Source organism: Aquitalea palustris (genome assembly GCF_003693445.1).
Classification (GTDB): domain Bacteria; phylum Pseudomonadota; class Gammaproteobacteria; order Burkholderiales; family Chromobacteriaceae; genus Aquitalea; species Aquitalea palustris.
The window spans coordinates 1-41451 of the sequence record NZ_RFAR01000033.1 but is presented as its reverse complement, the minus strand read 5'-3'; the positions used below and the strand labels follow the sequence as shown (position 1 = coordinate 41451).

Annotated in this window: 40 protein-coding genes and 1 riboswitch; of the genes, 22 read left to right on the top strand and 18 right to left on the bottom strand. The window is 58.9% G+C overall.

The genetic code is table 11. The annotated features are described in order from the left end of the window. Positions 1–167 precede the first annotated feature (167 nt). Entirely contained in the window at positions 168–494 is a 327-nt protein-coding gene (locus EAY64_RS09180; RefSeq protein WP_103524467.1) for a hypothetical protein, read from the top strand. 15 nt (positions 495–509) lie between these two features. Here the strand turns inward: EAY64_RS09180 and EAY64_RS09175 are convergent, their stop codons facing one another. Both EAY64_RS09175 and pyrE read right to left on the bottom strand, forming a co-directional pair. Then, positions 510–1115 carry a DUF4124 domain-containing protein gene (locus EAY64_RS09175; RefSeq protein WP_103524466.1) on the bottom strand — a complete coding sequence of 202 codons (606 nt, stop codon included), beginning with the start codon at positions 1113–1115 and terminating at the stop codon, positions 510–512. After that, the gene (gene pyrE, locus EAY64_RS09170) at positions 1112–1759 is read right to left on the bottom strand and encodes an orotate phosphoribosyltransferase (protein WP_103524465.1); all 648 of its coding nucleotides are present in this window, start codon (positions 1757–1759) and stop codon (positions 1112–1114) included. The genes EAY64_RS09175 and pyrE overlap by 4 nt, the downstream gene beginning before the upstream one ends. A 76-nt stretch (positions 1760–1835) precedes the next feature. Between pyrE and EAY64_RS09165 the strand changes: the two genes are divergently transcribed. The 3 genes from EAY64_RS09165 (at position 1836) to EAY64_RS09155 (ending at position 4125) form a co-directional block, all read left to right on the top strand. Further along, positions 1836–2615 carry an exodeoxyribonuclease III gene (locus tag EAY64_RS09165; protein ID WP_103524464.1) on the top strand — a complete coding sequence of 260 codons (780 nt, stop codon included), beginning with the start codon at positions 1836–1838 and terminating at the stop codon, positions 2613–2615. A 221-nt stretch (positions 2616–2836) separates the two neighbouring features. Continuing rightward, positions 2837–3319 (top strand): hypothetical protein, encoded by a 483-nt coding sequence (locus tag EAY64_RS09160; protein WP_103524463.1) that lies wholly within the window; start codon positions 2837–2839, stop codon positions 3317–3319. A gap of 179 nt (positions 3320–3498) precedes the next feature. Next, positions 3499–4125 carry an alpha/beta hydrolase gene (locus tag EAY64_RS09155; protein WP_226034228.1) on the top strand — a complete coding sequence of 209 codons (627 nt, stop codon included), beginning with the start codon at positions 3499–3501 and terminating at the stop codon, positions 4123–4125. Positions 4126–4207: 82 nt separating this feature from the next. On the opposite strand, the gene EAY64_RS09150 is transcribed toward EAY64_RS09155, so the two are convergent. Both EAY64_RS09150 and EAY64_RS09145 read right to left on the bottom strand, forming a co-directional pair. Continuing rightward, the gene (locus tag EAY64_RS09150) at positions 4208–5044 is read right to left on the bottom strand and encodes a sulfurtransferase (RefSeq protein ID WP_103524461.1); all 837 of its coding nucleotides are present in this window, start codon (positions 5042–5044) and stop codon (positions 4208–4210) included. Between the two features lie 182 nt (positions 5045–5226). Then, positions 5227–5649 (bottom strand): HIT family protein, encoded by a 423-nt coding sequence (locus tag EAY64_RS09145; protein ID WP_103524460.1) that lies wholly within the window; start codon positions 5647–5649, stop codon positions 5227–5229. A 169-nt stretch (positions 5650–5818) separates the two neighbouring features. Here EAY64_RS09145 and paeA point away from each other — a divergent pair, with 169 nt between their 5' ends. Together paeA and EAY64_RS09135 are read left to right on the top strand one after the other, a co-directional pair. Next, positions 5819–7126: a polyamine export protein PaeA gene (paeA, locus tag EAY64_RS09140; RefSeq protein WP_199734424.1), complete on the top strand. Its 1308-nt coding sequence runs from the start codon at positions 5819–5821 to the stop codon at positions 7124–7126. A 136-nt stretch (positions 7127–7262) separates the two neighbouring features. Then, positions 7263–7562 (top strand): acid-shock protein, encoded by a 300-nt coding sequence (locus EAY64_RS09135; protein ID WP_103524470.1) that lies wholly within the window; start codon positions 7263–7265, stop codon positions 7560–7562. 83 nt (positions 7563–7645) lie between these two features. On the opposite strand, the gene EAY64_RS09130 is transcribed toward EAY64_RS09135, so the two are convergent. Continuing rightward, positions 7646–8182: a cysteine hydrolase family protein gene (locus EAY64_RS09130; RefSeq protein ID WP_158604647.1), complete on the bottom strand. Its 537-nt coding sequence runs from the start codon at positions 8180–8182 to the stop codon at positions 7646–7648. Next, a complete protein-coding gene (locus EAY64_RS09125) occupies positions 8172–8801 on the bottom strand; it encodes a TetR family transcriptional regulator C-terminal domain-containing protein (RefSeq protein WP_103524458.1) in 630 nt (209 codons plus the stop codon). The genes EAY64_RS09130 and EAY64_RS09125 overlap by 11 nt, the downstream gene beginning before the upstream one ends. A gap of 185 nt (positions 8802–8986) precedes the next feature. Between EAY64_RS09125 and EAY64_RS09120 the strand changes: the two genes are divergently transcribed. After that, positions 8987–10081, top strand: a complete 1095-nt coding sequence (locus EAY64_RS09120; RefSeq protein ID WP_103524457.1) for a polyamine ABC transporter substrate-binding protein — start codon at positions 8987–8989, stop codon at positions 10079–10081. 131 nt (positions 10082–10212) lie between these two features. Further along, positions 10213–10386, top strand: a complete 174-nt coding sequence (locus EAY64_RS20385) for a hypothetical protein (protein ID WP_158604646.1) — start codon at positions 10213–10215, stop codon at positions 10384–10386. Positions 10387–10561: 175 nt separating this feature from the next. Here EAY64_RS20385 and EAY64_RS09115 read toward each other — a convergent pair whose 3' ends face one another. The 4 genes from EAY64_RS09115 to EAY64_RS09100 all read right to left on the bottom strand — a co-directional run bounded on the left by EAY64_RS09115 (position 10562) and on the right by EAY64_RS09100 (position 19208). After that, positions 10562–14404 (bottom strand): DUF3683 domain-containing protein, encoded by a 3843-nt coding sequence (locus EAY64_RS09115; protein ID WP_103524456.1) that lies wholly within the window; start codon positions 14402–14404, stop codon positions 10562–10564. 218 nt (positions 14405–14622) lie between these two features. Next, a complete protein-coding gene (gene pdxA / locus EAY64_RS09110) occupies positions 14623–15612 on the bottom strand; it encodes a 4-hydroxythreonine-4-phosphate dehydrogenase PdxA (protein WP_103524455.1) in 990 nt (329 codons plus the stop codon). A gap of 3 nt (positions 15613–15615) precedes the next feature. Continuing rightward, on the bottom strand, positions 15616–16905 hold the full coding sequence (locus EAY64_RS09105) for a peptidylprolyl isomerase (RefSeq protein ID WP_233179160.1): 1290 nt from the start codon (positions 16903–16905) through the stop codon (positions 15616–15618). Positions 16906–16907: 2 nt separating this feature from the next. Continuing rightward, positions 16908–19208, bottom strand: coding sequence for an LPS-assembly protein LptD (locus tag EAY64_RS09100; protein ID WP_103524453.1), 2301 nt, complete (start codon positions 19206–19208; stop codon positions 16908–16910). Between the two features lie 74 nt (positions 19209–19282). Between EAY64_RS09100 and amgK the strand changes: the two genes are divergently transcribed. The 5 genes from amgK (at position 19283) to ruvA (ending at position 23210) form a co-directional block, all read left to right on the top strand. Then, positions 19283–20314 (top strand): N-acetylmuramate/N-acetylglucosamine kinase AmgK, encoded by a 1032-nt coding sequence (amgK, locus tag EAY64_RS09095; protein WP_103524452.1) that lies wholly within the window; start codon positions 19283–19285, stop codon positions 20312–20314. 10 nt (positions 20315–20324) lie between these two features. Continuing rightward, a complete protein-coding gene (gene murU / locus EAY64_RS09090) occupies positions 20325–21023 on the top strand; it encodes an N-acetylmuramate alpha-1-phosphate uridylyltransferase MurU (protein WP_103524451.1) in 699 nt (232 codons plus the stop codon). Next, positions 21020–21550: a crossover junction endodeoxyribonuclease RuvC gene (gene ruvC / locus EAY64_RS09085; RefSeq protein ID WP_103524450.1), complete on the top strand. Its 531-nt coding sequence runs from the start codon at positions 21020–21022 to the stop codon at positions 21548–21550. The genes murU and ruvC overlap by 4 nt, the downstream gene beginning before the upstream one ends. Positions 21551–21638: 88 nt before the next feature. Next, positions 21639–22586, top strand: a complete 948-nt coding sequence (locus tag EAY64_RS09080; protein ID WP_103524449.1) for a prenyltransferase — start codon at positions 21639–21641, stop codon at positions 22584–22586. A 30-nt stretch (positions 22587–22616) separates the two neighbouring features. Then, positions 22617–23210, top strand: coding sequence for a Holliday junction branch migration protein RuvA (ruvA, locus tag EAY64_RS09075; protein WP_059287523.1), 594 nt, complete (start codon positions 22617–22619; stop codon positions 23208–23210). Positions 23211–23304: 94 nt separating this feature from the next. On the opposite strand, the gene ribB is transcribed toward ruvA, so the two are convergent. Further along, positions 23305–23961 (bottom strand): 3,4-dihydroxy-2-butanone-4-phosphate synthase, encoded by a 657-nt coding sequence (gene ribB / locus EAY64_RS09070; RefSeq protein ID WP_103524469.1) that lies wholly within the window; start codon positions 23959–23961, stop codon positions 23305–23307. Between the two features lie 183 nt (positions 23962–24144). Beyond that, positions 24145–24299: riboswitch (FMN riboswitch) on the bottom strand. A 90-nt stretch (positions 24300–24389) separates the two neighbouring features. Between ribB and ruvB the strand changes: the two genes are divergently transcribed. Genes ruvB through EAY64_RS09055 form a run of 3 tightly spaced genes read left to right on the top strand, consistent with a single transcriptional unit; the run spans position 24390 to position 26609 of the window. Beyond that, positions 24390–25424 (top strand): Holliday junction branch migration DNA helicase RuvB, encoded by a 1035-nt coding sequence (gene ruvB, locus EAY64_RS09065; protein WP_103524448.1) that lies wholly within the window; start codon positions 24390–24392, stop codon positions 25422–25424. Positions 25425–25428: 4 nt separating this feature from the next. After that, on the top strand, positions 25429–26145 hold the full coding sequence (locus EAY64_RS09060) for a glutamine amidotransferase (RefSeq protein ID WP_103524447.1): 717 nt from the start codon (positions 25429–25431) through the stop codon (positions 26143–26145). Positions 26146–26189: 44 nt separating this feature from the next. Beyond that, on the top strand, positions 26190–26609 hold the full coding sequence (locus EAY64_RS09055; RefSeq protein WP_103524446.1) for a hypothetical protein: 420 nt from the start codon (positions 26190–26192) through the stop codon (positions 26607–26609). Between the two features lie 57 nt (positions 26610–26666). Here the strand turns inward: EAY64_RS09055 and proB are convergent, their stop codons facing one another. From proB to EAY64_RS09040, 3 genes are all read right to left on the bottom strand, one after another. Beyond that, complete coding sequence (gene proB / locus EAY64_RS09050; RefSeq protein ID WP_103524445.1) at positions 26667–27785, bottom strand: glutamate 5-kinase; 1119 nt, start codon at positions 27783–27785, stop codon at positions 26667–26669. 66 nt (positions 27786–27851) lie between these two features. Further along, complete coding sequence (locus tag EAY64_RS09045) at positions 27852–29390, bottom strand: cyclic-di-GMP receptor FimW-related protein (protein ID WP_113024017.1); 1539 nt, start codon at positions 29388–29390, stop codon at positions 27852–27854. 128 nt (positions 29391–29518) lie between these two features. Continuing rightward, positions 29519–30868 (bottom strand): adenosylmethionine--8-amino-7-oxononanoate transaminase, encoded by a 1350-nt coding sequence (locus EAY64_RS09040; RefSeq protein WP_103524443.1) that lies wholly within the window; start codon positions 30866–30868, stop codon positions 29519–29521. A 189-nt stretch (positions 30869–31057) separates the two neighbouring features. Here EAY64_RS09040 and EAY64_RS09035 point away from each other — a divergent pair, with 189 nt between their 5' ends. The 4 genes from EAY64_RS09035 (at position 31058) to EAY64_RS09020 (ending at position 35704) form a co-directional block, all read left to right on the top strand. Then, positions 31058–31480 (top strand): pilin, encoded by a 423-nt coding sequence (locus EAY64_RS09035; RefSeq protein WP_103524442.1) that lies wholly within the window; start codon positions 31058–31060, stop codon positions 31478–31480. 19 nt (positions 31481–31499) lie between these two features. Continuing rightward, entirely contained in the window at positions 31500–31940 is a 441-nt protein-coding gene (locus EAY64_RS09030) for a pilin (RefSeq protein WP_103524441.1), read from the top strand. Positions 31941–32000: 60 nt separating this feature from the next. Beyond that, entirely contained in the window at positions 32001–33821 is a 1821-nt protein-coding gene (locus EAY64_RS09025) for a PglL family O-oligosaccharyltransferase (protein WP_103524440.1), read from the top strand. A gap of 95 nt (positions 33822–33916) precedes the next feature. Continuing rightward, positions 33917–35704: a PglL family O-oligosaccharyltransferase gene (locus EAY64_RS09020; RefSeq protein ID WP_103524439.1), complete on the top strand. Its 1788-nt coding sequence runs from the start codon at positions 33917–33919 to the stop codon at positions 35702–35704. 70 nt (positions 35705–35774) lie between these two features. On the opposite strand, the gene rpoH is transcribed toward EAY64_RS09020, so the two are convergent. The 4 genes from rpoH to ftsY all read right to left on the bottom strand — a co-directional run bounded on the left by rpoH (position 35775) and on the right by ftsY (position 39629). Beyond that, complete coding sequence (gene rpoH / locus EAY64_RS09015) at positions 35775–36638, bottom strand: RNA polymerase sigma factor RpoH (protein WP_103524438.1); 864 nt, start codon at positions 36636–36638, stop codon at positions 35775–35777. 201 nt (positions 36639–36839) lie between these two features. Further along, the gene (gene ftsX, locus EAY64_RS09010) at positions 36840–37748 is read right to left on the bottom strand and encodes a permease-like cell division protein FtsX (RefSeq protein ID WP_103524437.1); all 909 of its coding nucleotides are present in this window, start codon (positions 37746–37748) and stop codon (positions 36840–36842) included. Further along, positions 37745–38398: a cell division ATP-binding protein FtsE gene (gene ftsE, locus EAY64_RS09005; RefSeq protein WP_103524468.1), complete on the bottom strand. Its 654-nt coding sequence runs from the start codon at positions 38396–38398 to the stop codon at positions 37745–37747. The genes ftsX and ftsE overlap by 4 nt, the downstream gene beginning before the upstream one ends. Positions 38399–38510: 112 nt before the next feature. Next, positions 38511–39629 (bottom strand): signal recognition particle-docking protein FtsY, encoded by a 1119-nt coding sequence (ftsY, locus tag EAY64_RS09000; protein WP_103524436.1) that lies wholly within the window; start codon positions 39627–39629, stop codon positions 38511–38513. A 730-nt stretch (positions 39630–40359) separates the two neighbouring features. Between ftsY and rsmD the strand changes: the two genes are divergently transcribed. Both rsmD and EAY64_RS08990 read left to right on the top strand, forming a co-directional pair. Then, on the top strand, positions 40360–40920 hold the full coding sequence (rsmD, locus tag EAY64_RS08995) for a 16S rRNA (guanine(966)-N(2))-methyltransferase RsmD (RefSeq protein ID WP_103524435.1): 561 nt from the start codon (positions 40360–40362) through the stop codon (positions 40918–40920). Between the two features lie 99 nt (positions 40921–41019). Further along, positions 41020–41271, top strand: coding sequence for a YfhL family 4Fe-4S dicluster ferredoxin (locus EAY64_RS08990; RefSeq protein ID WP_103524434.1), 252 nt, complete (start codon positions 41020–41022; stop codon positions 41269–41271). The last annotated feature ends 180 nt before the right edge of the window (positions 41272–41451 follow it).

The following is a 41451-nucleotide window of genomic DNA, read 5'->3' as shown; positions in this document are numbered from 1 at the left end:
CGTAGGTCGAGTGTTCGAGCCACTCACAACCCACCAGTCAGTATGCAGAAGCCCGGTCACCTCAGGTGGCCGGGCTTTTTGCATTGTGGCTGCGCAGTGTGGTCGTCAAGCCTGCCATCCGCGTGGATAATGGACAGCGTCAAGAATACCTGTGAGAGGGCAAGGCAATGATCAAGCGATTTGGTTGTGTGCTGTTATTGGCGGCGACGGCGCTGCCGGTACTGGCGCAAACGGTGGATGAGCAGCTGCTGGCGGCGCAGATGGCCTATCAGCAAGCCAACAATCTGCAGGAGCAGGCCCAGGCACGTCTGACGCAGGCCCAGGCGTCCAAACAGCAGGCCGACCAGCGGCTGGCCGATGCGCAAATGGCGGCGCAGCGTGCGGCGGAGGAGTTGTCGGCGGCGAGCGCAGCGAACACGGCGGCCAGTGAGCAGTTGCAGCAGAATACCCGGCAACTGAAGGAGGCATGGCAGCGCAAGGAGGCCGGTGGTTGATGCGGCGGGGCGGGTTTACTGAGCGCTGCGGCTGATCTGCTGATAGCGGTTGATGTCTTCCTGCATTTTCTGGCGCACGCTGTTGAGCTCGGCCTGCTTGGTGCTGATCAGCGCGCCCAGCCCCTTCTGTTCCTGCTGGATGACCTGGATATTGTGCTGCAGGGCCGGTGCGGCTGGCCGGTGCAGTTTCTGGTTGACGTCTTGTTCTTTCAGCATGTCGCGCAGCTGCAGGTTGAGGCCTTTCAACCTGGAGTACTGGGCATCCAGCGAAGCCTGCAGGATGCTCAGTTGTTTTTCCCGGTCGGCCTTCAGTTCGCCGACATTGCGATAACTCTCCAGCAGGCCCTTGTCGTAGCGCGCGCTATCCAGTTGGCGTTGTTGTTCCTGCTTTTGCAGTGCCTCACTGGCTTCACGCTGGCGACGCGCCTGTTCGCTTTCCGCCGGCTTGCGTATCACGCCCTGACGATTCAGCTCGGCCACACCCTGCTTCTGGTTTTGCAGCGGTGCGGCATCGCTGTAGTGCACCTTGCCTGCTTCGTCCACCCACTTGTACAGCGTGCCATCAGCCATGGCTACGCTGCAGCTGAGCAAGATCAACAAGGCAGGCAAGTGCTGGGTCATTTTTCATTCACTCCATATTGTGCGCGATAAGCGCGTACCGCCGTCAGGTGCTGTGCCAGCTCCGGGCTGCCTTCCAGGAAGCCCAGCAGGTCGTTCAGGGTGGCGATGGCCAATACAGGCATGCCGTATTGCTGTGCCACTTCCTGTACGGCAGACAATTCGCCGCTGCCGCGCTCCATGCGGTCCAGTGCGATGGCCACGCCAGCCGGTGTGGCGCCGGCGGCACGGATCAGCTCAACCGATTCGCGCACCGAGGTGCCTGCGGAAATCACGTCATCGATGATCAGCACACGGCCTTGCAGCGGTGCGCCAACCAGGGTGCCGCCTTCGCCATGATCCTTGGCTTCCTTGCGATTATAGGCAAAAGGCACATTGCGGCCTTGTTCGGCCATGGCCATGGTCGCACCGGCGGCCAGGATGATACCCTTGTAGGCCGGTCCGAACAGCATGTCGAATTCGAGGCCACTCGCCATTATCGACTTGGCATAGAAGCGCGACAAGTGCAGTGTGGAAAGGCCATCGTTGAACAGGCCGGCATTGAAGAAATATGGCGATTTGCGCCCGGCCTTGGTGATGAACTCTCCAAACTTCAATACCTGCTTGTCGAGTGCAAAACGGATAAAATCTTGGCGGAAATCGCTCATATCATTCCTCATGGATACTAGTTAACTATCTGAACGGCTGGAAAAATTGCCGGCAAGGATAGCACAGGAGACTGCATTGCTTCGAATCGTTTCAGCCAACCTCAATGGCGTCCGCTCGGCGGACAAGAAGGGTTTTTTCGACTGGTTGGCCGGAATTGCAGCCGATTTTGTCTGCGTTCAGGAGCTGAAGGCTCAGGCGGCCGACCTGAGCGAGCGCATGCGTGCGCCGGATGGCCTGACCGGCTATTTTCATTATGCCGAGAAAAAGGGTTACAGCGGCGTCGGGGTGTATACCCGCCATCAGCCGGATGCGGTGATTGAAGGGCTGGGCGTGGACTGGATCGATGCCGAAGGCCGCTTCCTGCAGCTGGATTTTGGCAATCTCAGTGTGATCTCGCTCTATCTGCCGTCGGGCTCCAGCAGCGATGAGCGTCAGCAGGTGAAGTTCCAGTTTCTGGATGTGTTCATGCCGCATCTGGAGCAACTGAAAGCGGCCGGGCGCGATATCGTCATCTGTGGTGACTGGAATATCGCCCACCAGGAAATCGACCTGAAAAACTGGAAGGGCAATCTGAAAAATTCCGGCTTCCTGCCGGAAGAGCGTGCCTGGATGAGCGATCTGCTGGGCCGGGTGGGCTGGTGCGATGTGTGGCGCACCCTGTATCCGGAGCAGCCGGGCTACAGCTGGTGGAGCAATCGCGGCCAGGCCTATGCCAAGGATGTGGGCTGGCGTATCGACTATCACATCGTCACCCCATCATTGATGGCGCTTGCTCAGTCAGCCTCGGTGTACAAGGATGAGAAATTCTCCGACCATGCGCCGCTGATCGTCGATTACCAGCTGACGCTCGCTTGAGTCCATGGCAGTGAAGACGGCGACCCATTGGTAGATTAATCATGAGTTTGTGTTGAGATGGCGCGATTGCTAACAAATTGCAATCATTGTCGCAACAAGTCCAGGGTGTTCATGGGGTAGGATGAACTCACCCAGACTGCATGTGCTGGCCCAGGCGGTGGCAAAAGCCGGCATGGGCAGGGAGTGCAGCACAACTGACCCTTGCTTGTTAGGAAACTGCCATGAAACGTATTCTGATTGTCGCCGCATTGTCGCTGGCTGCCGCCACGCCGGTTTTTGCTGCCGATGTTGGCGTCTCTATCAATATCGGTGAACCGGGCTTTTTCGGTCAGCTGGATATCGGCAACTATGGTCCGCCGCCAGTGGTGAATGTCCAGCCAGTCATTGTCAGCCCGATGGTGGTGAGTCAGCCTCCCATCTACCTGCGAGTACCGCCTGAACATGCCCGCCACTGGAACCGCTACTGCCGGCAATATCATGCTTGCGACAAGCGGGTGTTCTTCGTGCAGGATAAATGGTACAAGCATGTTTATGCACCGCGTTATCAGCACGATCATCCGCATCCTGCGCATGATGCTGGTCGCCACGATGAGCATCGCGGGGATTCGCACCGTGACTACCGCAATGACCACCGGCCGGATCCGCGCAATGACCACCGCAATGATCGTAATGATCAGCGTTGGGATCAGCCGAATCAGCGTTGATCTTGCCATTGCACACGCCAACCGCTGCCAAGACCGGCAGCGGTTTTGCTTGGTCAGGCGCGCAGTGATGGCTTCAGCGCAGATTCCTTCTGCATACGACCTTGCCTCCCGGTAGAATCAAGGCCTGCCTGTTGATGCTGGCGATGACAAAGCGGGCGAAACATGCCGGATCAAGCGGCATGGATCCTGACTACCATGGGGCAAGGCTGATGCTGGACGATGATGATGTGGTGTTGATTACCGTACCGGGCTGGGGCAATTCCGGTGACAAGCACTGGCAAACCCTGTGGGAGCTGACCTATCCGCTGGCGCGGCGTGTCCAGCAACAGGATTGGCTCTATCCGGTGCGTGAACAGTGGGTAGCGGCACTGGATGCGCTGGTGCGGGATAGTTGCGGCCGCATCGTGCTGGCTGCCCACAGCCTGGGCTGTCACACGGTGGTGGAGTGGCTGCGCACGGTTGATTTGGCCACCCAGCGCCGTATCAAGGGGGTGTTGCTGGTGGCTCCACCAGCCCTGCCGATTACCGAAGCCCGGGCAAGGGCCAGTGGTGAACTGCCGGAGGGGGCAGCGCTGCCGGCCTTCTCCGGATTTACCCAGGCTAGTGCAGGGCGCTTGCCAGTGCCGGCGGTGATGGTGGCCAGCCAGGATGACCTGTTCTGCGACTTTGCCACGGCACAGGCCATGGCGGAGCTGTGGGGTATCCGGCTGATGGATGCGGGCTGTGCCGGTCATATGGGTAGTCATGCCGGTCTGGGTAGTTGGGCTGCCGGACAGCAGTTGCTGCAACGCTTCATACTGGCCTGAGCCGCCAGGTCCCCATTAAAAACCGCCACCTTCGCGAGCGAGGGCGGCGGTTTTTATATTGCGGGGGCTTTATTAGCTGGCCTTAGCGGGCAACCGGGCGCGCCGGGTCACTGCACCATTCGCTCCACGAGCCTGGGTACAGGCGGCTGCCACTCAGCCCGGCATGTTCCATTGCCAGCAGATTATGGCAGGCGGTGACGCCGGAGCCGCACTGGTGGACGACCTGTTCCGGCGGCAGTCCATTCAGTACCGTATTCCATTCCTGCTGCAGGGTGGCGGCATCCTTGAAACGACCTTCGCTGTTGAGGTTCTGCTGGAAGAAGCGGTTACGGGCGCCCGGAATATGGCCGCCGACCGGGTCCATGGTTTCGCCTTCGCCACGGAAACGTTCCGGGCTGCGCGCATCTACCACGACAAAGTCCTGCTCATCCAGATTGGCCAGTACCTGGTCGGCATCGACGGTTTCGATCAGGCTGACATTCACTGGAAAGCGGCGCGGCATATAGCGCTTTTTGTCGGTTTCCAGTACGGCTCCGGCTTGCTGCCAGGCCTGGATGCCGCCATCCAGCACGGCTACTGCAGCGTGGCCCAGCCAGCGCAGCAGCATCCAGGCACGGGCGGCGTACATGCCACCGGCGTCGTCATAGCAGATCACCTGGATATCGCCGGTAATGCCGGCCGCGCCCAGATCCACCGCCAGCCGCTGGCCATCCGGCAGGGGGTGGCGGCCATTGCTGCCGGTCTTGACGCCGGACAGGTGGTAATCGAGGTTGAGGTAGCGTGCGCCGGGAATGTGGCCGGCCTGATAGGCATGCAGGCCGTATTCCGGGTCGGTCAGCTGGAAGCGGCAGTCGAGAATGACGTAGTGCTCGGGATCAAGCGCCTGCAACTGGGCCGGGCTGATGAGGGTGGTGTACATCGGCTTCTCCTGAATGGGTGTGTCACATGGCGGACAGCACCATGTGGCAAGGAGGAGCCGCTTACGAGCCGGCCCAGGGGCCGGCTTGAAAGCGGTTCCGCATGCCTGCCGGTACGCGGTGGCAAACCGGCAGGACCGCTCTAGCCTACACAGAAGCAGCTATAGTCGGCAAGCGGGCCGGTTTATTGCACTGCAGCGGCAAGTGGCTGATTTTTCAAGGCGGCACGCAGGCTGTCGGCCAGTCCGGCCTGGTTGTGGTCGGCGCCCTCTCGCTGCGGGCTGGCCCATATCGGGCTGGGAAAGTGGGCATCGTCGGCAAAACGCGGGATGACATGCCAGTGCAGATGCGGCACCACATTGCCCAGGCTGGCGAGGTTGATCTTCTCTGGCTGCATCACCTGGCGCAGTGCTCGCTCGGTGTGCAGTACCCAGTCCAGCAGGTGGCGTGCGTCAGCGGCGGACAGATCGCTCATTTCGCGTACATGCTGTTTCCAGATGACGCGGCAGAAACCGGGGTAGCCGGCCTCTTCAACCAGCAAAACCCACAGTCGGGCATCTTCGTACAGCAATTCGCCGGCAGGCAGGGTGCAAAGCGGACAAGTCATGAGCGGATAGCCATTTTCTGTTGATGGATGTCGCTCATTCTACCGCGCCTGACACTTGCTGCATTTTTTCGTCTGTTATACTGATTCAACTGTCCGTGTGTTCAGTCCTGTCATGCGGGCCTGCTATTCTGTACAAGACAAATCGTCGCTAACTCCCTGGAAATACTGTGTGAATCTGGTTCAAAGCCTGATGGTGATTGCCGTACTGATTTTGATCAGTGCCTTTTTTTCCGTATCGGAAATCTCGCTGGCGGCAGCACGCAAGATCAAACTGCGACAAATGTCCGAAGAGGGCGATGTGCGCGCCGAGCGCGTGCTGGCCTTGCAGGCGCAGCCGGGCTTGTTTTTTACCGTGGTGCAGATCGGCCTGAATGCCGTGGCCATCATGGCCGGCATCATGGGTGAGGCAGCCTTTACCCCCTATTTTGCGCAGGCGCTGCATCTGGTTTTTTCGGCCGACTGGGTGGAGCGGGTCAGCTTTTTGCTGTCCTTCGTCACCGTGACGGCCTTGTTCGTGCTGTTTGCCGATTTGATGCCCAAGCGGCTGGGCATGTCCGCGCCAGAGCAGATCGCCGTGCGCGTGGTACGGCCGATGCAGGCTTGCGTGCGGCTGTTCATGCCGCTGGTGTGGCTGTTCAATGGCATGGCCAATATGCTGTTCCGGCTGTTCGGCCTGCCCACGGCGCGGCCGGATGACCTGACCCCGGACGACATCGTCGCCATGATGGAGGCCGGTGCCGAGGCCGGTGTCTTGCAGCAGCAAGAGCATCACCTGATTGAAAACGTGTTCGAGCTGGAAAGCCGTACCGTACCCTCGTCCATGACCGCGCGCGAAAGCGTGGTGTATTTCACCCTGCAGGAAGAAGAAGCCAGCATCAAGCGCAAGATTGCCGAAAGCCCGCATGCCAAGTATCTGGTGTGTGACGGCGTGGTGGATGCGGTGGTGGGCTATGTCGATTCCAAGGATATCCTGACGCGGCTGGTGAACCAGCAGAGCGTGTCGATCAAGCGTGAGCTGACCATCCGTAATGTGCTGATCATTCCCGATAGCCTGACGCTGTCCGAGCTGCTGGCGCGTTTCAAGGCTTCGCGCGAAGACTTTGCCGTGGTGATGAATGAGTATGCGCTGGTGGTAGGCATCATCACCCTGAACGACGTGATGAGCACGGTGATGGGCGACCTGGTGACGCAAAGCCAGGAGGACCAGATCGTGCAGCGCGATGCCGACAGCTGGCTGGTGGATGGTGCCTCGCCGGTGGAAGATGTATTGCGTGCGCTGGATATCGACGGTTTCCCGGATGACGAAAACTACGAAACCATTGCCGGTTTCATGATGTACATGCTGCGCAAGATTCCCAAGCGTACCGACCATGTCGAGTACGCCGGCTACAAGTTCGAGGTGGTGGATATCGACAACTACCGTATCGACCAGTTGCTGGTGACGCGGGTCACGCCGGTGCCGGCGCAGCAAGCCTGAGCCGGTTACGATTGCTTACACGGGCTTACAAGAGTCTCACAGACGGGGCGGCGTCTCCTCCCTAAGATGCAGTTCATGGAGGCAGCAAACACACTGCCCCCGGAACTCAACAAAGTCGCCTTACGGGAGAATGACCATGAAAAAGATCGCCGCACTCGTCCTGACCGCTGTGTTTGGTCTCGCCTCCGCTGCCGGCTTTGCCGCTGATGCTTCCGCCCCTGCTGCCAAGCCTGCAGTGAGCGCGCCGGCCAAGACCCATCATGCCAAACCGCATCAGGCCAAGAAACACCACGCCAAAAAACACCATCAGGTGAAGAAGGCTGCTTCGGCGCCGGCTGCACAAAAGGCCCAGTCTGCCAAGAAGCATGTGCATAAGCACCATCATCATCACGCCGCCAAGCATCACCAGCATGCCCCGCGCAAGCTGAACCAATAAGTAATAAGCCGCACAGCGGCAGCTCACTCGCAGTAGTGCTCAAAAAAGAGGAGGCGCAAGCCTCCTCTTTTCATGTTTGCTCTTCAATCCAGCTCCGCCACCTTGCACACGCGCAGGGCTTGCGGGGTCTCATCCATATTGCGCCACACCCAGTTGAAGTGGGCCACCACCTGCTCGCCACGCAGCAGGGGACGGTTGCGGCAGGTGTGGGCATCTTCCAGTACGGTCACCGCATAGTCGTGCGACAGCGCACTGCGAATGGCGTAATCAATGCAGAAGTCAGTGGCGGAGCCGCCTATCCACAGCTGGTGTATGCCCAGCTGCTGTAACAGCGCGTGCAGCTCGGGCCGGTAGAAGCTGTCGCCTACCGTCTTGTGTACCACCGGGTCTGCCGGCAGCCGCTGCAAGGCCGGATGGAGTGCCCAGCCGGCGCTGCCGGGGGCCAGATCGGTGCCGGGCGGGCTATCGTGCTGCACGAAGATGACGGGCATCTCCTGCTGGCGGGCTTTGGCAATGGCCTGGTTCAGCCTGGCCAGTACAGTATCGGCCTGGTAGGGCGGGTTGGGTTCGAACTGGGCTACTTGGACATCGACAATCAAGAGTGCGCTATCACGACGCATGGTTTGCTCCACTGGCTGGGGTATGCAGCAATGACTGCAACAGTATCTCGGCGCAGGCTTCTGCTTCGCTGACTGAAAAATTGTCCGGGTCCAGATGGCAATCCAGCCACAAGCCATCGATGAAACTGTCCACGATCATGCCGCAGCGCCGGGCCAGTGTGGTATCTCCCAGCAGCTGTTCGAAGCAGGTGGTATATGCCATACGGTAGAGCCGGTCGGATGCCAGGGTGGTGGCACGGTATTGCTGCAGGCTGTGGCGCTCGCTCCAGCTGGCATACCACAGCGCCAGCAGTTCGGGATGGGTGGCGGCGAAATGGATATCGTGCCGGATGTCTGCTGCCAGGCGGGCAGATGGCGTGGTTTCACACTCTGCCAGAGCCGTAGCCAGCGACTGCTGGTAGGTGTGCAGGGCAAGGTCCAGCGCGCTGTCCAGCAATTGTTCTTTCTGCTTGAAGTGGAAATTGACCAGGCTGCGCGATACACCGGCCAGCTCGGCGACGACGGAAATGGTGGCACCCGGTAGGCCATGGCTGGCCACCGCCTGAATCATCGCCTCCACCAGTTGTTGGCGGCTACTGTCGCCTTTGCGGCGGCGGCCATCGGGAATGGACTGTGGCATGCAGGTCTCTGCGTGGAAATATCGCCACAATGTACAGCGGATTTCTGTAGTGATGTTGTGAAAACACTGGTTGTTATTGACGTGGTAAATACTTAGCAAACAAACTGGCTGTACGTACAGCTAAATAATAAAAGTCCTCTGGGTCGCTGTATGCCACCGTTTTCATACCATCTGCGAGGAAAATCATGAGGACTAGCCTTTCCAGACTGACCGCCCTGTTGTGCGGTCTGTTGCTGTCAGCGGCCGCCATGGCGGAAGAGGCCGTGCTGAATGTCTACAACTGGTCGGACTACATCGCCAAAGACACCGTGGCCAATTTTGAAAAAGAGTCACACATCCGGGTGAAGTACGATGTGTTCGATACCGATGAAACCCTGCAAGCCAAATTGCTGAGCGGACGTGCCGGCTACGATGTGGTGGTGCCTTCCTCCACCTTCATGTCCAAGCAGATTGAAGCCGGCGTCTATATGAAGCTGGACAAGAGCAAGCTGCCTAACCTGGCCAATCTCGATCCGGTGCTGATGAAGATCATCGCCAGCATGGACCCGAAAAACCTGTATGGCGTGCCCTATGCCTGGGGGACTACTGGCATGGGTATCAATGTCACCAAGCTGCAAAAAGTGCTGGGCAAGGACGCGGTGCTGGACAGTTGGGAGCTGATGTTCCGGCCGGAGCTGCTGGCCAAGGTCAGCTGCGGGGTGAACATGCTGGATTCGCCGACCGATGTGTTTCCGGTGGTACTCAAATATATTGGCCGCGACCCCAACAGCAAGAGCCCGGCAGACTATCAGGCCGCCTACGCAGTGTTGAAAAAGCTGCGCCCTTACATTACCCAGTTCAATTCGTCCGGCTATATCAACGACCTGGCCAATGGCGACATCTGTCTGGCGCTGGGCTACTCCGGCGATGTGAATATTGCGCGCAACCGCGCACAAGAGGCGCACCGCAGCTATGAGCTGCGCTATGTCACGCCCAAGGGCAATATTCCGATCTGGTTCGACCTGATGGGTATTCCCAAGGACAGCAACCATCCCGAGGCCGCACACAAATGGATCAACTATATTTTGCGGCCCGATGTGAGCGCCGAAATCACCAACGAGGTGTTTTATCCCAGTGCCAACCTGGCCGCCAGAAAGCTGACCAAGCCGGTGATTGCCAATGATCCCAATGTTTATCCATCCGAAGCGCTGCTCAAGAGCATGTATGTCGAGCTACCTTTACCCAGCGACATCACCCGGCTGATGAACCGTATGTGGGCGGAGCTGAAAAGCGGCCGTTGAGTACCAAGGACATTGTCTGGGGACATTGCAGGGCGGCTAAGTGTCGCCCTTTTTTCTTTTCCAGACTCACCAGCATGAATAGTTCAATGCCATTGAGTCAGGCGCCCTGATGGCAAACAACAGCTCCATGCTTGAACTTTACCCGTTGCCATCATCTGCAGCAGCGCTGGCCGCAGCCAGCATTGACACCATCCGCGCGTGATCTGGCGATGCAGGCGCGGGAGCGGGAGCACCGGCAGGCAGAGGAAATAGGCGTGGCGCTGCGGCTGTGGTTTTATTCCCATGTATTGCGCCAGCGACGCTAGGCCATGGCTTTTCTGCTGCGTGAAGCGTCGCGGCGGCAGGGGCTTTGTGCAGCAGTCCTTGTACGGCTGACTGCAGCACATCTACCGCCAGCATCGCCCGGCGCCTTGCATTCAGCCATAAAAAACCGCAGGCGGCAAAGCCTGCGGTTTTCTGTTGCAGCTCAGTGTGCGGAGCTTACAGCAGCACGCGTTCGATACCGCCGTTGCGGGCTTTTTCCACGTAGTCCTTCATCCAGTTCTTGCCCAGGATGTGCTTGGCCATTTCCACCACGATGTAGTCGGCCTCGGTGCCGGTATCCGGGCTGTAGCGCGACAGGCCCTGCAGGCAGGACGGGCAGGAAGTGAGAATCTTCACCGGCTGTTCGGTGGCACCGATCTTGGCCAGATCCTTGTTGATTTCTTCTTCCTTGCGCGAACGCACCTGGGTGGCAATATCCGGGCGGCTGGCGGCAAAAGTACCGGATTCGCCGCAGCAGCGGTCACTCAGCGTCACGCCGCCACCCAGCAGCTTGTTGGCCACATCCAGCGGCTGGTAAGCCTTCATCGGGGTATGGCAGGGGTCGTGGTACATATACTTCTGCCCGCCGATGCCTTCCAGCTTCAGGCCCTTTTCCATCAGGTATTCATGGATGTCGATGATGCGGCAGCCCGGGAAAATGTCCTCGAAGCGGTATTTGGCCAGCTGGTCGTAGCAGGTGCCACAGCTGACCACCACGGTCTTGATGTCCAGGTAGTTCAGCGTATTGGCCAGGCGGTGGAACAACACGCGGTTTTCCGTGGTGATGGCTTCACCCTTGTCGGCATAGCCGGCCGAAGTCTGCGGGTAACCGCAGCACAGATAGCCCGGCGGCAGCACGGTCTGGGTGCCGACATGCCACAACATGGCCTGGGTGGCGAGGCCCACCTGGCTGAACAGACGCTCCGAGCCGCAGCCAGGGAAGTAGAACACCGCTTCGGCGTCTTCGGCCAGCTGCGGGTTGCGGATCACCGGTACGACATTGGCGTCTTCCACATCCAGCAGGGCGCGCGCGGTTTTCTTGGGCAGGCCACCCGGCATCGGTTTGTTGATGAAATGAATCACCTGCTGCTTGATCGGCGCCTTGCCCACGGTGGACGGTGGTTGCTTGGTCTGCGCGCCGGTCAGGTGCAGCTTTTTGCCCACGCTGTAGCCCAGGCGCTGTGCCTTGTAGGCAAAGCCGACCAGGCCGCCACGGATGGCCTTGATGGTGGCCGGGTCCTTGACGGTGAGGAAGGCCATGCCCAGCGCGGTGCCGGGGTTGAAGCGCTTGTTGCCGGTCTTGCGCAGGAAGTTGCGCATGGCGACCGAGACATCACCAAAGTCGATCTTCACCGGGCAGGGCTTCACGCAGCGGTGGCAGACCGTGCAGTGGTCGGCCACATCGGACAGCTCGTCAAAATGCTTGAGGCTGACGCCACGGCGGGTTTGTTCTTCGTAGAGGAAGGCCTCGGTCAACAGGCCGACGCCGAGAATCTTGTTACGCGGGCTGTACAGCAGATTGGCACGCGGCACGTGGGTGGAGCACACCGGCTTGCACTTGCCGCAGCGCAGGCAGTCCTTGACGCTATTGGAGATGCTGCCGATGTCGGACTGTTCCAGAATCAGCGATTCCGCGCCCAGCAATTCGAAGGACGGGGTATAGGCCATGGACAGGTCGGCCCCCGGCAACAGCTTGCCCTTGTTGAAATGGCCCTTGGGGTCGATGCGCTGCTTGTAGGCGCGGAAGGGGGCGATTTCTTCTTCGGTGAGGAATTCCAGTTTGGTGATGCCAATGCCGTGCTCACCGGAAATCACGCCGTTCAGGCTGCGGGCCAGCTCCATGATGCGTGCCACGGCTTTGTGCGCGGTTTGCAGCATGTCGTAGTCGTCGGAGTTGACCGGCAGGTTGGTGTGCACATTGCCGTCACCGGCGTGCATGTGCAGCGCCACGAACACGCGACCGCGCAGCACCTTCTGGTGCAGGGCATGCACGGCATCCAGGATGGGCGCATCGGCCTTGCCGGAGAACAGGCTTTCCAGATCGTTCAGCAGTTCGTCTTTCCAGCTGACGCGCAGCTGGAAGTCGCGCATGGCGATAAACAGGGTGGCTGGCGTGGCATTGGCATCTACCAGCGGTGCATCTGGCCATTGCGCGCGGTACTGGGCAAACGGTGCGTCCAGATTGTCCAGCAGCCACTGCCAGCGTTGGCGCAGCGTGGCAATCAGCTCCAGCGCGGTACCACGACGCTCGCCGATGATTTCATCGGCAGAAACCGCACCGCCTTCGGTATCTACCGGCAGGCGGCCATGGAAGTATTCGGTGAGGGTGTCCAGCAGGCGCAGCTTGTTGGCGACGGACAGCTCGATATTGATGCGTTCGATGCCGTCGGAGTAGTCGCCCAGACGCGGCAGCGGAATCACCACGTCTTCGTTGATCTTGAAGGCATTGGTGTGGCGGGCAATGGCGGCGGTGCGCGAACGGTCCAGCCAGAACTTCTTGCGCGCCTCGGCGGTGACGGCGATAAAGCCTTCGCCGGTACGGGCATTGGCATAGCGCACTACCTGGCTGGCGGCTTCGGCTACGGCGTTTTCATCGTTGGAGACGATGTCGGCGATCAGCACCATCTTGGGCCGGCCCTTGCTCTTGGCCTTGGTGGCATAGCCCACGGCGCGGACATAGCGCCAGTCCAGATGCTCCAGGCCAGCCAGCTGCACGCCAGCCTTGCAGCCTGCGCCATCCGGCTTGAAGTAGTCGGTGATTTCCACGATGGCCGGGGTGGCCTGGGCGACCGTGCCGAAGAACTCCAGGCAGACGGTGCGGGTGTGCGCCGGCATCTTGTGCAGCACGAAGCGTGCGCTGGTGATGATGCCGTCGGTGCCTTCCTTTTGCACGCCAGGCAGGCCGGACAGGAATTTGTCGGTGACGTCCTTGCCCAGACCCACCTTGCGGAAGGAGGGGCCGGGGATGTCCAGCTGTTCGGTGGACAGGACGGTCTTGTCATCATCCTTGAAGCGGGTGATGCGGAAGCTGGCGACATCGATGTCGTGGATCTTGCCGTAGTTGTGGGCCAGGCGTTCGATGAACATCCAGTTGCCGTCGGTATCCACCATTTTCCAGCTGGCCAGGTTGTCCAGCGCAGTGCCCCACAGCACGGCCTTTTTGCCGCCGGCATTCATGGCGACGTTGCCGCCGATACAGGAGGCTTCGGCCGAGGTCGGGTCTACCGCAAACACCAGGCCGGCGGCACTGGCGGCTTCCGATACCCGGGCGGTGACCACGCCAGCGCCACACTGAATGGTGGCGCGCTCACCATCCAGACCCGGCAGGCCGATGTATTCCACGCCATTGTGCTGCACCAGTTTTTCAGTGTTGATCACCGCGCTGCGGCGATCCAGCGGCACGGCACCGCCGGTGTAGCCGGTACCACCGCCACGCGGGATGATGGTCAGCTCCAGTTCGATCAGCGCGCGCACCAGCGGGGCAATTTCTTCTTCGGTATCCGGCGACAGCACCACGAAGGGGTATTCGACACGCCAGTCGGTGGCGTCGGTCACGTGCGACACGCGGGCCAGGCCGTCGAACAGGATGTTGTCCTTGCGGGTATGGCGCGACAGTTTCTTCAGGATGGCCTGACGCAGCTCGCGCGTTTCGGCAAACTGCTGGGCAAAGCGGTCCACCGCTTCGCGGGCCGCTGCGATCAGCCGGCCCACCTTGTCATTGCCCTCGCGGCGTTTTTCCACTTCCTGCAGGCGGTGGTGCATGGCTTCCACCAGTGCCGACAGGCGCTTGGGATTGTCCAGCAGGTCGTCCACCAGATAGGGGTTGCGATCCACTACCCAGATGTCGCCCAGCACCTCGAACAGCATGCGGGCGGAGCGGCCGGTCTTGCGCTCGCTGCGCAACTCTTCCAGCAGTGCCCACATGGGCTCGCCCAGAAGCCGGATGAAGATTTCCCGGTCCGAATACGATGTGTAGTTGTAAGGAATCTCGCGAAGACGCTGCTGGTTGCTGGTGGTCATGGTCCGTGCTGCAGTAATTGTTTGAATATATTACCGGCTAGTTTAGCCCAATTGCTGCGTTGCGAAAAATGCCGCATGCGTCATTTTCTCATTTTGACGTGAAGATATCCGGGTAAATTGGATGTTGTCGGACAATATTGGTAGTGATGTGCTAAAGCCTTGCCGCAAAAGGAAAAGCCCCTGTTATCAACAGGGGCTGCGTTGTACGGCATGGGCTGTTATTGCCGGTTCTGTGCCAGTTGCTCGGCGAGCTTGACGGCCTCGAACAGGCTGCCGGGGTCGGCGCGACCGCTGCCGGCCAGGTCCAGCGCGGTACCGTGATCCACCGAGGTGCGGATGATGGGCAGGCCCAGCGTGATATTGATACCGGCACCAAAGCTGGCGTATTTGAGCACCGGCAGGCCCTGGTCGTGATACATGGCCAGCACCGCATCGGCCTGGGCCAGCTTGTCGGGATTGAACAGGGTATCGGCCGGCAGTGGGCCGATCAGCTGCATGCCGTGGGCGCGCAACTGTTGCAATACTGGTTCGATGACGTCGATTTCCTCGCGCCCCATGTGGCCGGATTCCCCGGCATGCGGGTTGAGGCCAGCGACCAGGATGCGCGGGGACGGCAGACCGAATTTCTGTTGCAGATCGGCATGCAGGATGCGGATGACGGCTTCCAGCTCCGCTTTGGTGATGGCGTCCGCCACGGCACGTAACGGCAGATGGGTGGTGACCAGCGCCACCCGCATGCCGGCACCGGCCAGCATCATCACCACGCGCGGCGTGCCGGTGTGCTCGGCCAAGTATTCGGTATGTCCGCTGAAGGGCACGCCGGCATCGTTGATCACCCCCTTGTGCACCGGTGCGGTGACCATGGCGGCAAACTCGCCGGACAGACAGCCGGCTATCGCCACATCCAGGGTGTTCAGCACGTAGCGGGCATTGGCCGGATCCAGCTGGCCGGGGGTGACCGCTGCGGCCAGTGGCACATGCAGCACCTCCAGTACGCCGGCCGGAGCCGCCGCCTGCCCTGTCTGGTAGGGCTGAAAGCGCAGGGCGGTCAAGCCCAGCTGCGCCGCCCTTTGCTGCAAGAGTGACAGGTCGGCAATGATGACCCGCCGGGCGCCGTCGCTGTGGTCTGCCAGTTGCAGGACCAGATCCGGGCCGATGCCGGCTGGCTCGCCAGCGGTGACGGCCAGCAGGGGGCGGGGCGCAGTCATGGCTTACTTGTCGTCCAGGCGTTCTTCAACAAAGGCGGAATCGCGCAGCTGGCGTACCCAGTCCAGATATGCCTGGTCGAGCTTGCGCAGGCGCAGTTGCTGTTTGATGGTCTGGCGTTCGCGGTCGGCCGAGACATCCTGATTGCGTTTGGCTTCCACCAGAATCAAATGCCAGCCGAAGGGGCTGCGTACCGGTTCGGACACCGTGCCTACCGGCAGGGCCAGCATGGCTTTTTCAAATTCCGGCACCATGTCGCCCTTGTTCACCCAGCCCAGATCGCCACCTTTGACATTGCTGCCGTCTTCGGAATAAAGCTTGGCCATTTCGGAGAATTTGGCGCCACGCAGGATGCGGTCGCGAATCTGCAGGATGCGGTTTTTGGCATCAGCCTCTGATACGGCCTCGTTGGTGCGGATCAGGATGTGCGAGGTGTGGTATTGCTCCACCACCATGGGCTGGTTACCGCTACGCTTTTCAATCAGCTGGAAAATCATGAAGCCCTGAGCGGTGCGGATGACGCCGGTGTGCTGACCAGGATTCAGCTGATCCAGCATGGAGACGAACTCCAGCGGCAGCGTGGCCGCCGGACGCCAGCCCAGATCACCCCCCTTGATGCCGTTGGGGGCGTCGGAGTAACTGGCGGCTACCTTGGCAAAGGGCTGCTTGTCGTTCAGCTCGCCCAGTGCCTTGTTGGCCTTGGCCGACAGGTTGTCCAGCTGTTTGGCATCGGCACGCTCGGGGGTGCTGATCAGGATGGTGGCCAGGTGGTATTCGCTGCGATTGGCGCTCTGTGCGCTTTTCAGTACCTGGTCCACTTCGCTGTCGGTGACATTGATGCGCGAGCCGATTTCATTGTTCTTCAGGCGTGCCAGCACGATTTCGCGACGGATTTCTTCGCGGAAGCGGGCGAAGGGCACCCCTTCCTTGGCCAGCTGTGCCTGCAGGCCTTTGACATCCAGCTTGTTCTGCTTGGCCAGATCAGCAATGGCCTGGTCCAGGTCGTGCTCGTCCACGCGCATGCCATTGCTGCTGGCGTACTCCATTTGCACTTGTTCGGTAATCATCTGCTCCAGCACCTGGTGTGCCAGGATGTCGCGCGCGGGCGGAGTGACGTTCTGGCCCTTGAGCTGCTGGATGGTGGCATCGATGCGGTTTTGCAGATCGATATTGGTGATGACGGTCTTGTTGACCACGGCCACGATGCGATCCAGCTCGTTGACCGGGGACGCCGGCGCCGCATGGGTCGTCTGGACAATGGTTGCGATCAACAGGGCAAGCAGGGTTTTTTTCATGGTCAATTGGATCGGATGTCGGAAATATTGGAGTAGCCAGGAATCGCCAGTTTCAGTTCGGAAGTGGGATTACTGCCCAAACCGCCCAGGCCGCGCAGTTCCAGCTGGAAAAATACACCGGTATGTGTGGTGGCGGAAGTAATGGTGGTGGCCAGCGAAGCGTCACGTTTCAGCACGACGCGCGTGGTCCAGCAGCCGTCGTTGTACTCCACCCCGAGCAGATGCTCAAGCGGCTTGTTGTCGATCAGCGAGTAGTTTTCCCGTGCCACGGCATACCACTGGCGGGCGATGGGCCACTGCACACCGAAATCGATCTGGCGCAAGGGGCCATATTGCGTGGTATCGCCGATCTGCTCGTAGCGGCCGTAGCGATAGCGCAGGCTGACTGTTTTGCCCTGCTCCGGGTTGTAGCGTACTTGCAGGTTGTAACGCTGGGTTTTGGACAGGTCCTGGTTGTATTCATAGGTGCTGTCCAGACGCCAGGCGCGGGTCAGGTCGCCACCCAGGCTACCCAGCAAGCCCTTGCTGTTGTTTTGCAGGGTGATCTGGTCACCGTACAAGGAGGTGTCTTCGTTCTTGAAGTAGTAGCGCTGACCCAGCATCACGCGCAAGCGCTCGATACCGGTTTCGCTGCTGATCAGCCGGCTGGTCAGCGCCGCAGTCAGCTGGTTGGCCGCATTGATGCGGTCCCAGCCGGAGAAGCGGTTTTCCGAGAACAGCTGGGCAAAGTTGAAGTCGTTTTCCGAGCTGTCGAAGTTGGGAATATTGCTCTGGTCCTTGGCCGGGATGTAAACGTAAAACAGCCGTGGTTCCAGGGTTTCCACATAATCGCTGCCATGGAAACTGGCATCGCGCTCGAAGTACAGGCCGGAGTCGGTACTGAAAATCGGCAGGGTACGGGTGATGTTGCTGCCCGGGGTGGTATCGCTACCCAGTGCATTCAGTGAATAGCTGGTGTAGTTGACGCCGAATTTCGGCTTGATGAAGCCCCAGCTGCGCTCGAACGCCCAGCTCACGCTGGGGTAGGCGACAAAGCGGTCACCGGTCTGCAGCGTGGGGTGCGAGAAGCGGGTGAGATCGCCCTGCAAATTGAAGCTGAAACCGTCCGGCAGCTTCTGGTTGGCGTTCAGGGTAATCTGCGGCAAGCGGGCATAGGGCTGGTCGGCCGGGATGATCGGGTCTTCCAGCGTCTGGTAGCGCTGGGCGCGCAGCATGGTATTGACGCTACCACCCTGCCAGCTGGTGGTGTAGTTGACCCAGGCCTGGCGCAGCAGGTTGACGTTGGTGGCTGTCAGGGTGCGGTCGCCGAAGTCGGTGAAGTAATTGACATCGGAAACGTAGTTGTAGTCGTAGCCGAAGGTCAGACCCGGTATCACCGTTTGCTTGTGCGTGGCGTACCAGGCATAGCGGTCGGTATTGGTCAGCTTGTCATTGCGCAGCTGCTCGGTATAGATGCTGCCGGAAAAATCCGGCTCCAGATAGCGGAACTCGCCAGCCAGCATTGTGCCGTGCTTGAGATTGATGTGCGGCGTGATGGTGGCGTCGTAATTGGGGGCGATATTCCAGTAGTAGGGCAGTGCCAGGTCGAAGCCACTGCTGCCAGAGCGGAAGGTCGGCGCCAGCAGGCCGGATTTGCGGCTGCCATCCAGCGGGAAGTCGATCCATGGGGTGTAGAGAATCGGCACGCCCTGGAATTCCAGCCGGGCATTGCGTGCCACACCGATATTGGTGGTGTAGTTCAGGTCCAGCGTGGAGGATTTCAGATACCAGGAATCATCGCCCACCACGCAGGAATTGACCTTGCTGTTGATCAGGCGGTACTGATCTGGCCCGGTGAATTGTACCTCGCTGCCATCGCCGCGAAAGGCAATGCCGGCTTTGGCCAGGCTGCGCTTGCTGCCACCCGGTTTGTTCTGGGTGTCCGGACTGCCCATCTGGAAGGAAGGTTGCTGGGCGGAGCCGGTATGCTCGTCCATCCAGTAATCCAGGGTGGTACCGGTGACGACGTCCTTCTCGCGTGTCAGGCGGAAGTGATCGCCGGCCTTGACGCGGTTTTGCTGCTGGTAATAGTCCAGCCAGTCGGCTTCCAGGGTCTGGTTGTCACGGATGACAACCACATCGCCGTTGGCCTTGAGCTTGTCCTGCATCTGCCCGTCCATGTGGTCGGCCGTGACGTGGGTCTGGCCTTGGGCGGCGGGCACCGTGGTAAGCGCCTGCGGCGCAATATCATCAGCCTGGGCGGCAGAAACCGAAAAAGCGGCTGCCAGGGCCAGGGTCATTCTCGTGGGCTGCAGTTTGAGCATGCACAAAGCCATATCGTGTGGGCAGGTGGGCAGGTTAAAATCAGACGATTCTATCAGCATCGTGACGAACCGACATGCAACGTTTGGAACAACTCAAAAGCTGGCTGACCAGCCTTTACCCGCAAACCGACATCGTGGTGGAGTTTGCCGCCGCCGATGCCGACTTCCGCCGCTACTTCCGTGCGCAGTTCCCTGATGGCAGCACGCGCATCGTCATGGATGCGCCGCCGGAGAAGATGGACACCGATCCCTACGTGAAGGTTCGCGAGGTGTTCGCCATGGTGAATGTACCGCAAATCATCGCCCGCGACCGCGAGCAGGGCTTCATGCTGCTGGAGGACCTGGGCAAGATCACGCTGCTGGCTGCACTGGAGCACGATGAGCGTCCGCTGGTGCGCCGCCACCTGCTGCTGGAGGCCGTGGATACCCTGGTGGAGCTGCAACAGGGCAGCCAGCCCGGCGTACTGCCGGAATACGACGAAGCCTTGCTGCGCCGGGAACTCAGCCTGTTTCCGGAATGGTATTGCGCCCAGGAATTGGGCAAGCCGCTCAACTTTGCCCAGCGCCAGTTGTGGGACGAAGGATGCCAGCGTTTGCTGGCTGCCATCCTGCCGCAGAGCAAGGTTTATGTGCACCGCGACTTCATTGTGCGCAACCTGATGCTCACGCCGGGCAAGCCTGGCGTGCTGGATTTCCAGGACGCGGTTTACGGCCCCATCAGCTACGATCTGGTGTCCTTGCTGCGCGATGCTTTCATCGAATGGGAAGAGGATTTCGTACTGGATATTGCCATCCGCTACTGGGAAAAAGCACGGGCAGTTGGCTTGCCGGTGCCGGAAAGCGTGGACGATTTTTACCGCGATTTCGAATGGATGGGGGTGCAGCGCCACCTGAAAGTGGCCGGGATCTTTGCAAGACTTTACCACCGCGATGGCAAGGACAAGTACCGTGGCGAGATTCCGCGCTTCATCAAATACCTGAAACGCACCACGCGTCGTTATCAGGAGCTGTCTCCTTTTTACCAGTTGCTGCTGCAACTGGTGGGCAAGGACGACACCGATGCCGAGCTGCAGTCGAGCTATCCGGTATTGAGTGTCAAAGGCTGATGGCAAGGCGATGAAAGCGATGATTCTGGCCGCAGGTCGCGGCGAACGGATGCGCCCGCTGACCGACCATACCCCCAAGCCCTTGTTGTTGGCCGGGGGCCGTCCGCTGATCGAGTGGCATATCCGCGGCCTGGCGGCGGTGGGTATCCGCCAGCTGGTCATCAACCATGCCTGGCTGGGGGCGCAGATCGAGCAGGTGCTGGGCGACGGCAGTCGTCTGGGCGTTTCCATCGCCTATTCCCCGGAGGCGACGGCGCTGGAAACGGCGGGCGGCATTGCCAGCGCCTTGCCCTTGCTGGGGGACCAGCCCTTTCTGGTAGTGAATGGCGATGTGCTGAGTGATGTCGATTTTGCCGGATTAAAACAGGCAGCCAGCCAACTGGATGGCCAGCAGCATCTGGCACATCTGCTGCTGGTGGATAATCCGCCACACCATCCTGCCGGTGATTTCGGCTTGCTGGCGGATGGACTGCTGGCAGCCAATCCAACGGCAGGCAACGGTCTGACCTTTTCCGGCATTGCCGCCTACCATCCGGCCCTGTTCGTAGCCACGCCGGCCGGGCAGCCGGCCAAGCTGGCACCGCTGCTACGCGCCGCCATGGCGCAAGGGCAGGTCACGGGTAGTCGGCTGGATGGCTTGTGGCTGGATGTGGGCACGCCGGAGCGGCTGGCCGAGGCGGATGCCATTGCCACGGGCTGGACGGCGTGAGCCGGCGCATTCTGGGCATAGACCCGGGTAGCCGCATCACCGGCTTCGGGGTGATCGATCTGGTCGGCCAGCAGCGCCATTATGTGGCGTCCGGCTGTATCCGCACGCCACAGGGCGCACCGCTGGCAGACCGCATCAAGGTCATCATCGACGGCCTGTTTGGCGTGATCGATACCTATCAGCCGCATGAGGCGGCCATTGAGCAAGTTTTCGTCAACGTCAATCCCGCTGCGACACTGATGCTGGGCCAGGCACGTGGCGCCTGTGTGTCGGCGCTGGTGATGCGCAATCTGGCGGTGTCCGACTACACCGCCTTGCAGGTCAAGCAATCGGTAGTGGGTCATGGCAAGGCGGCCAAGGAGCAGGTGCAGCACATGGTGGTGCGCATGCTCAATCTGTCCGGCACGCCGCAGGCAGATGCGGCCGACGCGCTGGCGGTAGCGCTGGCTCATGCCAATCTCAGCGGCGGGGCCATTGGCGAACTGGCGCGGCAGGGGCTGAAAGTGCGGGGCGGGCGTTTGGTCTAGCGCCCTTTGGCTGCTTTACTTGTGCTGACGCAGGCCCTGGTAACGGCTGTTCGCGCTATGCTGTGGTCATTCGCAAGTGGAGCGCTTCATGTCGCAGAGTCCTGTCAGTCTCGAACCCAGCGCGGCCGTGCTGGCCGATCATCCGGCGCGCTGGTGGCTGGCCACCCGGCCGGCTTTTCTCAGCATTACCCTGGCCGGCGTCGTGCTGGGTGTGGCCGGCAGCGGCTGGCCAGCCTTGCAGCAAAACTGGCTGCTGGCGCTGCTGGGCCTCATGCTGGCCTTGCTCACCCATGCTGCTGTCAATGTCATCAATGATGTAGCCGACCACCACAATGGTACGGATGCTGCCAATACCGCACGGCTGTTTCCTTTTACCGGTGGCAGCCGCTTCATCCAGAACGGCGTGCTGAGTGCCGGGCAGATGCAGGGGCTGGCCTATGGCCTGTTCGGTCTGGTGGTGTTGGGTGGTCTGTATCTGGTCAGTCTGCGTGGCCTGCCCTTGTTGCTGATTGGTCTGGTCGGCGTGGTGCTGGGCTGGGGCTATTCGGCACCGCCCTTGCGGCTCAACAGCCGTGGCCTGGGTGAGCTGAGTGTGTTGCTGTGTTTTCTGTTGCTGCCACAGGGTATGGCGGTATTGCTGACTGGGAGCTGGCAACCCACCTTGCTGTGGGCCAGCCTGCCCTTTGCCATCCTCACCAGCCTGCTGCTGTACATCAACCAGTTTCCCGACCGCACGGCAGACCAGCAGGCCGGCAAGTGGCACTGGGTGGCACGCTTGCCACTGCAGCGGGCTCGCGCTGTTTACGGCGTGCTGGTCTTGCTGGCTTATGCCCTGCTGGCCGGGCTGGTGTGGCGGGCGCGATTACCGCCTGCGGCCTTGCTGGGTATGCTAAGCCTGCCGCTGTCCTTGTTTGCTGCGCAGCAGCTGTGGCGACATGCTGCCGAGCCGGCGCGCTTGCGCCCGGCCATCATTGCCACCATCATGGCGGCCAATCTGTTTCCCCTGCTGCTGGCCCTGGCCTTGCTCATCGGTTGAGCGGCGGTATATCTCTGGAGAATCACCCACATGATCGGACGCCTCAGCGGCAATCTCATCGAAAAACTGCCGCCGCAAGTGGTGGTGGATGTCAACGGTGTCGGCTATGAAGTGGATGTGCCGATGACCACCTTTTACCAGCTACCGGCACTGGGCCAGAAAACTACGCTGTTCACGCATCTGGTGGTGCGTGAGGATGCCCACCTGCTGTATGGCTTTGCCAGCAAGGAAGAGCGGGAAACTTTCCGCCAGCTGATCAAGGTGAGCGGTATTGGTGCCAAGATTGCGCTGGCCGTGCTGTCGGGCATGACCGCTGATGAGCTGGCGGTGGCGATTGCCAGTGAAGACCTCAAGCGTCTGTCCTCGGTACCCGGCATCGGCAAGAAAACTGCCGAGCGGCTGGTGCTGGAGTTGCGTGGCAAGCTGGCCACCGGCAGCAATCTGGCGGTGCCGGGCGGCCTGCCGTTTGCCGCCACGCCGGACGACAAGAGCGATATCGTCAATGCGCTCTTGGCTTTGGGTTACAACGACAAGGAAGCCGCAGCGGCTACCAAGGGCTTGCCGGCGGAGGTGACGGTGAGCGACGGGGTAAGGCTGGCGCTGAAGAACCTGATGAAGGGCTAGTGGCTGCTGCCATCTCTGGGCAATCAGCAATGTACAAGGCCAGCGGCATGCCGCTGGCCTTGTTGCTGTTACGCCGCCAGGGGCAAAGCAGGCGTCAGGCGCAGACCGCCTCGGCTTGCTGCTGCCGCCACTGTGCCAGTTCTGCCACCGTCAGCATCGGCAGCTGATGCAAGGCGGCATAGGCCTGCAGCTGTGCTCCACGCATCATGCTGCCATCCGGGTTCATCAGCTCGCACAACACCCCTGCCGGGCTGTAGCCCGCCAGCGTGGCCAGCTCTACCGCCGCTTCGGTATGGCCGCGGCGTTCCAGTACGCCGCCGGGCCGGGCGATCAAGGGAAAGACATGGCCGGGGCGGGCCAGATCAGCCGCCTGCGCTTGTGGCTGAATGGCTGCACGGATGGTGGTGACCCGGTCGATGGCGGATACCCCGGTGCTGACGCCGTGTGCCGCCTCGATGCTGACGGTAAAGGCGGTGCCATAGCGGCTGCGGTTGTCCGGCACCATGGGCGGCAGTTGCAGCCTTGCCGCATGTGCCGGGGTCAGGCACAGGCAGACAATGCCGCTGCCATCACGAATCAGTCGTGCCATTTCTGGCACGCTCAAGGTGTCGGCTGCCAGGATCAGGTCGGCCTCGTTTTCGCGGTCGTCATCATCGCTGACAATCACTGGCCGGCCTTGACGCAAGGCGGTCAATGCGGCGGCCAGCCGCGGGGGCAGGGAAGAAAGTTGGGTAGGCTGGGTGTAAGGCATGAAACGGTCCTCGATCAGGTCTGAGAAACACGTTTCAGGGCATGAAAAGCCGCCAGCGCTACGGATGTAGCGCCAGCGTGGGCAGGCCATGCGAGTGGCAGGCCATCCTCCGTGATGGACCGCACCGCCCGCAGCGCCGCCGGACAGGTCGACACCAGTCCGGGCTGGCCAGACTGGTGCTGCTGTCATCTTCTTTCATCCGGACTATCACCGTCGGCTCTGGCATCGCACCAGATCTGCTGACCCTTTTTCATCAGAAAAAGGCGCTCGCGGGCTCGGCCTGCTGGTGTGCAGGCCATACCGCCGGTGGGGAGTTGCACCCCGCCCTGAAGACGTAGCAAGGCCGCGCAATGTGCGTCGGCCAGCGGCCAGTATAGCGCAGTGGTAAGATGGCGGGATCGCACCATTTGGCTTTACGGCAACGGCACATGATTGAAACCGACAACCTGATCGGCGGCGCACCCGAGCGCCGCATCGTCACCCAGCAAAGCCTGTCCACCCAGGAAGAAGCGCTGGAACGCGCCCTGCGGCCCAAGCTGCTGGATGAATACGTCGGCCAGAAAAAAGCGCGTGAACAGCTGGAAATCTTCATCGAAGCGGCCAAGCGCCGTGGTGAGGCACTGGACCATGTGTTGCTGTTCGGCCCGCCCGGTCTGGGCAAGACCACGCTGGCCCACATCGTGGCCCGTGAAATGGGTGTCAACCTGCGCCAGACTTCCGGCCCGGTACTGGAGCGTGCCGGCGATCTGGCCGCGCTGCTGACCAATCTGGAACCGCATGATGTGCTGTTCATCGATGAAATCCACCGCCTGAGCCCGGTGGTGGAGGAAATCCTCTACCCGGCGCTGGAGGATTACCAGATCGACATCATGATCGGCGAAGGACCAGCCGCACGCTCGGTCAAGCTCGACCTGCCGCCCTTTACCCTGATCGGGGCCACCACCCGTGCCGGCATGCTGACCAACCCGCTGCGCGACCGTTTTGGCATCGTGGCGCGGCTGGAGTTTTACACCGCCGAGGAGCTGACGAAAATCGTCAGCCGCTCGGCTGGCCTGCTCAATGTCACGCTGGCGGATAACGGCGCTTTTGAAGTGGCCCGTCGCTCGCGGGGTACGCCGCGTATTGCCAACCGCCTGCTGCGGCGGGTGCGCGATTATGCCGAAGTCAAATCCGATGGCATCGTCACCGCCCAGGTGGCCGACGCGGCGCTGGCCATGCTGGACGTGGACCCGGCCGGGCTGGATGTGATGGACCGCAAACTGCTGGCGGCCATTCTGGAAAAATTTGGCGGTGGCCCGGTCGGGCTGGACAATGTGGGCGCAGCCATTGGCGAATCCACCGACACCATCGAAGACGTGATCGAACCCTTCCTGATTCAACAGGGCTACCTGCAGCGCACACCGCGTGGGCGGATGGCCACGGCACTGGCCTACACCCATTTCGGCCTGCCACTGAAAGACTAGCCTCATGCAGAAAATCATCATCAAGACCGGCCGTACCTATCCGGCACTGGCAGCACAACTGGGCGATTTCGAAGACTGGATTGAACGTGAGCTGGGCGACGCGCCTGGTGAGTGGCGGGTGGTCGATGTCCAGCGCGGCGAAACCTTGCCTCCAGTCGCCGACTGCGCCGGTGCGGTGCTGACCGGCTCCCCGGCCATGGTCAGTGACTATGAAGACTGGAGTGTCAGCACGGCGGCCTGGCTGCGCGAGGCGGTACAGGGCAATGTGCCACTGCTGGGCATTTGCTACGGCCATCAGCTGTTGGCCGATGCGCTGGGCGGCCAGGTCGGCTATCACCCGCAGGGGCCGGAAGCCGGTGTGGTGGATATCCGGCTGCTGCCCGAGGCCGAGCAGGATCCGCTGCTGGCCGGGCTGCCGGCGGCCTTTCCTGCGGCGGTGATCCATTGGCAATCGGTGACGGCCTTGCCGCCCGGTGCGGTGCGGCTGGCGGCCAATGATTTCGAAGCCAACCATGCTTTCCGTATTGGTTCGGCCTGGGGGGTGCAGTTCCATCCCGAGTTTGATACGGCGGCCATGGCGGCTTATCTGAGCCATCTCGCTCCGGCCTTGCAGGCCTCAGGAACAACGGCAGAGGTCTTGCATCAGCCCTTGCGACCTACCCCGCATGCGGCGGGCCTGCTGCAGCGTTTTGCCCGTTTGCTCGCACACCAGGCGGCCTGATCTGGCCATCCCGGTCCATCTTTGTTTTCCAGAAAGGGAACATCATGTTTTATGCACTGTTTGTCGCCATTGTTGCAGTGGCGCTGGCCGCTTCGCTGGCGGTGGTGCGTTTTTTCGATCCGGCGGTATACAAGATTCTACTGCGTACGCTGGGGCAGGATCTGGCTGACGCCTGGCGCCGCTATATCAGTTTTGCCATTCTGGTGGCCGGGATTTCCGGCGGTGTGCGGCCGTGGAATCTGGAGCAATACCTGCCACCATCGGCAGGCAAGGGGAGTACCCAGCTGGAAATTACCGGTGCGCGCTGGCTGCTGGAGCTGTGGAATGCGCTGACCGAAACCCTGCGTTCGATTGCCCTGGTGATGTTGCTGTTTTTCCTGTGCTCGATGATGGCGTATGTGATTGCCCGCTCGCTGGAGTTGCGCCGCGCCAAGCAGGGCGAGCTGGATGATGGTGGCGAGTGAGTCGTCAACATGAAAAAAGGCGGCTGCAGCCGCCTTTTTTCATGTCCCATTGCGAAGTTACAGCGTGACCATATTGTCGCGGTGGATCAATTCCGGCTCCACCATATAGCCCAGCGTGGCTTCGATCTCGCGCGTGGTTTTTTTCATGATCAGGCGGGCTTCGTCCGAGCTGTAGTTGACCAGACCACGCGCCACTTCCAGCCCTTGCGGATCGACACAGGCCACGGCCTCGCCACGCAGGAAATCGCCCTCGATGGCAGTGACGCCGACCGGCAGCAGGCTGGTGCCACGTTCGCGCACGGCCAGAGCGGCACCATTGTCCAGCACGATGCGACCGGTGAGCTTGAGGTGGTCGGCCAGCCACTGTTTGCGGGCGGCCATGCGATTGGTGGGCGCTAGCAGCTGGGTGCCAATGCCTTCGCCATCGGCCAGGCGCGACAGCACATCATGCTCGCGGCCGCAGGCAATCACCGTGGCAGCACCACTACGGGCCGAGCGTTTGGCAGCCAGGATTTTGGTGATCATGCCGCCAGTGCCCACGCTGGAGCCGGCACCACCGGCCATGTCTTCCAGCTTGGGGTCGCCGGCTTCCGCCTCGTGCACGAATATCGCATCCGGATGCTTGCGCGGGTCGGCGCTATACAAGCCTTGCTGGTCGGTCAGGATGATCAGCGCGTCGGCTTCGATCAGGTTGGTGACCAGTGCACCCAGGGTGTCGTTGTCGCCAAAACGGATTTCATCGGTCACCACCGTGTCATTCTCGTTGATGATGGGCACGACATTGAGGTTGAGCAGGGTAGTGAGGGTGGAACGGGCATTCAGATAGCGGGTGCGATCAGCCAGGTCTTCGTGGGTCAGCAGGATTTGCGCGGTTTTCAGGCCAAATTCACGAAAGGCGGTTTCATACGCCTGGCACAGTCCCATCTGGCCAACCGCCGCAGCGGCCTGAAGTTCGTGCACCCCTTTGGGGCGTACCGACCAGCCCAGTCGTTGGCAACCTTCGGCGATGGCACCGCTGGATACCAATACCACCTGCTTGCCACGGCGCTTGAGTTCGGCGATTTCCGCAGCCCAGCGCGCCAGTGCCGACAAGTCCAGCCCCTTGCCGTCATTGGTTACCAGGCTGGAGCCTACCTTGACCACGATACGGCTGGCGGCATGAATCACCGAACGCATACAAAATCCTCTGTCTGGCTATGAATATCGAGCTAGCCAGTGTACCGCAAACTGCTGTTGTCTGGCTCAGAAGTACTCGCTGGCACGGAATTCCATCAGCTGGAAATGGGGTGACTGCTTGTCCAGACGTGAGCTGCGAATCAGGCTTTCTCCAGTCTCATCCCACAGGCGGAATTCACGCAGCCGGCTGAACAGACGGCCTTGGGTCACCAGTAATGGTGGCCGGTGCAGGCTGGTGATGGCCGGCAGGCGCAGCGCGAATTGTGGCGTATCGGCCGGATGGGTGATGCTGGGAATGAGCATCACGGCTGCGGGCTGCCGGCCGATGACCTCGACGCCACACTCCACGTCGATCCCATCCGGCAATAGTGATACCCAGCAAATCATGCATAGCTGGGCGGTATCCGGTTTGCCCGGCCGGGTCAGCAGAATGGCCTCGCCGGCGCGCAGTGTCTGGCCACGCGGCTGGCCGCGCAGCAGAAAGCCGGTGGCGCTCTGATTCACTACCACAAACAGACTGGGGGCGGCGGGTGCGCGGGTACTGGCCGGGGGGGCGGCCTGCTCGTTACCCGGTTGTACCCAACTCATGCCATTGCTGCGATACCAGATGGCGGGAATGGTGGAGATCAGCTCGATGACTTCCTGCATGGGCAGGCGCTGATGCCGCCGCCGCCGTGGCTGTTGCCACTCGGCGGCCAGTGATTGCAGCAGGGCCAGCTCATCGTAAACCTGGCTGGGGCTATGGCTGGTATTCTGCAGCCGGGTCAGCTGTTCCACGCTATGCGTCAGTACCGTGATGGCCGGGGAGAGGTCGAGCAGATAGCAGGCGGCTTCCAGCGTTTCGCTCTGAACGCGCAGGAAGCGCGGCGGTTCATCACGACTGGAGTCCACCAGATAACCATGTACCGTCCCCTTGAGGGCCTCCACGGGTAGCAGGATGGTCTGGCGTGACAGATCCATGATCAGTTGCTTGGTCACCAGCAATTCCGGCATCGACAGCCGGTTGGTGGAGGTGAGTCCCAGCAACAGGATCTGGCGGTAGATCAGCGCCGGAGAGTCATCTTTTTCCAGATGCTTGTCCTGCCAGCCGCGTGCCAGGGCAAAGCTGTACAGCTGGTGGCAGTCTTGCCAGAAGTGTGCGGGGGGTGGGCTGTAGCTCTGGCAACAGATGTTCAGCAGCTGCCGTGCCGCCATCATGGTGTATAGCAGCAGTTCAATGCGCTGTTGCTCACGCTCTAGCAGGCCGCGCTTGGCCAGTCGTTCGCTCAGGGTGAGCTTGAAGGCAACAAAGATGGACTCGAACAGTGCGGCACCCAGCATGGCCAGTTGGCGGGTACGTACTACCGAAGTGAGGTCGGTCTGGACAATTTCACTTTCCAGCGCCGGATAGTAGCGATCCAGCCCTTTGAGGTAGTGCGATAGCAGCTTGTGCCGATTGCCCACTTCCATCGGCGTACGGCTCAGACCACGCAGGGCCTCGAGCAGGAGGCGACCGCATTCGTGCAGGTCGCCATATGGCAAGCGCTCTACCCAGCTGGCTACGCTGTCGGGGTTAGTGTCGACCAATCGCGGATCCCTATCCAGGGCGGGCAAGGCAAGCTGCATCGTGCATCCTAATGGCAAGGCGGGGTAGCGCTGGGAGTGAACGGCGGGAGATTTTATGCAAACCATCCCCCTGCCATGATTTCACTCGCCATGCTATTTGAATCAAGCCGGCCAAGGCAAGGTTGCACTCAGGGCAAGGCAGTCACAGGCCCGGTCAAAACATCGTTTTGTTGACTTAACTCATCCAGTACCTGCGTGGTGGCCTGGAACAGCTGGGTCATCTCCTCTGGCTGCAGGATGTAAGGCGGCATGAAATATACGGTTTTGCCGATTGGCCTTACCAGGCAACCATGCTTAAGCATGGCTGAGAAAAAGGCTTGTGCAAAGTCCGCGCGCGGGCTGTCGACATCAAAAGCCCAGATCATGCCGGTATGGCGGAAATGGCGTACGTCGGCACGCTCGGCCAGTGGTGCCAGAATGGCGCTGAAGGTGGCCGCCAGCTTGCGGTTGCGGGCAATGATGTCCTCATCGGCAAAGATATCCAGCACGGCTAGGGCTGCGCTGCAGGCCAGCGCATTGCCGGTGTAGCTGTGCGAATGCAGAAAACCGCGCGTGACCTCATCGTGATAGAAAGCTTGATAGACCGTATCGCTGGTCAGTACGCAGGACAGGGGCAGGAAGCCGCCGGTAATGCCCTTGGATAGACATAAAAAGTCTGGCGTGATCCCGGCCTGCTCACAGGCAAACAGGGTGCCGGTACGTCCAAAACCGACGGCGATTTCGTCGGCAATCAGGTGTATCTGATATTGATCACACAGCCGGCGCAGTTCCGTAAGGTAAACCGGATCGTATATGGCCATGCCGGCAGCGCCTTGCACCAGCGGCTCGACGATGATGGCCGCCATTTCGTCTGCTTTCTTGGCCAGGACATTCTCCAGCGAGCGCAAGGCCTGCCTTGCAACATCCGCAGCAGTTTGCCCAGGGCGAGCCTGGCGCGCATCGGGGCTGGGAACCCGTACCCCGGGTTTCAGTAGCGGGGCATAAGTAGCGGAAAATAGTGGTACATCGGTCACCGCCAGCGCACCGGCCGTTTCGCCGTGATAACTGTTGTCCAGACTGATAAAGCGGCACTTCTGCGGCTGACCAACATTCTTCCAGTAGTGAAAGCTCATTTTCAGCGCGATTTCGGTGGCACTGGCACCATCCGAGGCATAAAACGCATGATCCAGCCCGCTCAGCGCGCACAGCCGTTCGGACAACTCAATCACTGGTCGGTGGGTAAAACCGGCCAGAATGACATGCTCCACCTGATCCAGTTGATCCTTGATCGCCTGCTTGATCCTGGGGTTACCATGGCCAAACAGGTTGACCCACCAGGAACTGACAGCATCCAGATAGCGCCGGCCTTCGAAATCCTCCAGCCACACGCCCTCCGCCCGCGCGATAGGAACAATGGGCAAGGTTTCATGGCGCTTCATCTGGGTACATGGGTGCCACACATGCTGGCGGCTGCGTTGCAGCCAGTCCTGATTGCTCACGGCAAACTCCTGAATGGGGAACGGACTGGATGCTATCACAGGCTGACAGCGCTACCCGAACTGACAAAAAACGTCACATGCTGCCGCACAATGCGGGTTGTGTGATGCACTGACAGGCTGATTTTACTGGCTGGGGCCGCTTGGCACACTTTCTGCATGGTATGGACAGTGCATACCACGGAGAGGGTCATGCGGGGCAATAATGGTTTTACCCTGATTGAACTGATGATTGTCGTTGCCATTATTGGCATTCTGGCCGCAATAGCGATACCGGCGTATCAGGATTACACGATACGTGCCAAGGTTTCTGAAGGTATTGCATTTGCTGATTTTGCCAAGACAACTGTAAGTGAATACTACATTTCCAATAATATATGGCCTAGTACTAATGCTAGCGCGGGAATGCCTACAGCAGTTTCCGGGACATATGTCAGTGATTTGCAAGTTACGGCAACTGGCAACGCTGGGGTGATAACAGTTTCTTTTCCCGCCGCAGTCGCTTCGGGAATCAAAATTGTTTTCACCTCGAGTGTTTCAAGTAGTAATGTAGTTAGTTGGACATGTTCAGGCTCTGGGCCGAATGTAAAATATTTACCATCGTCGTGTCGATAATCTTTAAGGAGATTAAAGTATGAAAAAGCAGCTCCAGCAGGGTTTTACCCTTATTGAACTGATGATTGTGGTTGCTATCATTGGTATTTTGGCAGCGATTGCAATTCCGGCATATCAGGATTATACGGTCCGTGCCAAAGTGTCTGAAGGTTTGTCGATGGCCGATGCAGCCAAGACAGCTATCTCAGAATCTGCCATCACTAACGGTAGCTTCCCGTCCCAAGCGTCTGGTTCCACCTACTTTACTTCTTCCAGTACCAAAAATGTAAGTGGCGTATCGTATAACACGAGCGGCTCTAACGGTGTTATTACCGTTTGGATGAATGACTCTATCGGTGGTACTGTCGCTACCGGTAAAGACCAATTTGCCCTTACCGGCACCTTGGCTAGTGGCGGTGTTACTTGGACTTGCGCTGCAGTTAATATCGACTCTAAGTATCTGCCTGCTAACTGCCGTTAATTGAGTTTTTGTTTCCGAAAGGGTGCTGTCCATAGCACCCTTTTTTCATTGGGGCTAAGAATGTCGTTGAGAAGTGATAGAGTAGTTGCACTACTTCTGGGGTTGGCTATTTTATTGCCTTTCTTCAATTTTCTAAGATTTGCTCCGCTGGCTGACTGGTATTTCTGTGCATTAGGATTGCTTGTACTCGGTTTTGGTTTTTTTGTATCTGTAGTCAAAGGATATGAGTATCGTTTTTCTAGAATTGGTGCTGTTATCCTCATTTTTATTACGGCTTTGGTGGTCGCAAAATCGGTAGATCTCATTATTCCAGCGGCGTTATTGTTTGTTCTCTTTTTCTTTTTTCTCGGTTTGGGTGACTTGGCAGTGGAATCGCGCAGGCAAGTTTTTGTGGAAACGCTTGCAATGCTTATATTCACATCTGCCTTGATTCAGGTGTTATTTGGTTTTTTGCAAATAATTGATTTTGCTAAATATTTTCATGGTTTTGTTACCTATGATGTTAATAATAGAACCGGAAATATTTTTGGTAATATTGGCCAAAGAAATCACTACGCCAATTTTCTAGGGTGGGGTATTGTTTCTGCTTGCTATTTGTATGCTGGTGGGAAGTTGCGATTCTGGTTTTTCCTGGCTGCAATTTTTGTGATGAACCTGCTGATCGCGTGGTGCGGTTCGCGCCTTCCTTTCGGATATTGCCTGATTATTTGTCTGCTGGGGTGGTACTGGCTTAGAAAGTCAAGGGGCGATGTTCGCTTGGCTAGAATGGTTGCTGGATTTGCTGTCGCAGTGATATTGTTTTCAATTGTTCAAATTTTCAGCCATCAAATTGATTTGGTTTTTAATTATTTTGGATTGCCAATTCATGTGCAAAGTGGTTCTGAAAGAATTCTTGCGGCCGATCTTGGTGCAAGAAGAAGGATTGAGTGGGCGAAGGCATGGAGTATTTTTACTGCCCATCCATTTTTTGGTGTTGGTTTGGGTAATTATGCGCACTATAGTGTTCAGATGGAAGCGTTCGATGGATATCCAAAATATCCGGAAAGCTGGTTGTTTACAAATTGCCATAATCTTGTTTTTCAGCTGCTAGCAGAGACCGGATTGTTTGGCGCTGCTGCTTTAATTGTTGGTCTTACATTGTGCTTGTATCCATATTTCTCTAAAGGAAAGCAAACTATAGAGAATCTCTTTTTTGTTTGTATTGCAGGGATTATTCTTGGGCATAGCATGCTTGAATATCCATTGTGGTATTGGCCGTTTTTGTCGATGCTGTATACAGTTTGTGCCTTTTCTCCTGTTGCTTCATATAGGCTTGAAATTAATGATAAGTTAAGTGCTGCTATTTCAATAATTGTTGCGATTTGTTGTTTTGTAAATTTCTATTTTGGTCGTGCTGTTTTTTGGGATTTGGTGAATTTTAATATGCCGGTTCCAAGTATTGGTGAAAACATTCGGAGAGTTGTTCGGTTGCGGGAGATTGAAAAAAATCCACTTTGGAGGCCAGAGGCTCAGTTGGTGTTGTCTAATTATCTATTGCCAACCACTAGTCAAATTGATTATAAAATTAATTTTTTCGAAAAAATGTCTTATTCTTTGCCGTATCCGCAGCTTTTATTTAAATTGGCAATATTGTATTCACTTGATAATCAGCCTCAGAAAGCAAAGAATATGATGGTTTTGGCAATATCCAACTTTCCAGATCTACTGCCAGCTTTCTTGACAGATATTAATTCTAGGAAGGAGCCATCTTTAGTGATGATTCGGGATATGGCAAGTAAGGCAGTGGCTGTCTATGGGAGTGGCCAGGCAGTAACCGCTGATAGCCGAGTCGCCGCAGTCATGACCGTCGCCTCTCCCGTCACCCGCAAGCCCTTGTTCTAGGTTGTTAAAGACACCGTCAGTCTGCTGGCTGGCGGTGTCGTCACTGGCCTACATGCGGTATCCTCCATCCTTTGCTTTCCGTCCCAGACTCCATCATGTCTTTTCCAACCTTTTCCCGCCGCCTGGCCTTGCTGGCGTTTTGCCTGATTGCCATCATGCCTTTTGCTTCCCGCATTCATTTCGTGCCATTGCCGCAGTGGTTTGGCGAAATGAATGTGGTGTGGCTGATGCTGGCCGCTGCTGTTTATCTGCTGCCCAGCGGCATGCTGTTCGAGCGGGTGCCACGTGCCAGTTGGTGGTGTCTGTTGCTAGCCATCGTGTGGGCACTGCAGCCACAGTTGGTGCATGCGCTCTTTCCCGGCATGAGCTACGCCACGGCGCTAGCCTGGTTGGCGGTGGCCTTGCTGGCGGGCTTGTCTTATAGCCTGCAGCAGACGTTTGGCAGTCGCGAATTTGCGGTGTGGCTAGCACGCGCCATCATTGTCGGCGGGCTGGTTCAGTCGCTTATCGGCCTGGCGCAACTGACCGGTCTGGCCAATAGCCTGGGACTGTTTTACGACAGCGCCCACCCGACTACCAATATCTTTGGCCATATCGGCCAACGTAATCAGTACGCGCATTACCTGATGTGGTCGGTGGTCAGCGGGGTGTATCTGTTTGCGGTGGAGCGCATGGCGCGCGGTTGGCTGGCCTTGCTGGTGCTGTGGCTGGGGTTGATGCTGGCCTATGCCGCATCGCGTACTACCTTGCTGTATCTGCTGGCCCTGACCTTGCTGGGCGGCTTGTGGCACTGGCGCATGCAGTCTGCGGTCTCGCGCCGTTTGATGTGGGCAATGCTGCTGTCTTGTGTGGTGGTGTTTGCGGCGCAGTTTGCCTTACCGCTGGTGAATCATTTGCTGTCTGTGCTGACCCACGCGGCAGTAAATAACGCTTCCGGAGTGGAGCGGCTGGCAGCCAATGGTGATGATATGGGCTCGCGCCGGCTGGCTGAAATGGGCAAGGCTTGGATGAGTTTCAAGTCCCACCCGCTGTGGGGGGTGGGCTGGTCGCAATATGCCGCAGAAAGTGTGCGCTTGCAGCCTTTGCCGCAATTTGCCTCTGCCGGCTTCAACAGCGGCTTGTTTACCAATTGCCATAATCTGATTCTGCAATTGCTGGTTGAAATGGGCTTGCCGATTACCTTGCTGGTGGTGGGGGGCTTTGCCTGGGTGATCTGGCCTTTCTTCAGCGAGCAGGCGGAGGCCGAGGGCATGCTGGCCTTGGGCTGCATGGCGGTGACGCTGATTCACAGCATGCTGGAGTATCCGCTGTGGTATCTGTATTTCCTGGCGATGCTGGTGGTGTTTGCCTCGATGTCGCCTGCTCGTACCGGCCGTGCCGGTTGGTTGCTGCGGGCGGGCTGGATGCTGGGCATGTTGTTTATTGGTTATATGTCGGTGGTGACCTGGTCCACCTATAACGAGCTGGTGGGGCTGTATACCCAGACTGATAATCCGGCACGGGATGCCAAGCGGCAGCAGCGGCTGGCCGAGATCATGGAGCAGCACCCGCTGTTTGCCTACCATGCACTGAGTACGCTGGATGATTATCTGGTGGCCGACAAGGACAATCTGGCGCGCAAGTTGCAATGGGAAGAGCGCCTGACGGCATTCCGTCCTTATCCTGATGTGATGATGAAGAAGGCACAAATGCTGGCGCTGGCCGGACGTGAGGCGGAGGCCAAGGAGACGGTGAGTACGGCGCTGGCCTCCTTCCCGACTTATGCCAAGGATTATCTGGACGGTATCGATGAAGACGTCCCGGCGTGGCAGCCGCTGCGCGAGATTGCTCAGCAGGTGTTCGACCGCTTGTCAGTCAAATATCGCGGCGGTGAAGGGGATTGAGTAGTCGTGTATATGAATAAAAAGCCCGCGCTGAATGGCGCGGGCTTTTTTCATGGCAGTCACTGAATAATCAGTTGTCGATAACGACACCTTCACTCAGCGCAGTTTTCATTTTGCCGAGAGCTTTGGCTTCGATCTGACGGATGCGTTCGGCAGAAACGCCGAACTCGGCAGCCAGCTCATGCAAGGTGGCGCCGCCATCATCGGCCAGCCAGCGGGCTTCAACAATACGGCGGCTGCGTGCGTCCAGCGATGCCAGTGCGTATTCGATGCCTTCGGTTTGCAGATGATCGAAGGCTTTGCGTTCCAGCGCACGGGTCGGTTCGTGATGGGCGTCGGCCAGCCAGTCGATGGGGGCAAAACCTTCATCATCGCCATCGTCGGCCATCAGCGCGATGTCCTGCCCGCTCATGCGGGTTTCCATTTCGCGCACTTCCTCCGGCTTTACGCCAAGGTCTTCGGCGATTTGTCGTGCTTCGTTTTCACTCAGCGCAGAAAAACTGCTCTTCATGCTGCGCAGATTGAAAAACAGCTTGCGCTGCGGCTTGGTGGTGGCAATGCGCACCAGGCGCCAGTTGCGCAGGATGAATTCGTGAATCTCAGCCTTGATCCAGTGCACAGCAAAGGAAAACAGGCGTACGCCACGGCCCGGCTCGAAGCGCTTTACCGCTTTCATCAGGCCGATATTGCCTTCCTGGATCAGGTCGGCCTGTTGCAGGCCGTAGCCGGCATAGCCTCGCGAAATCGATACGACAACGCGCAGGTGTGACAGCACCATCTGGCGAGCGGCTTCCAGATCATTGTCTTGCTGGAAGCGGGTGGCCAGCTCGGTTTCCTGTTCGGGGGTCAGCATGGGAACACTGTTCACCGCCTGGATGTATTGCTCCAGGCTGCCGCTGGACGACGGAACGGGCAAGGCAAATGTTGTGGTCATCAGTGTAACTACCTCCTTGGGTAGTGCTATGTTAGCACTCGTATATTGAGAGTGCTAGCAAGCAAAGGTTCCAGCGTCAATGATTTTTCCTATCGAGCTGATAGCTTTTTCAGTGGAAAATCGCTGGGAAAATTCTGCTGGTCGACATCGGCTGAATGTCACCATAAGCGACATTCAGCCAGAAGTGAAAGGGAATGATTGTTAACGAGGTTGAATCTGCCGCAGGTGATGGTCGGAAGCCAGGCGGGCGCCCAGCATCGCCAGCAGTGCGGAAATAGCCAGTACGACAAGCAGTTCGACAGGGCTGAGGCCGCGTAGCTGGACCGCTTCATTATAAAGTTGGGCAAATTCGTGGATGGCGGGGTTGGCAGTGATCACCAGCCAGCTGGTCAGTCCCCATGCGGCGAGGCCGGCAAGCAAGCCCTGCCACATGGCGTGGTACATGAAGGGGCGACGGATAAAGCTGTCCGGCGCGCCAATCAGCTTGGCCACTTCGATTTCATCACGACGGGCCAGAATCTGCATCCGTACCGCATTGTGGGTGACCAGTACCAGGGCAATGCCCAGTGCTGCGCCGAGAAACCAGGTCAGCTGCTTGCCCATTTCTACCATGCCGTACAGGCGCTTGGCCCAGCGGGCATCGAACTGGGCGGTTTCCACCATGGGCAGGCCGGATAGTTCTTTTTGCAGCATTTCCAGTTCGTGAGGTTCCAGTGTCTTGGGGGTGACCACAAAGGCGTCTGGCAGTGGGTTGTCAGTCAGGCCGTCACTCAGCCCAGGCAGGCCGTTGCGCTTTTCCAGATCGGACAGTGCCTGCTTCTTGCCGACGAAGCTGTAACTCTGGATGCGCGGATGCTTGGTCAGGGTACTGGAGACGGCGGCAAGATCGGCTTCCTCGGCCGATTGTTCCATGAACAGGGTGATCTGTGGCGTGGCGGTGAGTCTGCCAGCCCATTCCTGAATGCTGCTCACTGTCAGATAAAGCGATAAGGGCAGAGCCAGCGCGATGGACAGCATCAACAGGGTGAGCAGGCTGCCGAAAGGTTGGCGCAGGATTTTGACCAGTGCCTGTCTGGCGCTTTGCCAGTTCAGGTAGAGAAAGTGTTTCATGCGGCGAATTGTCCTTCCTTCAACCGGATGATGCGACGGCCATAGTCTTCCATCAGGGTTTCGTCATGGGCGGAAATCACCACGGTCACCCCAACCTGATGGAAAGATTTGAATAGTTCCATGATATCCAGCGCGTAGGCCCGGTCGAGGTTGGCTGATGGTTCATCAGCCAGTAGCAAGCTGGGACGATGCACCACGGCACGGGCGATACACAAGCGTTGTTGTTCGCCACCAGACAGACGGATCGGCATGGATTTTTCCTTGGACAGCAGGCCGACCTTGTCCAGCGCGGCACGGACGCGGCGGGCGGCATCACGGCGGTCAAAGCCGATGATGTCCAGTGGCAGCATCACATTGTCGAAGACCGAGCGGTCGAACAGTAGCTTGTGGTCCTGGAATACCATGCCGATATGCTGGCGCACGTAGGGAATCTGACTGCTGCGCAGCTTGGACAGATTCTGGCCACTTACGATGACGCTACCGCTGCTGGCGCGCTCGATGCCAGCCACCAGCTTGAGCAAGGTTGATTTGCCGGCACCGGAATGACCGGCCAGAAAGGCCATTTCACCGGTATCGATGGTAAAGGAAAGATTCTTCAGGGCTTCGTTGCCACCGGGATAACGCTTGGTGACCTGGTCGAACTGAATCATGCGCTGCATTCCCCTTGATCCTGAGCTGCAGGCCGGTGGATTTGCCAGGGCCTGCCGGGTGAGGCGTCGCCGGCAGGCAGTCGCCGGCGCAGGTCTCTATAAAGTATGTCGATCAGTCGAACAAGGCGTCGACATAATCCTTGCTGTTGAACGGGCGCAAATCGTCGATGCTTTCGCCCACACCGATAAACCGTAGCGGAATCGGCCGCTGCTTGGCAATGGCGGCAATCACGCCGCCCTTGGCCGTGCCATCCAGCTTGGTCAGAATCAGCCCGGTCAGGCCCAGGGCATCGTCGAATACCTTGACCTGGCTGATGGCGTTCTGGCCGATGTTGGCATCCAGCACCAGAATGATTTCATGCGGTGCCTCCGGCAGCGCCTTCTGAATGACACGTTTGACCTTCTTGATTTCTTCCATCAGATGCAGCTGGGTCGGCAGGCGACCCGCAGTATCCGCCAGGACGATGTCAATGCCACGGGCGGTAGCTGCCTGAATGGCGTCAAAACAGACGGCGGCGGCATCGCCACCCTGCTGGGCAATCACGGTGACATTGTTGCGCTCGCCCCAAGCCATCAGCTGTTCGCGCGCTGCGGCGCGGAAAGTATCGCCAGCAGCCAGCAGCACGCTCTTGCCTTGCTGTTGATAGTATTTGGCCAGCTTGCCGATCGAGGTGGTTTTCCCGGCACCATTCACCCCGGCCATCATGATGACAAAGGGCTTCTTGCCGCTGACATCCAGTGGTTTCTCCAGCGGATGGATCAGATCATTGAGCGAATCCTTGAGTGCGCCCTTCAGCTCACTGCCGTCTTTCAGGCCCTTCAGGCTGACCCGTTCGCGCACGTCTTGCAGCAGGTGCACCGTGGCATCCATGCCCATGTCTGCGGTGAGCAGTACGGTTTCCAGCTCTTCGTACAACTCCTCGTCAATCTTGCCACCACCAAACAGACCGGCCAGCGACTTGCCCAGTTTGTCACGGGTTTTGGACAGGCCAGCCTTGAGACGTTCGGTCCAGCTTTGCTTGCGAGCAGGCTGTTCTGCTGTGGCACTGATAGGTGGCGGAGTCGGGATCTCCGGCGCAGCGAGAGGCGCCTCGGGGATGACCGGTGTGGCAAGCGGAGTGGCTTGCGAGGTGGCGGGAGCTGCCGCCGGGATGTCTGCCGGCTGGCTGGCTAAGGGTTCTGCGGCCGGGGTTTCAACCGGCTTTGGTTTTTTCTTGAAGAAACTGAACATGCGTCTGCGTAGTCAACGATAGGCGATAAATGGCTAAATTGTATCCTTAAATCAGCAACAGGGCAGAAACGTTGGTGATGAAAGCCAGGGACAGGCAAATTAGCCATGGTCAATTGTGTTGGAGTTGTTGAGCAGAGGGGGGATCTGCGTGGGTGGATTCAATATCGAATCATCATTCGCAGCTTACTCGCCGAGTCTGTACGCAGCATATCCAGCAAGAAGATTTGTGGGATGGGAGGCCGCCAGCGATCTGTCAGGCTTGACGAGATAATGGCTGGCGCATCAAGCAGCGAGCTGCCAGATTGGCAGCTCGCAACCGCCCTGATTTCAGTCTGCTTGGCGGCCAGGATTGAAACTGCCCTGACGTGGCATGCAACTCCAGGCAGTTCTGACATGGCAGGGCGATTTGGCTGCGTGTGCTTGAGCGGTATTGCAAAAGATGTGTGTGGGTGCGGGCACGATATATATAGGGAATAGTGTGGTGCTGCCCGAGTGGCGCAGATCATGGTCGCGAGTATCGTTTGGCCGAGGTAGAGCAAGCGCGGCGCTGTCGCGAAATTTCAGCGCCGTGCGGTGGGCCGCAGCGCGGCCGCTTTGACGGCTCAGCCTGTTCACCCTATAGACACTGTGACGACTGGTGCTACACCTTTGAGCGCCAATCTGCGCCAGATGCAGCAGGCCGGGCGGGAAAAGGGTAAACTCTCGCCCTTGAGTTTTTAGCCCAAGCGTCATGAATCAACAGCGAAACAAAGTCCGAATCATCGGCGGTCAGTACCGTCGTCGTTTGCTGCCCTTCCCCGATGCGGAAGGTTTGCGCCCAACACCCGATAGAGTGCGGGAGACCGTATTCAACTGGCTGGGCCAGGAGTTGCACGGCAAGCGCTGCCTCGACCTGTTTGCCGGCAGCGGTGCGCTCGGTTTCGAAGCGGCCTCGCGCGCAGCGACACGTGTGGTCATGGTGGAAAAGACGCGCAAGGTGGCGGAATCGCTCAAGGCCAATCGCCAGTTGCTGGCGGCGGCAGCCATCGAAGTCGTCCCGATGGATGCGTTGCTGTACCTGAAAAGCTGTCGCGAACAATTTGACATCATCTTCGCCGATCCGCCCTATGACTCAGGCCTGCTGCAGCAGGTATTGCCCTTGCTGCAGCCGCTGCTGGCGACTGACGGCGTATTGTATTTCGAAGCCAGACACTGGCCAGAAAGTTTGCCAGGCTGGCAGATCGTGAAGCAGGACAAGGCCGGCATGGTGCATTACGCACTGGTCCGGCCGATTGCTGAAGAATCGCTGTAATACGTAGGCGGGTCGCCGCATAAAGATATAACGGGGCGAACTTGCGACCACGCTGCACGGATGACAGAATCAATACTGTGAATACCTGAGGAAATTACTATGTCTCTCATGATTACCGACGAATGCATCAACTGCGACGTCTGTGAGCCGGAATGCCCGAACAATGCCATCTCGCAGGGTGAGGAGATCTATCAGATCGACCCCAATCTGTGCACGCAGTGCGTGGGCCACTATGACGAACCGCAGTGCCAGCAAGTCTGTCCGGTGGATTGCATCCCGCTGGATCCGGCTCATCCGGAAACCCAGGATGAACTGCATGCAAAGTACCTGATCATTTCCGGCAAAGCCTGAGTGAAGCTAAGTGCTTGATGCAAAAGACAGGGCCCCGCAATTTGCGGGGCTTTGTTCTTTTTCTGGCAAAAATAATGAAAAAAAATGCAGCACAGGTGTTGACGAAGGAAGAGGGTATCTATACTATTCGGGTCTCTCAGGGGGGGTTACCCCAGCGGTCAACGGGTCCGGACTGTAAAT

Bases quoted from the DNA above. Each gene is read 5' to 3' on its own strand.
- EAY64_RS09045 (WP_113024017.1), bottom strand. From the start codon at position 29,390: ATGCAGCTTGCCTTGCCCGCCCTGGATAGGGATCCGCGATTGGTCGAC.
- EAY64_RS09125 (WP_103524458.1), bottom strand. From the start codon at position 8,801: ATGCCACAGTCCATTCCCGATGGCCGCCGCCGCAAAGGCGACAGTAGC.
- ftsX (WP_103524437.1), bottom strand. From the start codon at position 37,748: ATGAAACACTTTCTCTACCTGAACTGGCAAAGCGCCAGACAGGCACTG.
- EAY64_RS09155 (WP_226034228.1), top strand. From the start codon at position 3,499: ATGGATCCTGACTACCATGGGGCAAGGCTGATGCTGGACGATGATGAT.
- proB (WP_103524445.1), bottom strand. From the start codon at position 27,785: ATGCGTTCGGTGATTCATGCCGCCAGCCGTATCGTGGTCAAGGTAGGC.
- EAY64_RS09120 (WP_103524457.1), top strand. From the start codon at position 8,987: ATGAGGACTAGCCTTTCCAGACTGACCGCCCTGTTGTGCGGTCTGTTG.
- ruvB (WP_103524448.1), top strand. From the start codon at position 24,390: ATGATTGAAACCGACAACCTGATCGGCGGCGCACCCGAGCGCCGCATC.
- EAY64_RS09060 (WP_103524447.1), top strand. From the start codon at position 25,429: ATGCAGAAAATCATCATCAAGACCGGCCGTACCTATCCGGCACTGGCA.
- EAY64_RS09160 (WP_103524463.1), top strand. From the start codon at position 2,837: ATGAAACGTATTCTGATTGTCGCCGCATTGTCGCTGGCTGCCGCCACG.
- EAY64_RS09130 (WP_158604647.1), bottom strand. From the start codon at position 8,182: ATGCGTCGTGATAGCGCACTCTTGATTGTCGATGTCCAAGTAGCCCAG.
- EAY64_RS09030 (WP_103524441.1), top strand. From the start codon at position 31,500: ATGAAAAAGCAGCTCCAGCAGGGTTTTACCCTTATTGAACTGATGATT.
- ruvA (WP_059287523.1), top strand. From the start codon at position 22,617: ATGATCGGACGCCTCAGCGGCAATCTCATCGAAAAACTGCCGCCGCAA.
- EAY64_RS09135 (WP_103524470.1), top strand. From the start codon at position 7,263: ATGAAAAAGATCGCCGCACTCGTCCTGACCGCTGTGTTTGGTCTCGCC.
- EAY64_RS09115 (WP_103524456.1), bottom strand. From the start codon at position 14,404: ATGACCACCAGCAACCAGCAGCGTCTTCGCGAGATTCCTTACAACTAC.
- ftsE (WP_103524468.1), bottom strand. From the start codon at position 38,398: ATGATTCAGTTCGACCAGGTCACCAAGCGTTATCCCGGTGGCAACGAA.
- amgK (WP_103524452.1), top strand. From the start codon at position 19,283: ATGCAACGTTTGGAACAACTCAAAAGCTGGCTGACCAGCCTTTACCCG.
- EAY64_RS09020 (WP_103524439.1), top strand. From the start codon at position 33,917: ATGTCTTTTCCAACCTTTTCCCGCCGCCTGGCCTTGCTGGCGTTTTGC.
- EAY64_RS09025 (WP_103524440.1), top strand. From the start codon at position 32,001: ATGTCGTTGAGAAGTGATAGAGTAGTTGCACTACTTCTGGGGTTGGCT.
- rsmD (WP_103524435.1), top strand. From the start codon at position 40,360: ATGAATCAACAGCGAAACAAAGTCCGAATCATCGGCGGTCAGTACCGT.
- EAY64_RS09150 (WP_103524461.1), bottom strand. From the start codon at position 5,044: ATGTACACCACCCTCATCAGCCCGGCCCAGTTGCAGGCGCTTGATCCC.
- rpoH (WP_103524438.1), bottom strand. From the start codon at position 36,638: ATGACCACAACATTTGCCTTGCCCGTTCCGTCGTCCAGCGGCAGCCTG.
- EAY64_RS08990 (WP_103524434.1), top strand. From the start codon at position 41,020: ATGTCTCTCATGATTACCGACGAATGCATCAACTGCGACGTCTGTGAG.
- EAY64_RS09035 (WP_103524442.1), top strand. From the start codon at position 31,058: ATGCGGGGCAATAATGGTTTTACCCTGATTGAACTGATGATTGTCGTT.
- EAY64_RS09105 (WP_233179160.1), bottom strand. From the start codon at position 16,905: ATGAAAAAAACCCTGCTTGCCCTGTTGATCGCAACCATTGTCCAGACG.
- EAY64_RS09100 (WP_103524453.1), bottom strand. From the start codon at position 19,208: ATGCTCAAACTGCAGCCCACGAGAATGACCCTGGCCCTGGCAGCCGCT.
- EAY64_RS09145 (WP_103524460.1), bottom strand. From the start codon at position 5,649: ATGACTTGTCCGCTTTGCACCCTGCCTGCCGGCGAATTGCTGTACGAA.
- EAY64_RS09180 (WP_103524467.1), top strand. From the start codon at position 168: ATGATCAAGCGATTTGGTTGTGTGCTGTTATTGGCGGCGACGGCGCTG.
- pyrE (WP_103524465.1), bottom strand. From the start codon at position 1,759: ATGAGCGATTTCCGCCAAGATTTTATCCGTTTTGCACTCGACAAGCAG.
- EAY64_RS09055 (WP_103524446.1), top strand. From the start codon at position 26,190: ATGTTTTATGCACTGTTTGTCGCCATTGTTGCAGTGGCGCTGGCCGCT.
- ftsY (WP_103524436.1), bottom strand. From the start codon at position 39,629: ATGTTCAGTTTCTTCAAGAAAAAACCAAAGCCGGTTGAAACCCCGGCC.
- EAY64_RS09175 (WP_103524466.1), bottom strand. From the start codon at position 1,115: ATGACCCAGCACTTGCCTGCCTTGTTGATCTTGCTCAGCTGCAGCGTA.
- EAY64_RS09080 (WP_103524449.1), top strand. From the start codon at position 21,639: ATGTCGCAGAGTCCTGTCAGTCTCGAACCCAGCGCGGCCGTGCTGGCC.
- ribB (WP_103524469.1), bottom strand. From the start codon at position 23,961: ATGCCTTACACCCAGCCTACCCAACTTTCTTCCCTGCCCCCGCGGCTG.
- pdxA (WP_103524455.1), bottom strand. From the start codon at position 15,612: ATGACTGCGCCCCGCCCCCTGCTGGCCGTCACCGCTGGCGAGCCAGCC.
- murU (WP_103524451.1), top strand. From the start codon at position 20,325: ATGAAAGCGATGATTCTGGCCGCAGGTCGCGGCGAACGGATGCGCCCG.